The 56011-nt window shown below is 58.7% G+C and carries 57 protein-coding genes, 2 tRNA genes and 2 pseudogenes (2 of these 61 running past the window's edge); 42 read left to right on the forward strand and 19 right to left on the reverse strand.

Annotated elements, in window-relative coordinates:
• The 3 genes in view from PAF20_RS04735 to PAF20_RS04745 are tightly spaced (at most 11 nt apart) and all read right to left on the reverse strand, a layout consistent with a single transcriptional unit that may run on beyond the window.
• Positions 1 to 343, reverse strand: the 5' portion of a protein-coding gene (locus PAF20_RS04735; protein WP_271072578.1) for a hypothetical protein. It extends 17 nt beyond the left edge of the window; the window shows 343 of its 360 coding nt (coding positions 1-343); its start codon is at positions 341 to 343; the stop codon falls past the left edge of the window.
• Positions 340 to 726 carry a response regulator gene (locus PAF20_RS04740; protein WP_271072579.1) on the reverse strand — a complete coding sequence of 129 codons (387 nt, stop codon included), beginning with the start codon at positions 724 to 726 and terminating at the stop codon, positions 340 to 342. Before PAF20_RS04740 ends, PAF20_RS04735 begins: the two co-directional genes overlap by 4 nt.
• A gap of 11 nt (positions 727 to 737) precedes the next feature.
• Positions 738 to 1472, reverse strand: coding sequence for a CheR family methyltransferase (locus PAF20_RS04745; protein WP_271072580.1), 735 nt, complete (start codon positions 1470 to 1472; stop codon positions 738 to 740).
• A 34-nt stretch (positions 1473 to 1506) separates the two neighbouring features.
• Between PAF20_RS04745 and PAF20_RS04750 the strand changes: the two are divergent.
• Together PAF20_RS04750 and PAF20_RS04755 are read left to right on the forward strand one after the other, a co-directional pair.
• Positions 1507 to 2228 (forward strand): annotated as a pseudogene (locus PAF20_RS04750) (IS5 family transposase).
• 198 nt (positions 2229 to 2426) lie between these two features.
• Positions 2427 to 3386 (forward strand): IS110 family RNA-guided transposase, encoded by a 960-nt coding sequence (locus PAF20_RS04755; protein WP_271071052.1) that lies wholly within the window; start codon positions 2427 to 2429, stop codon positions 3384 to 3386.
• 26 nt (positions 3387 to 3412) lie between these two features.
• Here PAF20_RS04755 and PAF20_RS18830 read toward each other — a convergent pair.
• From PAF20_RS18830 to PAF20_RS04775, 5 genes and pseudogenes are all read right to left on the reverse strand, one after another.
• Positions 3413 to 3583 (reverse strand): annotated as a pseudogene (locus PAF20_RS18830) (hypothetical protein); the annotation flags it as partial.
• The gene (locus PAF20_RS04760) at positions 3580 to 4047 is read right to left on the reverse strand and encodes a chemotaxis protein CheW (protein ID WP_271072582.1); all 468 of its coding nucleotides are present in this window, start codon (positions 4045 to 4047) and stop codon (positions 3580 to 3582) included. The pseudogene PAF20_RS18830 and the gene PAF20_RS04760, both read right to left, overlap by 4 nt.
• 4 nt (positions 4048 to 4051) lie before the next feature.
• Positions 4052 to 6217, reverse strand: a complete 2166-nt coding sequence (locus PAF20_RS04765; RefSeq protein ID WP_271072583.1) for a chemotaxis protein CheA — start codon at positions 6215 to 6217, stop codon at positions 4052 to 4054.
• Entirely contained in the window at positions 6214 to 6594 is a 381-nt protein-coding gene (locus PAF20_RS04770; RefSeq protein WP_271072584.1) for a response regulator, read from the reverse strand. Before PAF20_RS04770 ends, PAF20_RS04765 begins: the two co-directional genes overlap by 4 nt.
• Positions 6584 to 6865, reverse strand: coding sequence for an STAS domain-containing protein (locus tag PAF20_RS04775; RefSeq protein ID WP_271072585.1), 282 nt, complete (start codon positions 6863 to 6865; stop codon positions 6584 to 6586). The genes PAF20_RS04770 and PAF20_RS04775 overlap by 11 nt, the downstream gene beginning before the upstream one ends.
• Before the next feature lie 335 nt (positions 6866 to 7200).
• On the opposite strand from PAF20_RS04775, the gene rpsB reads away from it, so the two are divergent.
• From rpsB to PAF20_RS04815, 8 genes are all read left to right on the forward strand, one after another.
• Positions 7201 to 7989 carry a 30S ribosomal protein S2 gene (gene rpsB / locus PAF20_RS04780; protein ID WP_271072586.1) on the forward strand — a complete coding sequence of 263 codons (789 nt, stop codon included), beginning with the start codon at positions 7201 to 7203 and terminating at the stop codon, positions 7987 to 7989.
• Between the two features lie 70 nt (positions 7990 to 8059).
• Positions 8060 to 8938, forward strand: coding sequence for a translation elongation factor Ts (tsf, locus tag PAF20_RS04785; protein ID WP_271072587.1), 879 nt, complete (start codon positions 8060 to 8062; stop codon positions 8936 to 8938).
• A 103-nt stretch (positions 8939 to 9041) separates the two neighbouring features.
• Complete coding sequence (locus PAF20_RS04790; protein WP_271073255.1) at positions 9042 to 9644, forward strand: (d)CMP kinase; 603 nt, start codon at positions 9042 to 9044, stop codon at positions 9642 to 9644.
• 240 nt (positions 9645 to 9884) lie between these two features.
• The gene (gene rpsA / locus PAF20_RS04795) at positions 9885 to 11564 is read left to right on the forward strand and encodes a 30S ribosomal protein S1 (protein ID WP_271072588.1); all 1680 of its coding nucleotides are present in this window, start codon (positions 9885 to 9887) and stop codon (positions 11562 to 11564) included.
• Between the two features lie 170 nt (positions 11565 to 11734).
• Positions 11735 to 12019 carry an integration host factor subunit beta gene (ihfB, locus tag PAF20_RS04800; protein ID WP_271072589.1) on the forward strand — a complete coding sequence of 95 codons (285 nt, stop codon included), beginning with the start codon at positions 11735 to 11737 and terminating at the stop codon, positions 12017 to 12019.
• A 37-nt stretch (positions 12020 to 12056) separates the two neighbouring features.
• Positions 12057 to 12458 carry a LapA family protein gene (locus PAF20_RS04805; RefSeq protein WP_271072590.1) on the forward strand — a complete coding sequence of 134 codons (402 nt, stop codon included), beginning with the start codon at positions 12057 to 12059 and terminating at the stop codon, positions 12456 to 12458.
• Position 12459: 1 nt separating this feature from the next.
• Positions 12460 to 13095: a phosphoribosylanthranilate isomerase gene (locus PAF20_RS04810; RefSeq protein ID WP_271072591.1), complete on the forward strand. Its 636-nt coding sequence runs from the start codon at positions 12460 to 12462 to the stop codon at positions 13093 to 13095.
• Positions 13092 to 13574: a GNAT family N-acetyltransferase gene (locus PAF20_RS04815; RefSeq protein ID WP_271072592.1), complete on the forward strand. Its 483-nt coding sequence runs from the start codon at positions 13092 to 13094 to the stop codon at positions 13572 to 13574. The genes PAF20_RS04810 and PAF20_RS04815 overlap by 4 nt, the downstream gene beginning before the upstream one ends.
• On the opposite strand, the gene PAF20_RS04820 is transcribed toward PAF20_RS04815, so the two are convergent.
• The gene (locus PAF20_RS04820) at positions 13532 to 14044 is read right to left on the reverse strand and encodes a hypothetical protein (RefSeq protein ID WP_271072593.1); all 513 of its coding nucleotides are present in this window, start codon (positions 14042 to 14044) and stop codon (positions 13532 to 13534) included. The two genes, PAF20_RS04815 and PAF20_RS04820, sit on opposite strands and share 43 nt — an antisense overlap.
• A gap of 115 nt (positions 14045 to 14159) precedes the next feature.
• Between PAF20_RS04820 and PAF20_RS04825 the strand changes: the two genes are divergently transcribed.
• Positions 14160 to 14579 (forward strand): SufE family protein, encoded by a 420-nt coding sequence (locus PAF20_RS04825; protein WP_271072594.1) that lies wholly within the window; start codon positions 14160 to 14162, stop codon positions 14577 to 14579.
• Here PAF20_RS04825 and PAF20_RS04830 read toward each other — a convergent pair.
• From PAF20_RS04830 to PAF20_RS04840, 3 genes are all read right to left on the reverse strand, one after another.
• On the reverse strand, positions 14576 to 15325 hold the full coding sequence (locus tag PAF20_RS04830; protein ID WP_271072595.1) for a sulfite exporter TauE/SafE family protein: 750 nt from the start codon (positions 15323 to 15325) through the stop codon (positions 14576 to 14578). The genes PAF20_RS04825 and PAF20_RS04830 overlap by 4 nt on opposite strands.
• Before the next feature lie 83 nt (positions 15326 to 15408).
• Positions 15409 to 16122, reverse strand: coding sequence for a Crp/Fnr family transcriptional regulator (locus tag PAF20_RS04835; protein WP_271072596.1), 714 nt, complete (start codon positions 16120 to 16122; stop codon positions 15409 to 15411).
• Positions 16123 to 16254: 132 nt separating this feature from the next.
• Positions 16255 to 16458, reverse strand: a complete 204-nt coding sequence (locus tag PAF20_RS04840; RefSeq protein ID WP_271072597.1) for a dodecin family protein — start codon at positions 16456 to 16458, stop codon at positions 16255 to 16257.
• A gap of 195 nt (positions 16459 to 16653) precedes the next feature.
• Here PAF20_RS04840 and PAF20_RS04845 point away from each other — a divergent pair, with 195 nt between their 5' ends.
• A complete protein-coding gene (locus tag PAF20_RS04845; protein ID WP_271072598.1) occupies positions 16654 to 17751 on the forward strand; it encodes a branched-chain amino acid aminotransferase in 1098 nt (365 codons plus the stop codon).
• A gap of 196 nt (positions 17752 to 17947) precedes the next feature.
• Positions 17948 to 18532 carry a MarR family winged helix-turn-helix transcriptional regulator gene (locus PAF20_RS04850; protein WP_271072599.1) on the forward strand — a complete coding sequence of 195 codons (585 nt, stop codon included), beginning with the start codon at positions 17948 to 17950 and terminating at the stop codon, positions 18530 to 18532.
• Positions 18533 to 18639: 107 nt separating this feature from the next.
• On the opposite strand, the gene PAF20_RS04855 is transcribed toward PAF20_RS04850, so the two are convergent.
• Positions 18640 to 20163 carry a YifB family Mg chelatase-like AAA ATPase gene (locus PAF20_RS04855; RefSeq protein ID WP_271072600.1) on the reverse strand — a complete coding sequence of 508 codons (1524 nt, stop codon included), beginning with the start codon at positions 20161 to 20163 and terminating at the stop codon, positions 18640 to 18642.
• Positions 20164 to 20295: 132 nt separating this feature from the next.
• Between PAF20_RS04855 and coaBC the strand changes: the two genes are divergently transcribed.
• The 9 genes from coaBC (at position 20296) to PAF20_RS04900 (ending at position 28695) form a co-directional block, all read left to right on the forward strand.
• The gene (gene coaBC / locus PAF20_RS04860; protein WP_271073256.1) at positions 20296 to 21528 is read left to right on the forward strand and encodes a bifunctional phosphopantothenoylcysteine decarboxylase/phosphopantothenate--cysteine ligase CoaBC; all 1233 of its coding nucleotides are present in this window, start codon (positions 20296 to 20298) and stop codon (positions 21526 to 21528) included.
• A complete protein-coding gene (locus tag PAF20_RS04865) occupies positions 21525 to 22568 on the forward strand; it encodes a cysteine desulfurase family protein (RefSeq protein ID WP_271072601.1) in 1044 nt (347 codons plus the stop codon). The genes coaBC and PAF20_RS04865 overlap by 4 nt, the downstream gene beginning before the upstream one ends.
• Before the next feature lie 31 nt (positions 22569 to 22599).
• On the forward strand, positions 22600 to 24120 hold the full coding sequence (sufB, locus tag PAF20_RS04870; RefSeq protein WP_271072602.1) for a Fe-S cluster assembly protein SufB: 1521 nt from the start codon (positions 22600 to 22602) through the stop codon (positions 24118 to 24120).
• 88 nt (positions 24121 to 24208) lie between these two features.
• Entirely contained in the window at positions 24209 to 24964 is a 756-nt protein-coding gene (gene sufC / locus PAF20_RS04875) for a Fe-S cluster assembly ATPase SufC (protein ID WP_271072603.1), read from the forward strand.
• Positions 24964 to 26280, forward strand: coding sequence for a SufB/SufD family protein (locus tag PAF20_RS04880; protein WP_271072604.1), 1317 nt, complete (start codon positions 24964 to 24966; stop codon positions 26278 to 26280). The genes sufC and PAF20_RS04880 overlap by 1 nt, the downstream gene beginning before the upstream one ends.
• Positions 26259 to 26762, forward strand: a complete 504-nt coding sequence (locus PAF20_RS04885) for a hypothetical protein (protein ID WP_271072605.1) — start codon at positions 26259 to 26261, stop codon at positions 26760 to 26762. The genes PAF20_RS04880 and PAF20_RS04885 overlap by 22 nt, the downstream gene beginning before the upstream one ends.
• Positions 26759 to 27358: a YIP1 family protein gene (locus PAF20_RS04890; protein WP_271072606.1), complete on the forward strand. Its 600-nt coding sequence runs from the start codon at positions 26759 to 26761 to the stop codon at positions 27356 to 27358. The genes PAF20_RS04885 and PAF20_RS04890 overlap by 4 nt, the downstream gene beginning before the upstream one ends.
• Positions 27355 to 28566 (forward strand): cysteine desulfurase, encoded by a 1212-nt coding sequence (locus PAF20_RS04895; protein WP_271072607.1) that lies wholly within the window; start codon positions 27355 to 27357, stop codon positions 28564 to 28566. The genes PAF20_RS04890 and PAF20_RS04895 overlap by 4 nt, the downstream gene beginning before the upstream one ends.
• A gap of 52 nt (positions 28567 to 28618) precedes the next feature.
• Positions 28619 to 28695 (forward strand) — tRNA-Arg (locus PAF20_RS04900).
• A 4-nt stretch (positions 28696 to 28699) separates the two neighbouring features.
• On the opposite strand, the gene PAF20_RS04905 is transcribed toward PAF20_RS04900, so the two are convergent.
• Entirely contained in the window at positions 28700 to 28966 is a 267-nt protein-coding gene (locus PAF20_RS04905; protein WP_271072608.1) for a hypothetical protein, read from the reverse strand.
• Here PAF20_RS04905 and PAF20_RS04910 point away from each other — a divergent pair.
• From PAF20_RS04910 to PAF20_RS04925, 4 genes are read left to right on the forward strand one after another with little or no spacing between them, the layout of a single operon-like run.
• Entirely contained in the window at positions 28928 to 30304 is a 1377-nt protein-coding gene (locus PAF20_RS04910; protein WP_271072609.1) for a hypothetical protein, read from the forward strand. The two genes, PAF20_RS04905 and PAF20_RS04910, sit on opposite strands and share 39 nt — an antisense overlap.
• On the forward strand, positions 30305 to 31210 hold the full coding sequence (locus tag PAF20_RS04915) for a hypothetical protein (protein WP_271072610.1): 906 nt from the start codon (positions 30305 to 30307) through the stop codon (positions 31208 to 31210).
• The gene (locus PAF20_RS04920) at positions 31207 to 32004 is read left to right on the forward strand and encodes a hypothetical protein (protein ID WP_271072611.1); all 798 of its coding nucleotides are present in this window, start codon (positions 31207 to 31209) and stop codon (positions 32002 to 32004) included. Before PAF20_RS04915 ends, PAF20_RS04920 begins: the two co-directional genes overlap by 4 nt.
• Entirely contained in the window at positions 32004 to 32651 is a 648-nt protein-coding gene (locus PAF20_RS04925) for a hypothetical protein (RefSeq protein WP_271072612.1), read from the forward strand. Before PAF20_RS04920 ends, PAF20_RS04925 begins: the two co-directional genes overlap by 1 nt.
• 3 nt (positions 32652 to 32654) lie before the next feature.
• On the opposite strand, the gene PAF20_RS04930 is transcribed toward PAF20_RS04925, so the two are convergent.
• Positions 32655 to 33781, reverse strand: a protein-coding gene (locus PAF20_RS04930) for an IS3 family transposase (protein ID WP_271072460.1) whose coding sequence is annotated in 2 segments (ribosomal slippage) — positions 32655 to 33517 and positions 33517 to 33781 — 1128 coding nt in all. Because the reading frame shifts where the segments join, the coding sequence is not laid out codon by codon here.
• A gap of 1017 nt (positions 33782 to 34798) precedes the next feature.
• Positions 34799 to 34875: transfer RNA gene (locus PAF20_RS04935), tRNA-Arg, on the reverse strand.
• Positions 34876 to 34973: 98 nt separating this feature from the next.
• Here PAF20_RS04935 and PAF20_RS04940 point away from each other — a divergent pair.
• Entirely contained in the window at positions 34974 to 35999 is a 1026-nt protein-coding gene (locus tag PAF20_RS04940) for a LacI family DNA-binding transcriptional regulator (protein WP_271072613.1), read from the forward strand.
• Positions 36000 to 36445: 446 nt separating this feature from the next.
• On the forward strand, positions 36446 to 37171 hold the full coding sequence (gene hutC, locus PAF20_RS04945) for a histidine utilization transcriptional repressor HutC (RefSeq protein WP_271072614.1): 726 nt from the start codon (positions 36446 to 36448) through the stop codon (positions 37169 to 37171).
• Between the two features lie 7 nt (positions 37172 to 37178).
• On the opposite strand, the gene hutH is transcribed toward hutC, so the two are convergent.
• Positions 37179 to 38714, reverse strand: coding sequence for a histidine ammonia-lyase (hutH, locus tag PAF20_RS04950; protein WP_271072615.1), 1536 nt, complete (start codon positions 38712 to 38714; stop codon positions 37179 to 37181).
• 170 nt (positions 38715 to 38884) lie between these two features.
• Between hutH and PAF20_RS04955 the strand changes: the two genes are divergently transcribed.
• From PAF20_RS04955 to fdhD, 10 genes are all read left to right on the forward strand, one after another.
• Positions 38885 to 39661, forward strand: a complete 777-nt coding sequence (locus tag PAF20_RS04955; RefSeq protein WP_271072616.1) for an SDR family NAD(P)-dependent oxidoreductase — start codon at positions 38885 to 38887, stop codon at positions 39659 to 39661.
• A 107-nt stretch (positions 39662 to 39768) separates the two neighbouring features.
• Positions 39769 to 40917 (forward strand): ABC transporter ATP-binding protein, encoded by a 1149-nt coding sequence (locus tag PAF20_RS04960; protein ID WP_271072617.1) that lies wholly within the window; start codon positions 39769 to 39771, stop codon positions 40915 to 40917.
• Between the two features lie 2 nt (positions 40918 to 40919).
• Positions 40920 to 42017: an ABC transporter substrate-binding protein gene (locus PAF20_RS04965; RefSeq protein ID WP_271072618.1), complete on the forward strand. Its 1098-nt coding sequence runs from the start codon at positions 40920 to 40922 to the stop codon at positions 42015 to 42017.
• A 58-nt stretch (positions 42018 to 42075) separates the two neighbouring features.
• Entirely contained in the window at positions 42076 to 43026 is a 951-nt protein-coding gene (locus PAF20_RS04970) for an ABC transporter permease (RefSeq protein WP_271072619.1), read from the forward strand.
• Positions 43023 to 43820: an ABC transporter permease gene (locus PAF20_RS04975; RefSeq protein WP_271072620.1), complete on the forward strand. Its 798-nt coding sequence runs from the start codon at positions 43023 to 43025 to the stop codon at positions 43818 to 43820. The genes PAF20_RS04970 and PAF20_RS04975 overlap by 4 nt, the downstream gene beginning before the upstream one ends.
• Positions 43821 to 43837: 17 nt before the next feature.
• A complete protein-coding gene (gene hisD, locus PAF20_RS04980) occupies positions 43838 to 45163 on the forward strand; it encodes a histidinol dehydrogenase (RefSeq protein WP_271072621.1) in 1326 nt (441 codons plus the stop codon).
• A 3-nt stretch (positions 45164 to 45166) separates the two neighbouring features.
• Positions 45167 to 46165 (forward strand): zinc-dependent alcohol dehydrogenase, encoded by a 999-nt coding sequence (locus tag PAF20_RS04985; protein WP_271072622.1) that lies wholly within the window; start codon positions 45167 to 45169, stop codon positions 46163 to 46165.
• 1 nt (position 46166) lies between these two features.
• The gene (locus PAF20_RS04990) at positions 46167 to 47453 is read left to right on the forward strand and encodes a hypothetical protein (RefSeq protein ID WP_271072623.1); all 1287 of its coding nucleotides are present in this window, start codon (positions 46167 to 46169) and stop codon (positions 47451 to 47453) included.
• Entirely contained in the window at positions 47450 to 48607 is a 1158-nt protein-coding gene (locus PAF20_RS04995; RefSeq protein ID WP_271072624.1) for an alpha-hydroxy acid oxidase, read from the forward strand. The genes PAF20_RS04990 and PAF20_RS04995 overlap by 4 nt, the downstream gene beginning before the upstream one ends.
• Before the next feature lie 362 nt (positions 48608 to 48969).
• On the forward strand, positions 48970 to 49764 hold the full coding sequence (gene fdhD, locus PAF20_RS05000) for a formate dehydrogenase accessory sulfurtransferase FdhD (RefSeq protein ID WP_271072625.1): 795 nt from the start codon (positions 48970 to 48972) through the stop codon (positions 49762 to 49764).
• 5 nt (positions 49765 to 49769) lie between these two features.
• On the opposite strand, the gene PAF20_RS05005 is transcribed toward fdhD, so the two are convergent.
• Positions 49770 to 50999 (reverse strand): multidrug effflux MFS transporter, encoded by a 1230-nt coding sequence (locus tag PAF20_RS05005; RefSeq protein ID WP_271072626.1) that lies wholly within the window; start codon positions 50997 to 50999, stop codon positions 49770 to 49772.
• A gap of 133 nt (positions 51000 to 51132) precedes the next feature.
• Between PAF20_RS05005 and PAF20_RS05010 the strand changes: the two genes are divergently transcribed.
• The 4 genes from PAF20_RS05010 to PAF20_RS05025 all read left to right on the forward strand — a co-directional run bounded on the left by PAF20_RS05010 (position 51133) and on the right by PAF20_RS05025 (position 55386).
• Positions 51133 to 52086, forward strand: coding sequence for a glycosyltransferase family 2 protein (locus tag PAF20_RS05010; RefSeq protein WP_271072627.1), 954 nt, complete (start codon positions 51133 to 51135; stop codon positions 52084 to 52086).
• Between the two features lie 87 nt (positions 52087 to 52173).
• Entirely contained in the window at positions 52174 to 54120 is a 1947-nt protein-coding gene (gene thrS / locus PAF20_RS05015) for a threonine--tRNA ligase (RefSeq protein ID WP_271072628.1), read from the forward strand.
• Between the two features lie 199 nt (positions 54121 to 54319).
• Positions 54320 to 54526 (forward strand): cold-shock protein, encoded by a 207-nt coding sequence (locus PAF20_RS05020; protein ID WP_271072629.1) that lies wholly within the window; start codon positions 54320 to 54322, stop codon positions 54524 to 54526.
• Positions 54527 to 54747: 221 nt separating this feature from the next.
• Positions 54748 to 55386 (forward strand): DsbA family oxidoreductase, encoded by a 639-nt coding sequence (locus PAF20_RS05025; protein WP_271072630.1) that lies wholly within the window; start codon positions 54748 to 54750, stop codon positions 55384 to 55386.
• 114 nt (positions 55387 to 55500) lie between these two features.
• Here the strand turns inward: PAF20_RS05025 and mepK are convergent, their stop codons facing one another.
• Positions 55501 to 56011, reverse strand: partial view of a peptidoglycan L,D-endopeptidase MepK gene (gene mepK / locus PAF20_RS05030; RefSeq protein WP_271072631.1) — the 3' portion only. It continues 47 nt past the right edge of the window; 511 of the gene's 558 nt are visible here — the last part of the coding sequence; the start codon falls outside the window, past its right edge — the gene reads right to left on this strand; it ends in the stop codon at positions 55501 to 55503.

Consider the following 56011-nt stretch of genomic DNA (forward strand, 5'->3'; position numbering starts at 1 on the left):
TCACGTTTGCCTCCGTTGCTGTATCGCCGTAAATCAGCGCATGTTTTACCCGATGCAGCTTCAATTTTTCTTCTGTCGACGGCCATTCTTTCAACAGAACCAAACCTGTGGCCTTGGAAACCGCTTCGAAAGCCACAGAAAGATCGTTAAATGCTTGACAGTGCTCATCGAGCGATTGGAATACGGTGAAATTTAGCCGTTCAGTCACTTCTGGTGAAAGTTGCTGAAGATGTTCGCCGAGAGCGACCTGAACGGCATCTGTCTCATTCCTGAAAGCAGCCATCAACGCTGCAGAATTTTCTAAGAACTGACTTAGCGAGAGCTGTCGCGGCGCGTCGGTCATAAGCGTCCGACCACCGCCTCGAGGCACGATTTGAGCTCTTGGGGACCAAAAGGCTTTTTGATAAAGTTATTCATACGCAGCGTCTTGCCATTTTCAACGACCGCCCGGTCCGCCTTTCCTGTGATTAAAATGAAGCCGATATTCTTAGATTTCGGATCGCTTCGTAATTGCCGAAGAAGTTGTAGCCCGTCCATATCGGGCATATTGTAGTCGGAAAGTACCAGATGAACCGGCATGCGGCCGACAAGATTGATGGCCTCTGGCCCACTCGCAACATGATGGATGTTTGCGATGCCCATAGCTTCGAGCGCCTGGACTATCAGGCCCCGGCTGGTGGACATGTCATCTACTACAAGGACGTGCAGTTGATCCTTCAAGCTCATTCGATTTTCCTTTAGCTGATTTTCTGATAGGCTGTCATGCCATTCGGCCTGAGTATCGAATGAAGTTCTGGCGGGATCCGCTCAGCATGGCCGATCAGCAACCAGCCGCCGGGGCGAAGCGCGGTAACAAATCTGCGCCACAATCGCTCCTGCGTAGTTTGACTAAAATATATGGCGACATTGCGGCAAAAGATAATGTCGAATTGAACCGGCATGGCCCAACTTGAGTTCAAATTAAGATTTTGAAATTTAACCATATTTCTGATCTTATGTTGCAGCTGCATCTCATCAGATTGCGCGTTTCGAATCGATGAGAAAAAACTTCGTCCCAAGAAAGCGGGCGGAAGCGCCATGAGTTCTTTGCGCGTATAAATGCCGACCTCAGCTTTCCGAAGAATTGCTACGTCTATGTCGGTTGCCAATATCTGCGTGCGTGCTGCCAGATCGGGCAACGCTTGGAGCAAGCACATTGCTATCGAGTAGGGCTCCTGACCACTGCTGCAACCGGCGGACCAAATGTTAAGGGAGCGCTTCACATCATTGCTATCGGCCAAAATCTTTTCGGTCAGCAAATCGAAATGATGCTTCTCACGGAAGAAGCTCGTGACATTTGTCGTAATGGAAGAAATGAAGTGTTCGCGTTCTCCATTATTCGCAGACGTGCTGATGAAACTAGGGTCAGGACCCATAAAGTCGCTTGAGGCCCCACGGTATGCATGATTCAAGCTTCCAAACAGAGGGGGCATGATGAGCGGGCATTTCTGGTTGGCCGACGCGCAGATGGAGCGGCTGCGGCCGTTCTTTCCGAAGTCCAGAGGCAAGCCGCGGGTGGATGACCGGCGGGTGCTGAGCGGGATAATCTACATTCAGAAGAACGGGTTGCAGTGGAAGGACGCGCCGGCCGTGTATGGGCCGCCGAAGACGCTCTACAATCGGTTCGTGCGCTGGTCGCGCATGGGCGTGTTCGCCAGGATCTTCGCCGAGCTCGCCCAGCCGGGACCGGATGGCGAAACGATCATGATCGACAGCACCCACCTCAAGGCGCACCGCACGGCGGCAAGCCTCTCAAAAGGGGGACTCGTCCGCGGGCCATCGGACGGACCAAAGGCGGGCTGAACTCCAAGCTGCACATGGTGTGCGACGGGCTGGGTCGTCCCCTGACCTTCTTCCTGTCGCCCGGCCAGATGAGCGATGCGAAGGGCGCGCTGGTCCTGCTGGATGCCCTGCCGCCCGCAAAGATGCTCCTGGGTGACAAGGGCTACGACGCCGACTGGTTCCGCGAAGCCCTCGATGACAAGGGGATTGCCGCCTGCATCCCGGCCCGGCGCGGGCGCAAGAACCCCGCCAACCACGACCGGAAACTCTACAAGCAGCGTCACCGGGTCGAGAACCTCTTCGCCCGTCTCAAGGACTGGCGCCGGATCGCCACCCGCTACGACAGATGCGGCGAAATCTTCCTCTCCGCCATCTGCATCGCAGCGACCGTCATTTTCTGGTTGTGAGTCCTGACCCTTCTGTATCGTAGATCTGCTAGCGTGACCCCGTCACGTGTCCCGGCCAGGACCCGTGACGGGGTGGTGCGCGACGTCTGACCCTTGTGGCATGGCCACGCTTCTTAGCCTGTCGGCACCGCCTCTCCTTCATTGTCTCGAACAGTTGCCAGCGGCCCTCGTGGGACCGCGTATCAGAAGGAGGAGAGCATGGAGAAGGTAACACACGGTCGGATCATCGGGATAGATGTGAGCCGAGACTGGCTCGATATTCACTGCCTTCCGGACGGTCAGCGTCATCGCATCCCCAATACCGATAATGGCCATGTCGCGGTGTCCGATCTCGCTCACGACCAGAGAGCCGTCGTCTGTTTCGAAGCGACGGGTGGGCAGGAATGGCGGCTCTGGTCCTATCTTCAGGATGCAGGCGTCGAGGCCCGCCAAGTGCCGCCGGCCCAGGTCAAGGCCTTCGCGCGCAGCCTTGGAACCCGAGCAAAGACCGACAGGATCGATGCCGAACTCATAGCGCGCTTCTTGGTCTTCAGACCCGAGGCAGGACGAACACTTCCCGCCGAACATCTACGTCTTCTCAGGGCCTTGACCACCAGACGGGTACAGGTGGTCGAGATGCGAAAGCGGCTTCTGGCGCAGATCCGGGCGCATCAGAAATCGGGAACGGCAGAGCTGTTCGAGGATATCGATGTGGAGTTGAAGGAGAGGTTGGATGTTGCGATCACCGAGTTGGAAAGCAGAATTTCAGAGCTTTTGGGGCGCTACAGGCATCTCGCGGACACCGCGCGGATCCTTCGTTCCGTTCCCGGCATCGGACCAGTCGCCAGCTCAACGCTGATCGCCGAACTTCCCGAACTCGGCGCTCTCACCGGCGAAGAAGCTGCGGCCCTGACCGGTTTGGCACCAGTGGCGCAGGACAGCGGAACGTTGCGTGGCAAGCGCGCAATCGCCGGTGGTAGACGCGCCCTACGACATGTCATGTTCCAGGCAGCGCTGGTTGCCTCGCATCATAACCCGACACTCAAAGCGTTCGCTGATCGGCTCCGTAAAGCCGGGAAACCACACAAGGTCATCGTCACGGCCGTCGCGCGCAAGCTCGTCATCATCGCCAATGCTCTGTGCAAAAGCCGACGGGAATGGGAGCACAGACACCCCTGAAAGATACAGTTGCTAAGATACTCAGCAACCGAGGCAATCTGGAGTGAATGCATGCGTCGCTGAATGCGCGCACGGATCATGCTGCGTTTTTCCGGACCGATGACGATGCCCGACAAGTCGTAAATAGTGCGACGCAGCTGTTCAAATTCATGATCGGACATCGACCAATCAGCCGATGTTTGAGCAGGTTGGTTCATGCTGCGTCCTTGGTATCGCCAGGCAGGATGATCTTAAGATCCAGCACCCGAATCAGTTTTCCTTCGACGAGCAGCAGCCCTTCAACACAGCACGAGGATGGATCAGCGCCAATTTCAGGCGGGCTTTGCAATTCACGGCGTGGCACCGTGAGAATGTCCGAGACAGCATCGACCAACAATCCGGCCATTTCCTCTCCGATGCTGACGACGATAATAACGTTCTGCTCTTCACCGTCGATTGATCCGATGCCGAGCCTCGCGGATAAATCGATGACCGGCAGAACGGTGCCACGAAGGTTTATGACGCCTTTGACATGAGGCGGCGAAAAAGGCAGAGGGGTCGCCTTGGTCCATCCCCGGATCTCGCGAACCGACATTATGTCGACGCAGTATTCCTGTTCTTCGATCCGAAAGGAAAGAAGCTCAAAATCCTGTTCAGAGTTGTTCGTCTGCGGGTCGCTCATGCGGTTATCCTGTAATTCTGAAGTCGTTGACGGTTGGCTGACCACTGTTTTGCGCAAGATCAGCCGGATCCAGGATCAGTGCGATCTGGCCATCGCCCAGGATTGTTGCTGCCGCGACACCCGGAATGTTGCCATAACTCTGGCCGAGGCCTTTGATTACGACCTGACGCTGTTCCATGATGGCATCCACGATCAGCGCGGCCCGCCGACAATCATCTTGTGAGGTGAGAAGAACGATGCCGGCTTTGTCGGCGTTGCGCTTTTGTCTGAAGCCAAGTTGGCAGCCGAGGTCGAGCAGTGGAACGAAGTCGCCGCGGATCTGCATCATCTCGCCCGCAGCAGAGAGGCGCTGTATGTATCTGTTGTCGAGCTTGGCGGTTTCAACGATCGCCGAGAGCGGCACCACCAGTGTCTGGCCGGCTGCCTGGACGACCATTCCATCAAGCACTGCAAGCGTCAGCGGCAGCGAAATAGAAAACCTGGTACCCGTGCCGGGAGTACTGTTGATGGTAATGCGCCCGCCGAGCGCCGTTATCGCGCTTTTGACAACGTCCATTCCAACGCCCCTGCCGGAAAGCGCGGAGACCTCGGTAGCGGTCGAAAAGCCCGGCAAGAATAGCAGGTTGTCTGTATCCGAATCCGAAAGTTGTGCGTCCGCGCCAATGAGGCCCTTCGTGACAGCGATGTGCCTGACCTTTTCGCGGTTGATACCCGCCCCGTCATCTTCGATCTCGATCAAAACCCGCCCGGCGCGATGGGTTGCGGACAGATTAATGAGGCCCTCCCGCGGTTTTCCGGCTGCGAGCCGATCCTCGGGTGTCTCCAGCCCATGATCGACTGCGTTTCTGATCATGTGCGTCAATGGGTCTGCAAGACGTTCGATTACGGTCTTATCGACTTCGGTATACTCGCCCTCTGTGCGCAGACGAACATCCTTACCAAGACTTGAAGATGCCTCTCTGACGATGCGCCCCATTCTCTGGAACAGCGATTTGACCGGCTGTGCGCGGATCATCATGACGCTTTCCTGTATGTCGCGGGTTAGCATCATGAAGGATTCCAAGCCCGACATTACATCGGGCTGGGTACCTATTCCTGCCTCCTCGACACTTTGGGCCAGCATCGCCTGATTTATGACGAGTTCGCCGACGAGGTTTACGAGCCTGTCGATTTTCTCAAGGTCTACGCGAACTGTTGCCGACAGTTCGGTTGGTTGCAATGATGCTGCGTTTAATGGCTTGCGAGGCGTGGTTGATTTTGCTGGCGTCGCACTCACCGTGTCCATCTCGGACGCGTGGGGCAATTGGCCTGCTGCCGCCCCTGGCGGATCAGGCGGTGTCGTTTGATCGTATGATCCCCGTTTTTCTAGGGTGCGATCGTCTTCGTGGAATTCGTCAAGTTGAGCTCGCTCGATGTCGATTTGACATACGTCTGCGACGAAGTCGAAAACCTGTCGAATATCTGGCTCTGTCACATCGCCTTTCAGCAAGACCTCCCAGCTAAGGGATGGCGTCTCCGCGTTTGCCTCGGAAGGCGCGGCAAGATCGTCTGGAATAATGCATTCCACAGAAATCGGGCCCAGTGCAGACAGGCTGCGCAGCAAAAGCAGCGTTTCGTTTCCACTTGTGTAAAGTCGGGCGTCTGGTGTGAAGGTGATCTTCCATCCGCACTCATCGATTTGTTCCGCCGGCAGCAATTCTTCTGGCGCGGAACCATCTGCGTCGAAATCGAAGGAAAGGCCAGATGGCTGAAAATCGACCTCTCCGTCATCATGCTGAAAATCGGCGCCAAGCAATCCTTCTAGATCGGTAAGCACATCTTCAGAATTGCTCGGACTATCTTCGCCATCGCGCGCAGATCGCACATGATCCTGCAGCGTGTCTGCCGCCTTGAACAGCAGCTTGATCACATCCGGCGACGCTTCGAGTCTGCCACCACGGACCTCATCCATCACCGTTTCGTATCGATGTGCAAAGGCGACAAGCGTGTCCAGACCGAAGGCACCGGCGCCGCCCTTGATCGAATGTACCGCGCGGAACACGATATTGATCGTTTCGCTATCGTGCTCTTCCGACTCCATCAGGCCAAGGGCATCTTGAAGGCTTTCAAGAAGCTCGTCGCACTCTACGAAGAACGATGCGCGAATTTCGGCCAGCGGATCGTTGCTCATTGGCTGTCGTCCCGCCCTGTGACCATAAGCAATGTGCTCACCAGTTTTTGCGGATCGAAGGGCTTTACGATCCAGCCGGTCGCGCCTGCTTTTCTGGCGCGCGCTTTAAGTTCCGGGGCGCTTTCGGTGGTCAACATCAGGATCGGCGTCGCGCGCAGCCGATCTATCTGCCGCACTTCGGTGATGAACCCGAAGCCGTCCATCTTCGGCATGTTGACGTCCGAAATGATGGCGTCCGGCTGGAAATTCTTCAATACTTCGAGGCCGTGTGTGCCATCATCGGCCGTTCTGACGGCCATGCCGGCACCGGTCAGCGAGATGCGCAGCATGTCACGCATGGTCCGGCTGTCATCGACGGCAAGAATCTTAAGGCTCATTCCGCGCGGTTCCTTGTAACTTTTCCTGATCGACGCCGAACTCACGGATCGCATCGGCGAATTGCGCCGAGGCGTCGACGATTTCGAAGTCGCTGCCACGCGATCTGCACTGTTGGGATGCGGCCAGAATGATTTGCAGACAAAGGCCGCCGAGGAAGGTGACCCGAGACGCGTCTAGCCGCAGATCGCCGCCAATCGCAGATATCTGCCGGGCCAGCGGCCGCGCAGCGACGAGGTCCAGCCGTTCGGCCAGTGTGACCCCGGCGCTCATTTATGACAGGCGCGATCGCGCCGGATCGTTTGCGGATGCCGCATTTCTGTTTCCTTCAGAGCGTGCGTTTGAACAGTTCTTGCCACCAAGAGATTAAGTTTCGGTTGACGGTGACAGGCACACTACAACCGCAGCGGTTCCACCGCGCCACAATTCAACTTAAAACTTGAACGGTCTGGAAAATTGTCGGTTAGGACTTGCCAGCCACGGGGAAAGCGCCTATGTGCCGACGCACTTCACAGGCAGAGGCGGGCCTTCCGGGGAGACATCCCGGTCAGGTCCACCGGTTGGGGGAAACCCTGAATTCCTCTGCCAAGGCGCAAACCGGAAAGGAAATGGACATGGCGCTCCCAGAATTCTCCATGCGTCAGCTGCTTGAAGCTGGCGTTCACTACGGTCACCAGACGCAGCGCTGGAACCCCCGGATGTCGCAGTACATCTATGGCGACCGCAACGGCATTCATATCGTCGATCTGACGCAGACCGTCCCGATGCTGGATCAGGCGCTGAAGGTCGTTCGCGACACCGTCGCTAAGGGTGGCCGAGTGCTGTTCGTCGGCACCAAGCGTCAGGCGCAGAAAGCGGTCGCCGAAGCTGCCGAGAAATCTGCACAATTCTACATGAATCACCGCTGGCTGGGCGGCACGCTGACCAACTGGAAGACCGTTTCCCAGTCGATCAGCCGCCTGAAAACCATCGATGAGACGATGGAGCAGGGCGCCGAAGGCCTGACCAAGAAAGAACGTCTCCAGCTGGAGCGTGAGCAGACCAAACTGCAGGCATCGCTTGGCGGTATCCGTGAAATGGGCGGCCTGCCGGACCTGATATTCGTCATCGACGTCAACAAGGAAGATCTTGCCATTCTTGAAGCCAAGAAGCTGGGCATTCCGGTTGTGGCTGTCGTCGACACCAACTGCTCGCCCGAAGGCGTGGATTATGTCATCCCGGGCAATGACGACGCTGCGCGCGCCATCGCACTTTATTGCGATCTGGCCAGCCGTGCGGCACTTGACGGGATGTCGGCGCAGATGGGCGCTGCCGGTGTCGATCTGGGCGCATTGACCGACGCCCCGGCAGAAGAGCTGGAAGCGGAAGAAACCGTCGCTGCCGAATCCGACGCCTGATTGCTGCGTCATTGAAATGTTACCGGGCGGGGCTATGTCCCGTCCGTTCCCCTATAGAAGGAGATGCCAGATGGCTGTCACCGCTCAGATGGTGAAAGAACTGCGCGAAACGACCGGCGCAGGCATGATGGACGCAAAGAAAGCGCTTACCGAAACCGACGGCAACATGGATGCCGCCGTTGACTGGCTGCGCACCAAAGGTCTGGCAAAGGCCGCCAAAAAGTCGGATCGCATCGCCGCCGAAGGTCTGGTCGCTGTCGCAGTCAAAGACGGCAAGGGCGTCGCGGTCGAGGTGAACTCGGAAACCGATTTCGTCGGCAAGAATGCCGAGTTCCAGAACATGGTTCGCGGCATCGCGGAAACCGCGCTGAGCGTCGACAATGTTGACCAGCTTCGTGACGCCCAGCTGAACGGCAAGCCGGTCAGCGAAGTCATCACCGACGCGGTTGCCAAGATCGGCGAGAAGATGGACCTGCGCCGCATGGAAGCCGTCGCTGGCGATACCGTGGTTTCCTATGTCCATAACGCTGCTGCCGAAGGCATGGGCAAAATCGGTGTGCTGGTCGCGCTGAAGGGCGATAATGCCGAAGTTGGCAAGCAGATCGCGATGCATATCGCTGCGACCAACCCGGCATCGCTGTCCGAAGCGGATCTGGACCCGGCGCTTGTCGAGCGTGAGAAGTCCGTTCTGACGGAACAGGCGCGCGAATCAGGCAAACCTGATGCCGTGATCGAAAAGATGATCGTCGGTCGCATGGCGAAATTCTTTGAAGAAGTGACCCTGCTGGGTCAGAAATTCGTCATCAATCCGGACGTCACCGTGGCCCAGGCCGCCAAGGAAGCCGGTGTCGAGGTCGTCGCTTTCGTCCGGATGGCCGTTGGCGAAGGTATCGAGAAGAAAGAAGAAGATTTCGCCGCAGAGGTCGCCAAAACCCTCGGCGGAAACTGATCTTTCGCATTATATCGGGAAACGCCGGCCCAAGTGGCCGGCGTTTTTCATTGCGCCGACCCGTTTCAGCGTGGCACATCCACTAAAGATCAGCGAGGATGAGATGCCTTTCACAATCGCCATTGATGGACCTGCCGCCTCTGGCAAGGGAACGATCGCGAAGGCCTTGTCGCGGCGTTTCGGCTTTCATCACCTTGATACCGGGCTTCTTTATCGTGCCGTCGGTGCCAAAGGCGGTGATCCGCTGGAAACCGCACGCTCGCTGACGGCGCGGGATCTGCAGCGCCCCGATCTTCGCAGCAACGAGGCGGGGCAGGCGGCCAGCAGGGTTGCAATCATCCCCGAGGTCAGGCTCGCCCTTGTCGAGTTTCAGCGCCGTTTTGCGATTCAGGAACCCGGCGCGGTTCTGGATGGTCGGGACATTGGCACTGTCATCTGCCCGAATGCCGATCTGAAGCTTTATGTCATTGCGTCCGACGAAGTGCGCGCTAGACGACGCGCCAGCGAAATTGGCGCCGATCCCGCAGAGACGCTTGCCGCATTGCAGGAACGCGATGCGCGGGATCAGGAAAGAGAGACGGCACCGCTGCGGCCGGCCGATAATGCGGTCATACTGGACACGACCGAGATGAGCATCACCGAAGCTGTGACAGATGCTGTCAGGCTGGTAATTGCCCGGCGCAAAGGCGACGGAAAGCTGACCTGACGTCAATCTTGTGGATTTTTTGCGCCTTTGCGTGCCGTGTCCCAGCGAATACGGGCTTGTGATTGCTGCGGATACGGCCTATATGGCCGCCCAAGTCTATCGAATGACATGGCCACAACAGGCCTTTTTCTGATCGGGTCGGGCGATGTGCCACGACCCTTTGTCGTTCCGAAGGGCATCATACAGACCGGCGGATCCAACCGTCAGGCCAGAAAACCAATGTAAGGAAACTGAAAGCTTATGGCTGAACGCGCAAGCATGGAAGAATTTGAGGCTCTGCTGAATGAGAGCCTCGACATTGACACCCCGGATGAGGGCTCTGTCGTCAAAGGCAAGGTTATCGCCATCGAGGCGGGCCAGGCCATCATCGATGTCGGCTACAAAATGGAAGGCCGCGTCGATCTCAAGGAATTCGCAAACCCCGGCGAAGATGCCAACCTGACCGTTGGCGACGAAGTCGAAGTCTATCTGGACCGCGTCGAAAACGCCCGCGGCGAAGCTTCGATCAGCCGTGAAAAGGCCCGCCGCGAGGAAGCCTGGGACCGTCTGGAAAAAGCCTATGCCGCAGAAGAGCGCGTCGATGGCGCCATCTTCGGTCGCGTCAAGGGTGGCTTCACCGTCGATCTGGGCGGTGCCGTGGCTTTCCTGCCCGGCTCTCAGGTTGATGTGCGTCCCGTGCGCGACGCAGGCCCGCTGATGGGTCTGAAGCAGCCCTTCCAGATCCTGAAAATGGACCGCCGCCGCGGCAATATCGTCGTCTCGCGCCGCGCCATTCTGGAAGAAAGCCGCGCCGAGCAGCGTGCCGAGGTCATCTCGAACCTGTCCGAAGGTCAGACCGTTGACGGTGTCGTCAAGAACATCACCGAATATGGTGCCTTCGTGGATCTGGGCGGTGTTGACGGCCTTCTGCACGTCACCGACATGGCATGGCGCCGCGTCAATCACCCGTCGGAAATCCTGTCCATCGGTGAAACCGTCAAGGTTCAGGTCATCAAGATCAACCGCGACAGCCACCGCATCAGCCTGGGCATGAAGCAGCTTCAGGCCGATCCGTGGGATACCGTGGCAGAGAAATTCCCGATCGGTTCGGTCCATCAGGGCCGCGTGACCAACATCACCGATTACGGCGCTTTCGTCGAACTGGAAGCCGGTATCGAAGGTCTGGTCCACGTGTCCGAAATGAGCTGGACCAAGAAGAACGTCCATCCCGGCAAAATCGTCTCGACCTCTCAGGAAGTCGAAGTCATGGTGCTGGAAATTGACGAAGCCAAACGCCGCGTGTCGCTGGGTCTCAAGCAGACGCAGCGCAACCCGTGGGAAGTCTTTGCCGAAACGCATCCGACTGGCACCGTCATCGAAGGCGAAGTCAAGAACATCACCGAATTCGGTCTGTTCGTCGGCCTCGAAGGCGATATCGACGGCATGGTTCACTTGTCGGACATCTCGTGGGATGCCCGTGGCGAGGACGCCATCCAGGACTTCCGCAAGGGCGATGTGGTGAAAGCCGTCGTTCAGGAAGTCGATATCGAGAAAGAGCGTATCTCTCTGTCGATCAAGGCGATTGAAAACGAAGCCATGGCCGAAGCCGTTGAAGGCGTGAAGCGTGGTGACGTGATCACCGTGGCCGTGACCGCCATCGAAGACGGCGGGATCGAGGTGGAATATAACGGCGCCAAGTCGTTCATCCGCCGCTCGGATCTGGCCCGCGACCGTCAGGATCAGCGTCCGGAACGCTTTGGCGTCGGTGACAGCGTCGATGTTCGCGTGACCAATGTTGATGCGAAATCGCGTCGTCTGGGTCTGTCGATCAAGGCGCGTGAGATCGCTGAAGAAAAAGAAGCCGTCGAACAGTATGGCAGCTCGGACTCGGGCGCCTCGCTGGGCGACATTCTGGGCGCTGCGCTGAAAAGCCGCGACTGATCCCCGGATTGATTGAAAACCGCGCCCTCGGCATCACCTGCCGGGGGCGTTTTCTTTTGCGCTCCGCTTTTTTGGAAGAATCTTTGCAACTAAATGATTAACTTCGCGTTTCTTACTCGACGGATGCTTTTGCAACGTCAAATATGGCTTCAGGTTTATTCGGGGGTGACATGATACGGTCCGAACTTATTCAGAGAATTGCCGACGAGAATCCGCATCTGATCCAGCGGGACGTTGATAGAATTGTGTCAACAATTTTTGATGAAATCATTGACGCTATGGCGCGTGGCGAGCGCGTCGAGTTGCGCGGTTTTGGCGCATTTTCGGTCAAGCGGCGGGATGCGCGTTTAGGACGAAATCCCCGCACGGGCGAATCTGTTCCGGTTGAGGAAAAGCATGTTCCGTTCTTCAAAACCGGCAAGCTGTTGCGCGACAGGTTGAACGGAGAGGCCTGATCTGGCAAATCGGGAAGGAACTTATCCGAGGTAGATCATGCGCTTCATCCGGCTTATCTTTGTCATTGCGTTGGCAGTCATCCTGATCGGGATCGCACTGGCCAACAGGGGCGTTGTTACGGTCCGCGCGTTTCCCGCAGGCTTTGAGCAGTATCTTGGCTTTGACTGGCAGCTTAACCTGCCATTGTTTCTCGTGATCTTCCTGTCGATCGTCTTCGGTATCGTGGTCGGCTTCATCTGGGAATGGCTGCGGGAATCGCATATCCGCAGTGCTGCATCGCGCCGCAAGTCGCAGGTGGATCGGCTGGAACGCGAGGTCGGCGATCTTCGTGACCGCCACAACGCGCCGAATGATGATGTTCTGGCGATCCTCGACAGCTCCCGGCCGGCCACATCTTCTGCGCCCGCCTCGGGAACGACCCTGCCGGCGCCGCGCTGAATTGGCGCAGGTCAAGATATGCGGTCTGAAACGGCCTGAACACGTCGCAGCAGCCGTTGACGCTGGTGCCGCGTTTGTTGGCTTTGTGTTCTTCAGCAAATCACCCCGCAATGTGGCGCCGACCGTTGCCGCCGGTCTGGCGGCTGACGTGCCTGCTGGCACGGCCCGCGTCGGTTTGTTTGTTAACCCAGATAACGCTCGTTTGGACGAGGTATTGGGCAGTGTGCCGCTCGACCTGATCCAATTGCACGGTAACGAACCGCCGGATCGTGTGGTGGAGATCAAACAGCTGACAGGTTTGCCGGTGATGAAGGCGGTCGGCGTCGCTGGCCCGGATGATCTGGACGCTTTGTGGGACTATGGTCTCGTTTCCGATATGTTGCTGGTCGATGCCAAGGCACCGAAAGACGCGCCGCTGCCGGGGGGCAATGGGCTAAGCTTTGACTGGCGATTGCTGGTTGGGCGTAAATGGTTGACGCCTTGGATGCTGGCCGGCGGGTTGAGGCCGGATAATGTGGCCGAAGCTGTCCGGCTGACAGGGGCGCGCATCGTCGACGTCTCTTCGGGGGTGGAGGCTGCACCCGGCGAAAAGGATGAACAGTTGATCCGCAGATTCATCGCGGCAGCAGCAGTATGATCCGGTTTCGGCGCGCGACGCGAGCGGACGTTCCGGCCATTGTTGCGATGCTGACGGATGATGTGCTGGGCAAGGACCGGGAAGTGGATGATCTGTCGAGATACCTTGATGCATTCGAGGCGATGGAGCAGGAGGCCAGCAACACGGTTTACGTCGGCGTGCAGAACGGTCACGTCGTTGCCACCTATCAGCTGACCATTATCTCCGGCCTGTCGCTTTCGGCCAGTCGACGGGCGCAGATCGAAGCCGTTCGCGTTGATGCCTCGCTGCGCGGTCAGGGTGCTGGTGCGGCGTTGATTGCGGATGCGGAAGAACGGGCGCGCCTTTCCGGGGCGACATTGATGCAGCTGACGACCAATGCCAGCCGTAAGAATGCGCACCGCTTCTACGAAAAACTGGGCTATGAGCCCAGCCATATCGGCTACAAGAAACCTCTTCAGGGGCGCAGTGAAACCCCTCCGGTCGCTGACCTGATCTGAATTTCGCGTATCCGCGAAAGCTGAATGGTCGAGATGGGCAGCGCGACATTCATCTGATCGACCTGCGGATTCGCGGGCAGCGAGGCTTCGGGGCTGCCTTCCAGCGGCGGATTGCCGACCAGTACGAGGCGCAGGATACCGTCGAGACCGGGCCGAAGTTGTCCCGCGGGCTGGATTTCTTCGGTAATGATTTCCAGATCCCACCAGCCTTTGACGGGCGCAAAGGCCTGAACCACAAGCAGCTGTCCTTCATTCATCGGGCTGAACCCGGCTGAAAGGATCTGAGGAACCGGCTGGCGCGGATCGTCCGCCTGCGTTGTCCAGCCGCCGCGCGGTTCCAGCGTCGTCGGGGCCTGCGATCCGCCACCAAACCAGCGAAGCGGGTTCAATCCGCTGTCACTGCCGATGCGGGAACATCCGCTCGCGGCGATGACGGCGCCAAGGGTCAGGGCGATTGTGGCGATGCGCATGGTCTCTCCGGCATTTATTCATCGCCAGTGATAGGCGATCAGCGCGCGCGGCGCAAAGCCTCTTTGACCTTCCGGGCGCAGCACGTTAGCACGGCGCTGCCTAGGAGTGTGGAACATGAGCACTGACGCCTTTGAAGAAATCGTAGAGACCTTCGAGTTCCTTGATGACTGGGAGGACCGCTATCGCCATGTGATCGAGCTGGGCAAGGCCATGCCGCCCATGGATCAGGCGCTGCAAACGCCCGCCAGCAAGGTCGAAGGTTGCGCCAGTCAGGTCTGGATCGTGCCAACGGTCGAGGACGGACGGTTCGATTTCGTGGGTGACAGCGATGCGCTGATTGTCCGCGGCCTTGTGGCGGTGGTTCATGCGCTCTTCGCTGGTCTGCCGGTGGCAGAGGTTGGCAAGGTCGATGCGGCGCAGGAACTGGGCCGGCTTGGTCTTGACGAACATCTCTCGGCCCAGCGGTCAAACGGCCTGCGCGCGATGGTGGCCCGGATCAGGGAACACGCGGCCTCGGCGGCCTCGGCGGCCTAGGCCACCAGGCGCCACAAGAAGATTGCGGTCATTCCAAAGCCGACGATTGCGATCAATATGCGAAGTGCGGGAACAGGGATGCGACGGGCGACCGGAGCGCCCGCAAGCCCGCCCAGCACGGTCCCCACGCTCATGACGATGGCCGGAAGCCAGGCTATTTTGCCGCCAGAGGCAAAGATAAGCAATGAGACGACGGACAAGGCAAAGCTGAGCCAGCATTTCAGGCCATTCATCGCGTGAAGGTTGGTCATGCCCCACATCGCGAAAAGTGCCAGCAGAACGATACCCAGCCCGCCGTTGAAAAAGCCGCCATATATCGCGACCGGGATCATGGACCCGGCGCCGAATGCGGTCACGGCCCCACGCCGCCTTGCGGCCCATTCGCGGATTTGCGCCCCCTTCAGGAATACCAGCGTAGCACCGAGCAGCAGGAAGGGTACGAGTGCCGCGAAGGCCGCGTTGGAAGAGATCAGCAACAAGCCCGATCCGATGGCCCCGCCCAGCATGGTCAACCCGGTCAGTCGAAGCAGCAGATTGCGTTCTAATTCGGCAATGTCTTTTCGAAAGCCGATAGCAGCCGACAGGTATCCGGGCATGGCGGCGACAGTCGATGTCGCATTGGCGGTAATCTCTGGGATTCCCGCGAAAACCAGCGTGGGAAACGTAATGAATGTGCCCCCGCCGGCGATCGCGTTCAGCAGACCGCCGAACAGCCCGGCCACAAAGATCAGAATCAAATCAGACATGGCCGGCACGCTTGCACGCAGACAAACCAGAGGAAAGGCCAAACTGCCGGGCAGGTTCGCTAACCTGCCGTACTCATGCAGGCTCAGCGCATCCAGGGTTGTCCTTTGTCCTGATTGGCAATCTCTCTCAGCCGGTCGAGATCATCTATCTGCGCGGTATTGCCTTCGATATGGACCCCGAAATCGCGCAGCTTGGCAAATGCCCGCGAGAGGCTTTCCGGTTGCAGACCCAGTTGTCCCGCGATGAGGGCCTTGTTATAAGGCAGCGCAAGCTTGGGTACCGCCCCGTTCACCCCATTCGAGCCGGTCTCGGCCAGGTCGATCAGGAACTCGGCCAGCCTTTGCACGCCGGAACGTGCCTTCAGACGCTCGACCTGTTCGACGAGACCATGCAGGTGGACATAACTTGCGGCCAGAAGGTTCAGCGCCAGAGAGGGATCTTCGGCGATCTGACGGCGCAGTCGGACACCGTCGATCTGCAGTAGCGTCGTGTGTGTAATTGCCTCGGAAGAGACGGGATAGCTTTCTTCACGCAGGGCAACCGCCTCTGCAAAGCTGCGGCTTGGTCCAAGGACGGAAACCACGGCTTCCGCGCCGCCGGGCGATATGCGAAACAGCTTTACCGCGCCTTCGACGATCAGAAAAATTGCGGTCGCAGGCTCTCCCTGCAGGAAAATCACGTCGCCCGGCCTGAATTCGCGCTGAATGGCGCAATCCAGCACACGCGCAAGCGCGTCTTCGGGCAAATGCCCCAAAAGGACCGAAGATTTCGCGACGGTCGCAAAGTCTAGCTTCATGGAAATGTCCGGGACAATGAATGAACTGTCTCTATGTTTATGTATTTACCGTGCCTTGGCAATGCGCGTCAGGCGGAATACCGGGGTGGTGCGCCGGGGCTTTGCGCGCCCCGGCAGCCCAATGTCAGCTTGTCAGTCGTCAAGCACGAAGGTCACCATCAGATTGACGCGATAGCGCGTGATGGCGCCATTGTCGCAATCGACGGTATGTTCCTTCACCCAAGCACCCTTCACATTGCGCAATGTCTCATTGGCACGCTGGATGCCATTGCGGATGGCGTCCTCGAATCCGGTTTCCGAGGTTGATGAGATCTCTGTCACGCGTGCAATAGTCATATCGTTTCCTCCTTGGTTGGGGCAGGTCAACGCATCAGGTGCCGGAATGTTTCGGATTTTGCGCTTTCCTTCGCGGTCGCGCCGCGTTTCTGATGATGCACAGCCAAATTCGGCCTGCTATGTAGGGACAGGTTCCGGGCGAGCGGCCATTTCCGCTGCAACTTCGCCGGCGAACATAAAAAGGGGAAGTCAGTCATGGAAAAACGCCAAGCCGGTCAATTCGCAATCGAACAATCAGCCACGCCCGTCCCGGCGGCAGAGCGTGAGGCGATGGTCGCCAATCCCGGTTTCGGAAAATACCTCACTGACCATATGGCGACGATCCGCTATTCCGCCGAGAAAGGCTGGCATGATGCAAGGATTGGTCCGCGCGAAAACCTGTCCCTGAATCCGTCGACGATGGTCCTGCACTATGCCGGTGAGATATTCGAGGGCATGAAAACCTATCGTCACCCGGATGGCGGCGCGGCACTGTTCCGCCCTGACGCGAATGCGCGGCGTTTCAATAATTCTGCCGCCAGGCTGGCGATGGCGCAGATCCCCGAAGAGCTTTTTGTCGAATCCGTTCGTGAGTTGGCGCGCATAGATCAGGCGTGGATTCCAAGTGAAGGTGATGGCTCACTCTACATGCGCCCGTTCATGATCGGGACAGAGGTGGCAATCGGCAATCATCCGTCTGACAGTTTCCTTTACGCGGTGATCGCGTCGCCCGTAGGTTCTTATTTCAAGGGCGGCGTGTCTGGCGTGTCCGTCTGGGTTTCCGAGGACTTTACCCGTGCAGCCCCCGGCGGAACCGGCGCTGCGAAATGCGGTGGCAACTACGCCGCAGCCCTTGCCGCGCAGGCAGAGGCTGCAAAGCAGGGCTGCGAACAGGTTGTATTCCTTGATGCCGTAGAGCGCCGCTGGATCGAGGAGCTGGCAGGTATGAATGTGTTCTTCGTCTTTGAAGACGGAACGCTTCAGACGCCTCCGCTAACGGGCACGATCCTGCCGGGTGTTACGCGTGATTCGCTGATCCAGCTTGCAAGGGATAAGGGCATGACCGTGCATGAGACGCCCTATGCTATCGACGAATGGCGCCGTGACATCGCGTCCGGCAAACTGGTCGAGGTTTTCGCCTGTGGCACGGCGGCTGTGGTCGCGCCGATTTCGCAGATCAAGGGACAGGGGTTTGACCTGAAGATCGGGGATGGTGGTATGGCGCCGGTGACCGCCGACCTGCGCAAATCGCTGACCGATATTCAGTTTGGCCGCGCCGATGACCCGCATGGTTGGGTCGACCGGATCAGCTGATCTGTTTCTCAAGAGGCTAGCCGGACGCTCTGCGGTGTCCGGCGATGTTTTGCCTGACGACCAAGCGCACCGATCTTTCTGCTTGCCCCCTAAAGCCCTGCCGCTGGCGGGCTGCCAGGCGTTGGTGGCATCCTAATTCGAGGTAAAAGAGAATTAACCATTTAGTCGAATGATTCTACAAAAATGCAGCTAGAGATTGAATCGGTCAGCGATATCGCCGTATTTTCAACGGAATGGCAACTTAGCGTCATTTGGTTGTTGGGGGTGCGATATGGTGCGCGTCACAAAATTGGCGACCTCGTCAGGATTGGAGGTTGAGCTAGGTCCCCTTTCTGGCGACCTGCTGTTTCTTGCGCGCAACCTGCACATCCTGCTGCGTGGCGAAAGCTTCTCAATTCGGCAGAATATGGGGATGGAAGCTGGTGTGATCGCAATTCTCAGCGTGGTTTGGCTGAATCCGGGTATTTCGCAGAACGAACTTGCCTCGGCCATCGTGCTGCGCAAGGCGGCGGTCACCAAGCTGGTCAAAAAGATGGAGGCAGACGGCCTCTTGAGCCGGCGGCGCACGTCGCATGACCGGCGTACAAACTCGCTCATGCTGACCGAAAAGGGGCAACAGACCATCGCAAAGATCAGGCCTATGACTGCCACACTTCAACATCAATTGTTCGAGCCTATAGACGCGGAAGAGAAAGAGGTTTTCTTCGATGTACTGACAAATTTGGTGGCGCAGCTCTCTGGTCGGGTCGCGGCCTTTCCTGAAGATGACGAAGAGGATTGATCTGCTTGTCAGGCTGCATCTCACGCCTGTGGTTTTGCCAAAAGTTAGAGCAGGCTGTTTTATGATCTGATCTTTGCGCTCATGAGGTTCATGCACCACGGGATAGATCAGATGCCGGGAATAAATGGCAAGCGGTAACTGATGGCTTCGGCTAGGTGTTTCGAATGAACCTTCGGGCTGGCTTCCAGATCAGCGATGCTGCGCGCGGTGCGCAGAACGCGGTGATAGCCCCGAGCTGTCAGGCCAAGTTTTTCCGCGGCGCGATGGATCAATTTGCGGCCTTCGTCGTCAGGTGCCGCGATCTCTTCGAGCATGGCGGGTGGGGCGTCAGCATTTGATCTAATCTTGCGATCCTGAGCGAGGTTCGAAAAGCGTTCGGACTGACGCATTCGTGCCCCCGAGACCCTGCGCGCTACTTCTGCGGTTGTTTCGCCCGTCGCGGGCTGGTCAAGCTCGCCAAAGCTGACGGCGGGGACTTCGATCCTCAGATCAAAGCGGTCCATCATCGGGCCAGAGACCTTGCCAAGATAGTCTGCCCCGCATGTCGGAACCCTTGCACATGCCCGCGCGGCATCGGCCAGATAGCCGCATCGACAGGGGTTGGCCGCAGCAACCAGCAGGAAGCGGCACGGATAGCGGATATGGGCGTTTGCGCGCGCGACGACCACTTCACCCGTCTCGATCGGTTGTCGCAGCGTTTCCAGAACCTGCCGCGAAAACTCGGGCAACTCGTCCAGAAAAAGGACACCATTGTGCGCAAGGCTGATTTCACCTGGCTTCGCGCCGCGACCGCCACCGACAAGGGCTGCCATAGAGGCCGTATGGTGCGGGTCGCGATAGGGCGCATTGCGCGGGATGCCACCATCTTTCAGCAATCCTGCCAGAGAATGGATCATCGACGTCTCAAGCGCTTCTGCCGGTGTCAGCGGCGGCATGAGGCCGGCGAGACGGGATGCCAGCATTGATTTGCCGGCACCGGGCGGGCCGATCATCAACAGATGGTGTCGGCCTGCCGCTGCAATTTCCAGAGCCCGCTTTGCACGTTCCTGCCCTTTGACGTCGCGCAGATCGGCCTGCGTGGGGCGGGTACATGCCTGTCCCGGACTGGCACGCGAAAGGGGGGCGCGGTCGCTTAAATGGTCGATGACCTGCCGTAGATTTGCCGCAGCAAAAACCGGGACGCTGCCGACCCAGGCTGCTTCGGGACCGCAGGCCATGGGGCAGATCAAAGCACGATCATCTTCGGATGATGTCATGGCTGCGGGCAGGGCCCCCACAACCTGTACAAGCCTGCCGTTAAGGGCCAGTTCGCCCAGCGAGACGACATTTTCAAGATTTTCGGCTGGTACGATCTCCAACGCCGCAAGGATTGCCAGGGCAATCGGCAGGTCGAAATGTGATCCTTCCTTCGGCAGATCGGCGGGGGAAAGATTCACCGTGATCCGCTTCGACGGCAAGGCGATGGACAGGGCATTGAACGCCGCTTTCACACGCTCTTTCGCCTCTGACACGGCCTTGTCGGGAAGACCGACGATCGCGAAGGCGGGCAAGCCGGGTGCGACCGAAGCCTGAACCTCGACCAGCCGGCCTTCGACACCTTCGAAGGCCACCGTATACGCAATTGCCACCATTCCCGACCCTTCCTGCCGATCAGGTTAGGGGTGCTGAGCTTAAGGATGCGTTAACGGCAGCGCCGGGCGCGGCTTTTCTTGCCGTCTGGGCTTTGTTGCCCTATCTCGGACGCACGGATCTGATTGGGGACGATTATGCAGGGCAACCGCATTCTATTGGTCATCGGCGGCGGGATTGCCGCCTATAAATCGCTGACCCTGATCCGCGACCTGAAGCGGGATGGGTTGCGTGTCGTGCCCGTTCTGACAAAGGCAGCCGAACAGTTCGTCACGCCGCTTTCGGTTGCCGCTCTGGCGGGAGAGGACGTGCATCGGGATCTTTTTGACCTCACGCGTGAGGCGGAGATGGGGCATATCCAGTTGTCGCGTGATGCCGACCTTGTTGTCGTTGCGCCCGCAACTGCAGATTTGATGGCGAAGATGGCCGGCGGCCACGCCGACGATCTGGCCTCTACCCTGCTGATGGCGACCGACAAGCGGGTGCTGATCGCGCCGGCTATGAATGTGCGGATGTGGAACCATCCCGCCACGCAACGGAACCTTGCGACGATGAAGCAGGATGGAGTTCTGACCGTTGGCCCCGATGAAGGCGACATGGCCTGCGGTGAATACGGCCCCGGCAGGATGGCGGAACCGGTTCAGATTGTGGAGGCCATTCGCGATGCGTTGGGTGGTCGCCGCGTTGCGCCGTTGAAGCTCGGTCCGGCTGTGGCGACGGGCAGGCTGGCTGGCAAACATGTCGTCGTCACCTCTGGCCCGACGATGGAGCCGATTGATCCGGTCCGCTACATTTCGAACCATTCCTCTGGGGCGCAGGGAACTGCAATCGCCGTGGCCCTGCGCGATCTTGGCGCCAGGGTCAGCTTTGTCACCGGCCCCGCAACCGTGTCCCCGCCCGAGGGGGTAGAGGTCATCCGTGTCCAGACTGCCGATGAAATGCGGGCGGCGGTAGAGGCGGCTTTACCAGCCGACGCTGCAGTCATGGCTGCGGCCGTTGCGGATTGGAAGGTCGCCAACAGGGCGGATCAGAAGATGAAAAAGGGCAGGGACGGGATGCCGGTTCTGGAGTTTGCGGAGAACCCCGATATCCTTGCCTGGGTCAGCCAGTTGAAGACGCGGCGTCCTGCCCTGGTGGTTGGTTTCGCAGCAGAGACGGAAGATGTCGTTTCCAATGCGACGGCAAAGCGCAGGCGCAAAGGCTGTGACTGGATCGTTGCGAATGACGTCTCGCCCTCCACCGGTACGTTTGGCGGTGAGGACAATACGGTGACGCTGATCTCGGACGACGGTGCGGAAAGCTGGGCGCGCATGGGCAAGGACGAGGTCGCCCGGAAGCTTGCGGCACGGATCGCAGAGGCATTGTGATGCGCGAATATCTGGACTGGAACGCCACAACGCCGCTGCGCGACGAAGTGAAGTCGGCCATGATTGCGGCGATGGAAATATCGGGCAACCCGTCCTCGGTCCACTCAGAAGGGCGGGCGGCCAAAATGGCACTTGAGCGCGCGCGCGAAGAACTCGCTGCGGCACTGGGCGCAGAGGGGGCGGATGTCATCTTTACCTCTGGCACCACGGAAGCGGCTGCGATGGTGCTTGCCGGGCGCGGCGTGCATTGCGCGCCGGTCGAACACAGCGCGGTCAAGGCGTGGTGCGAGGAAGATCTGGCCGTTGACCGGAACGGTATCGTTGCGGTGCCGGACCCCGGCAGCGCGACGTTGCAGCTTGCCAATAACGAGACCGGCGTCATTCAGTCCCTGTCGGAAGGTCTGGCCTCTTCCGATCTGACGCAGGCTTTTGGCAAGATACCCTTTGCGTTCAACTGGCTGGGTCTGACGGCTGGCTTTGTCAGTGCGCATAAACTGGGCGGTCCCAAGGGAATCGGTGCGCTGATCCTGAAAAAGGGCACGGAAATAGAGGCACGGATTCGCGGCGGTGGCCAGGAACAGGGCCGCCGCGGCGGGACAGAGAACTTCATCGGCATCCTGGGTTTTGCCGCAGCCGCCAAGGCGGCCCAGAAAGAGCTTGATTCGGGTGTCTGGGAAGAGGTTGAGGCCCGCCGCGATGCGCTTGAGGCCCGTTTGCTGGCTGCAGCACCCAACGCGGTGATTGCGGGAAAAGATACGCGGCGCTTGCCGAATACGACCTGCATTCTTACATCAGGCTGGAAGGGTGAAACGCAGGTCATGCAGATGGATCTGGCGGGTTTTGCCATTTCTGCGGGATCGGCTTGCTCTTCAGGCAAGGTCCGGGCCAGTGGCACCCTTCAGGCAATGGGATTTGACGATCAGGCCGCGCAATCCGCGATACGGATTTCCATAAGCCCGGCTTTGGGTGACGATCAGATGAACCGATTTGCGGATGCGTGGGAAACCGCGTATTCACGCTGGCGCGACAGGAATGGCTAGGTGACCGGCCCAGCCTACGGAAGGATGAAGGATGAACACGACCCCCGATCTTGAGGTGCGCGAAGGCGTCGACCGTGAAACGGTTGAAACCGTCGCCAATATGGGCAGCTATAAATATGGCTGGGATACCGAGATCGAGATGGAATATGCCCCCAAGGGCATCAACGAGGATATCGTTCGTCTCATCTCGCAAAAGAACGAAGAACCGGAATGGATGACCGAATGGCGTCTGAAGGCGTTCCGTCGCTGGCAGGAAATGCGCCTGCCGGAATGGGCGATGCTGGATATTCCTGACATTGATTTTCAGGATCAGTATTACTACGCCCGCCCGAAAAGCATGGAAACCAAGCCCAAATCGCTGGACGAGGTCGATCCGAAGCTGCTGGCGACCTATGAAAAGCTGGGCATCCCGCTGAAAGAGCAGATGATTCTGGCTGGCGTTGAAGGCGCAGAGGAGGCGCCAGCGGCGGGCCGCAAGGTTGCCGTCGATGCCGTGTTCGACAGTGTCAGCGTCGGCACCACCTTCAAGGATGAGCTCGCCAAGGCAGGCGTGATCTTCTGTTCCATCTCCGAAGCGATCCGCGAACATCCCGAACTGGTGAAGAAATACCTCGGCAGCGTCGTGCCGCAGGGCGACAATTTCTATTCTGCGCTGAACAGCGCCGTCTTCTCGGACGGGTCGTTCGTCTATATACCGCCGGGCGTGACCTGCCCGATGGAGCTGTCGACCTATTTCCGCATCAATGCCGAGAATACCGGCCAATTCGAGCGGACGCTTATCATTGCCGATAAGGGGTCTTACGTCAGCTATCTCGAAGGGTGCACGGCGCCGAAACGCGATACAGCGCAGCTGCACGCGGCTGTTGTTGAGATCGTGATCCTGGAAGATGCCGAGGTGAAATATTCCACCGTCCAGAACTGGTTCCCCGGCGACGAGGAAGGCAAGGGCGGCATCTATAACTTCGTCACCAAACGTGCCGATTGCCGTGAGGCACGGGCCAAGGTGATGTGGACGCAGGTGGAAACCGGCAGCGCGGTGACGTGGAAATACCCGTCCTGCATCCTGCGCGGCGATGACAGCCAGGGCGAGTTCTATTCCATCGCCATTACCAACAACCACCAGCAGGCCGATACCGGCACGAAGATGCTGCATCTTGGCAAGAACACCCGCTCACGCATTGTTTCAAAAGGGATTTCTGCCGGTCAGGCGCAGAATACCTATCGCGGGCGTGTGGCCATGCATCCGAAGGCCACGAACAGCCGCAACTATACCCAATGCGACAGCCTGCTGATCGGCGATAAATGCGGGGCCCATACGGTACCCTATATCGAGGTGAAGAACTCGTCTTCGCGCGTGGAACATGAGGCCACGACATCCAAGGTCGATGACGATCAGATGTTCTATTGCCGTCAGCGCGGCATGGATGAAGAAGAGGCGGTCGCCCTGATCGTCAACGGCTTCGCCAAGGAAGTGCTGCAGGCCCTGCCGATGGAGTTCGCGATGGAAGCGCAATCGCTGGTCGCGATTTCGCTGGAAGGCTCGGTGGGCTGAGCGCGGTCGATGCATGAACGTGGCGCCTTTTGACGCCGCTTTGGACAATGCGCCGCGATGATGGCGCGCAAGAAATCGGAAACGAAAAATGCTGAAAATCAACAATCTGCACGCCAAACTTGAAGACGAGGACAAGCAGATCCTGAAAGGCGTCTCGCTGGAGGTTCCGGCGGGTGAGGTCCATGCGATCATGGGGCCGAACGGCTCGGGCAAGTCCACGACCTCTTACGTGCTGTCGGGCCGCGATGGCTATGAGGTCACCGAGGGAGAGGTCACGCTGAATGGCGAGGATCTGCTGGACATGGAGCCAGAGGAACGCGCCGCCGCCGGCCTGTTCCTGGCGTTCCAGTATCCGGTGGAAATTCCCGGCGTCGGCAATATGACGTTCTTGCGCACGGCCGCGAACGCGCAGCGCAAAGCCCGTGGCGAGGAAGAGCTTTCCGCTGCAGATTTCCTCAAGCTGATCCGTGAAAAGGCCAAGACGCTGAATATCGACGCTGATATGCTGAAGCGCCCGGTCAATGTCGGCTTCTCGGGCGGCGAGAAGAAGCGCAACGAGATCCTGCAGATGGCATTGCTGGAACCGAAGATGTGCATTCTGGATGAGACGGACTCGGGCCTTGATGTGGATGCGATGCGGCTGGTTGCCGATGGCGTCAACGCGCTGCGCAGCCCTGACCGTGCTTTTCTTGTGATCACGCATTACCAGCGTCTGCTTGACCACATCAAACCGGATGTCGTGCACATCATGGCCGATGGCAAGATCGTCAAAACCGGCGGTCCGGAACTGGCGCTTGAGGTTGAGCAAAACGGTTATGCTGACCTGCTGGCGGAGGCGAGCTGATGAACGATGCCGCGCTGAAGACTAGGGAGGCGGTCGCATCCGAAAAGGATGAGCTGAGCCTGCGCCTCAATGCGCTGAGCCTTCCGGAAGGGGGCTTCACCGCGCCCGCCCGCGCCGACGCGCTGTCGCGCCTGAAGTCGATGGGGTTGCCGCATCCGCGCGATGAGTATTGGCGCTTCACCGATCCGCGCCCATTTAACGCACCGGTGCCGGCCGCCATACCGCTTGCTGGCAAGGGGCCGGATTCCCCACTTTTCGCGGAACGCGACCGGCTGATTCTGGTGTTCGTGGATGGAGAGTTCGATCCTTCCTCGTCCTCGGATCTATCTTTGGACGGTGCGGAAATCGACATTCTGTCGCGCGCCGATGCGCAGGCGGACCACTGGGCCAAGGATCTTTATGGCAAGCTTGAAACAGCGGGTCAGAACCCGGTAGAGCGCCCGTTTGCCGCGCTGAACACCGCCGTCGCGCGTGAAGGCGCGCTGATCAGAGTGACCGGCAAGCCATCTCGCCCCGTGCATATCGTTCATCGCCGCGAACGCGAGGATGCCGATGTCACCTGGCATCACGTCATCCGGGTCGAGCCGGGGGCAGAATTGACCCTTCTGGAGACCGGCATGGTCGGCGCGCGCTCGAACGGCGTGATCGAGGCCGATGTCGCGACGGGCGGTAAGCTCAATCACATCGCCGCCAAGCGGGCAGGGCATCAGAAGCTGGGCTTTTCCGCGGTTTTTGCGCGTGTCGATGCCGAGGCTGCGTTCAAGAGCTTTGCGCTGTCTGTGAATGGCACATTGATGCGGCACGAGGCGGTCGTGGAATTCGTCGGCGACGATGCCATTGCGCATGTCGCCGCTGCCGTTCTGGGCGATGGAAATCGCGGTCCGTTCCACCATGATGATACCGTGTTCATCACCCACGACGCCGAACGCTGCGAAAGCCGTCAGGTTTTCAAGAAAGTGCTGAAAAACGGCGCCGTCGGCGTGTTTCAGGGCAAGATCCTTGTGAAGCCTGGCGCGCAGAAAACGGACGGTTATCAGATCAGTCAGGCGCTGCTTCTGGATGATGACAGCCAGTTCCTCGGCAAGCCGGAGCTGGAGATCTATGCCGACGATGTGGTGTGCAGTCACGGCTCGACCACGGGTGCCATCGATGAAACGGCGCTGTTCTATCTGCGCTCTCGCGGGGTGCCGCGTGACCGGGCAATTGTCCTGATGATCCTGTCTTTCCTTGCCGATGCGCTTGAGGAGGTCGAGGATGAGGGGCTGCGTGAGGAGATCAGCGACCGGCTGGACGCATGGCTGACCCGGCACGCCTGACCGAGGGAATCGTTCCCCGCATCCTGGCCAGCTGGCGCAGGCCGGGGCAGGTCGTGCGGGGCATGTATCCCATGCCCGAAGGCGCGTTGCTGGCGATTCTGATGGGGGCAATGCTGATCTTCCTGATTGCACAGGCACCGGGACATGCCCGAGCGGCGCATCTGGACCCGTCGGTGCCGCTGGGCGGGCGCATGGCGGGGGCGGTCATTGCCGTTTTGTTCATGATGCCGCTGATCGCCTATGCCGTCGCATGGCTGACGGCTTTCTTTTTACGTCTGGCTGGCTGGCACATTAGCGGCGAGGGGTCGCGGCTGGCCCTGTTCTGGGCGCTTTTCGCGATTGCGCCTGCAATGCTTTTATCCGGTCTTGTTCAGGGGCTGATAGGGCCCGGCGCTGCGCTGACGGTCACGCAGATTGTCACCGGCATCGGGTTTCTTTTTATCTGGGGTGCCGGGCTGCGCGGTCTGGTGGCACGCAAATGAATTTTGACGATTTCATCGGGCTGCTTCGGCTGACCTTCCGCAATCCGGCGCAGGCAGTCCGCGCATTGCAGGCGCTGAAGCTGCCATTCGCGGCCCGCTGGATGGCGCTCATGGTGACTGTGATCCTGTCAACGCTTCTGATGATTCTTGTCATCAAGGCAAAGCCGGACTCGGTGATGCCGATCATTGCGGGCGTTGTTGGCCAGCCTATTGCCTATGTGATTCTTCAGCTATTGGGCATAGCCATTGCATCCTGGCTGCTGACGAACTTGGGCCGCGGTGTCGGTGGTAAGGCAGATTTTCCGGACGTTCTGCTGGTCATCACATGGATAGAGGTGCTGTTGCTATCGGCGCAGGTCGTGCAATCGGCAGCGCTTATGATCTCTCCGCTGTTGTCCAGTCTGATCGGGCTGGCGACCACAGTAATGATCGTCTGGGCGGCGATCCAGCTTCTTCGTGCCGTGCAGGGCATCTCGAACCCGCTTGTCGTGATCCTTGGTCTGGTGGCAAGCTTCATGGTCACGGTGTTCATTCTTTCCATCGTCGCGGCAGCCTTCGGCCTTATTCCCGAGCTTCCCGCAGAGGTGCACTCATGAGCTTTGACGTCGATAATATTCGCGCGGATTTCCCTATTCTCAGCCGCGAGGTCAACGGCAGGCCGCTGGTATATCTGGACAACGGCGCCAGTGCGCAGAAGCCGAAGCAGGTCATTGACGCAATCACCCGCGCCTATGAAGGCGAATATGCAAATGTCCATCGCGGTCTTCATTTCCTGTCGAATCTGGCAACCGATAATTATGAGCGTGTCCGGGCCATCATCTCGAAATTCCTGAATGCGCCGCATGAGGATGAGGTGATCTTCACCTCCGGCTCGACCGAGGCGATCAATATGGTCAGCTATGGTTGGGCGGCCCCGCGCTTGCAGGCCGGCGATGAAATCGTGCTGTCGGTGTTGGAGCATCACGCCAATATCGTGCCGTGGCATTTCCTGCGCGAAAGGCAGGGCGTGGTGCTGAAATGGGTCGAACCCGAAGCCGATGGCAGTCTGCCGCCCGAAAAAGTGCTGGAAGCGGTCGGTCCGAAAACGAAGCTGATCGCGGTCACGCATATGTCGAATGTCACTGGCACGATCGTTGATGTGGGTGCCATTGCCAAGGGCACCGATGTTCCGGTGCTGGTCGATGGCAGTCAGGCAGCGGTGCATATGCCGCTGGATCTTGGTGCGCTTGGCGTGGATTTCTACTGCATCACCGGCCACAAGCTGTACGGACCGTCAGGCTCTGGCGCGATCTGGATCAGCCGAGAGCGGCAGACCGAGATGCGCCCCTTCATGGGTGGCGGGGATATGATCCGTACCGTCACCCGCGATGGCGTCGACTACGCAGAACCGCCGCTGAAATTCGAAGCCGGCACCCCGGGCATCGTCAACCAGATCGGCCTCGGCGCGGCACTGGACTATCTGATGGAGTTGGGGATGAAGAACATCGCCGCGCATGAACACACCCTGCGCGACCATGCCCGCAACCGTCTGAGAGAGTTGAACTGGCTGCATGTTCAGGGCGACGCACCGGAGAAAGGGGCGATCTTCTCGCTGACCATGGACGGTGCACATGCGCATGACATCTCGACCATCCTCGACAAGCGCGGCATCGCCGTGCGCGCGGGCAGCCATTGCGCCATGCCGCTGATGGATTTCTACGACATCACCGCCTCGGCCCGCGCCAGCTTCGCGATGTATAACACGGTTCAAGAGGTCGACGCCCTGATCGACGGATTGCAATTCTGCCGAGAGCTTTTCGCCTGATCTGCCACAATCTATTGCGCCCCGCCCCGATTGCCGCTAATCACGCGCCCAGGCACCCGTAGCTCAGCTGGATAGAGCGCTGCCCTCCGAAGGCAGAGGCCAGAGGTTCGAATCCTCTCGGGTGCGCCAGTAATCATTGATCCGGCGCGGACTCATTGCTTGTCTCTGGCACAGGTTCCGGCACAAGTTCAGTGGAAAATCTCTTGTTTGATTCCCTGTCCCTATCCAGTTCTTTTTGGATCATTTTCAGGAATTTCTTTTCGAGCTTAGGGTCGCAATCTGAATCCAGCATTGCATTATAGGCCTGTCCCGCCTTGGTGGCCTCCCATTCCCGACGCAGGTGATCTGCTTCGTTGGCTAAGTGACAAATTTCCTCCAAGTCATCTGGATCAAGCAGCATCCAGCGGCAGGTACGCTGGGCTTTTCGCTCTACGATGTCAGCCTTGCCGGTGCTGGGGCATCCGCTGCGCTGGTCGAAGTGTTCGGCGGTCTCGAAAACTTCACTGCGGCAACATCTCGTTACTACGACTTGTTCTATACGGACGCAGAAAAGCTTGCGAACACCACGGGCGCGGTCTCGGAAGCGCTCGCAGAACTTGGCCTGAGCATGCCAGATACACAAGAAGCGTATCGGGCGATGGTCGATCAGGCAAAGGCGCTGAATACCGAACTTGGTGATGAGATGTTTGCCACTCTGGTAAACCTCGCCCCCCAGATGCGTGAGATATTCGATGCGGCGGCAGATGGCGCAACGGCAATGTCGTCCGCCAGCCAGATTGCAGCCGAGGCGACGGCGAATACCGCTGCGATCAGCGAGCAGTCCAAGCTACAGATCGACGCCGCGATGAGCACGATCCGAAGCGCGTTTGCGTCTGTCGGTATGACTGCACCGACAACTGTAGAAGGAATAACAGCAGCGGCTGGGGCTATGGCGTCAATGGGCGCGGCTGGGCAGGCTGCTGCAGCTAATATTGCGGGCGCGGTGGCGACAATCAGGGCGGCATCGGCGGCGGCAGCTAGTGCGGCTGCATCAGCGCAAGCGTCAGCAGCGCGGGCATCGTCAGCAGCATCAAAACCTGTAGATACGGATAAAAACGGCAATCCGGTAAACTACGGTAAGTATTGGACCGCGTCCGACGACAAAGATTACACCAAACTCACCTACGAGCAGATCGAGCATAAACTGGGGGCAATCAACGCCTCAAAGGGCGAAAAAATCCCATACAACCTAGCGCAAGCGGCTCGGTCAGCAAGTGGCGGTGGTGGCGGGTCATCCAGAAGTCGGGCATCGTCGGCAAAGTCCGCCCGTGAGGCGGCTGCGAACGCCGAGGCATCTGAATTTGAGCGGTTGCAGCGCCAGCTTTGGCAATTGCAGGGTTGCGACGACTTGATCCGCGCGGCGGAGATAGACGATCTAAAAAGTGATCGAAACCGGGCGATTTACGATCAAATTCAGGCGCTGGAAAAAATGACGGATGCGCTTGAGGGCATTGAGCCTTCCGGCTACGCGACCCGCAGCGAATACGAATGGGCGCGGGCGCGGGCTGGCAACGCCCCGGCAGAAGCCTTGGCGGCCGAGGAAGCGGCCAAAGAGGAAGCAAAGAAGGCCGCAGAAGAAGCGAAACAGGCAGCCGTCGAAACCCGTGATTACATGCGGAACGGCCTGCTGACGTGGATGAAAATGCTGCGCCTGATGAAAGAAGAGCGGATTGACCGCCTGACGGAGGACGCTGCGTAAATGTCCGATTTCAAAATCATCAAGGGGATCGATGTTACACCGTCGATCCTCTCAAGCAGCGTGCCGATTACTGAAACGCAATGGACCTCTGGCACATATGGCGTTGGGGCTGAGCGCTATGTGTTGCCGTCCTATGATCTGTATAGGTCAGCCATAGCTAGCAATACCGACGCGCCTGTTGCGGGGGCGGCAAAAGACCCGCAGACATGGGTTAAGATCGGCAAGGTCAACAGATGGAAAATGTTTTCGGAATCCATCGGCGAGAAGACTGTCTCCGACGATCCGGTCACAATCTCGATTGATGTGCCGCCGACGACGAACTCAATCGCTTTTTTCGGGGTCACGGGTGTCGATATCATCCGGGTCAAGACATTCACGGGCAGCACGGAGACCGGCGAATTTATCCTTGCCCTGACGAACTCGACAGCGATCGACAACTATTACGACTGGTTTTTCGCCCCCTTCGAGGAGGCTGAGGAAACCGTCAATTTTGATCTGCCCGGATATGGCACCGACCGAATAGAGATCACGATTGACAGCGATCAGACGATTGCCATCGGCAGCCTGGTGCTTGGCGAACAGTTTGTGATTGGTCGGACGCTCATCAACGTCAGGACCGGGATCGAAGATTTTTCGCTCAAGGAGCGCGACGAGTGGGGCGGCTTCGTGATTACGGAACGCGGTTTCAGCAAGACGATGGACCTGCCGATTTTGGTGGATTCGTCGCGCATCTGGGCTGTCACCCGCGCTCTTGCAAACGTCCGGGCAAAGTCAACTGTTTTTGTCGGATCAGAGGCGCACCCGGAAACAATAACCTTGGGATTTTACAAGTCGTTCGAGGTGCTGCGGCAAACAACGGAGCACGCCGAAATGAACATCGAAGTTGAAGGGATCGACCAGCGATGAGTATCAGCATACGTTTTACCGACTTCATCGGGCCGAACCGGGCGAACAAGGCCGAATTTAACGCGGCGATGAATGAATTTATGACGGTCGAATGGCCGACATGGATCGATGAGGCCAATGAGTTTGCCGATGCCGTGGATGCGACGGAAATCAGCATTCAGGATGCGGTTGTTCAGGTCGAATCCCTGTCCACCACGATTTTCGCGACGGCGGGCTACGTTGGCCACTGGATTTACCTCTCAGGCCCGCTGTCCATGCCGGCGACCACATCGCACGAAAATGGGTTGTGGGTTCTGCAACAAGATATCCCCGAAGCCAGTGCGGTAGAGCCGGGCAGAAATCCTGCAACCTGGCGTCCTGTCGAGGAGGTTATAGGGGTGGCACAGGTCGATCTGACCGTCGAGTTTCTTGCCGTTGATCGGATCGCAACGAAGAATGAGTTTCTGAGCGGCGCGGCGGGTAAGGTGCTGACTGCTGATGTGGTCAAGGAGTCGACGGAATACGCCAACCTGTCGTCGACGGCCACGGTAACCGCCAATATGGCGACGGGGGTCAATTTCCACCTCACGACAACCCGAAACGTCACATTTGGGACGCCAACCAATCGCGTCGAGGGCCGATCCGGGTTTATCGTGATCGACCTCGGCGGCAGTCATACCGTTGGGTTTAACGGGACGTGGATCGTCCCATCGACGGTTGATCTGTCCGGTTCGAATGGCACCCGGCACATTCTGGGCTATGCCGTGCTGCCCGGTGGGCAGATACAGGTTAATCAAATCAACGAGGTGGCGTAATGCTGCCCGGATTGTCTGCCGCACCGCTGCTGGCGAGACCGCGATCTATTGTTGAGCGTCGGAAACTGACGAATTTGCTGACGTTTTATAATAATGACCGCCGCCCAAAAGGGGATGTGGCGCTGTTCTCGAACGGCAAGCAAACCAAGGGTAACGTTAATCCGACGCCAAGCATTGTTGAGTTGATTTCAGGCTCCAGATATTCTGCTGTTGGCGTCCTGCTCGGCGGGGTCAATAGTAGTAATTGGGATCACGATCCACTCAATGGGACGGCTGGTTTTGAGTGGGAAATCGTCGACGGTTCATACGCTTCCGAGACGTTCATTTGCTGTGGATTTAACTTGCCGGAGGGACGTCCGCCACGGAATTTCACTTCCGCCGATGTGCTTTGGAGTGGGGCATCGGAAGGCACCGGCGCCCTTAATCTGACAATTCCGACATCAACTGAGGTCACTGTTCCGTCAATTATCGTCGCTGGCTATGGTAGTTTCAACACCTCTACTAACCGTGGCATGACGACAATATGGGACGCCCCGGAACTGCCCGATATCACGGCGCAGAGGACAGGTGATTACGGCATCGTCACATCGATCAAGGCGTCCGCGTATACGGGATGTGGCGTGCCCCCATCGGGTGGTCCGGTTTGATTGTTAGTGCATCGTGGGCCTCTGGTCCATCGGGACGATGCTTTCGGGCGCAGGCGGACGGTAACCCAATGCGCTGTGCGGCCTGACTGTGTTGTAGTGGATACGCCATTGCTCGATCAGGACTTGGGCCTCCCTTAGGCTGTAGAAGATTTCTCCGTTGAGCAGTTCGTCGCGGAACCGGGCATTGAAGCTTTCACAGTATCCGTTTTCCCATGGTGAGCCTGGTTCGATGTAAGCCGTTTTCGCGCCGACGGCTGCAATCCACTCCCGCACCTTCTGCGCGATAAATTCCGGCCCATTGTCGGATCTTATGTATTCCGGCGTGCCGCGGAGGATGAACAGGTCGGTCAATGCATCCAGCACATCGGTTGAGTTGAGCTTGCGATCGACGCGGATCATCAGCGCCTCCCTGGTGTGTTCGTCAATGATATTCAGCGTCCGATAGACCCGCCCGTCAGCAGTGCGGTCTTGAACGAAGTCGTATGACCAGACATGGTTTGGACGCTCCGGCCTGAGCCGGACGCATGACCCATCGTTCAGCCAGAGCCGCCCTTTCTTCTTTTGCTTTTGCGGGACCTTCAGCCCTTCACGTCGCCAGATGCGCTCGACCCGCTTGTGGTTCACACACCAGCCCGCGTTGTTCAGCAGACCCGTCACCATGCGATATCCATAGCGCCCGTATTTGTCGGCCAGTTCGATGATGTCATCGGTCAGACGCTCTTCATTGGCGCGGCCCTGCGGTATCTTGCGCTGCGTAGATCGATGCTGACCGAGCGCGCGGCAGGCGCGGCGTTCGGACACGCCGAGTTCCCGCCGCACATGGTCGATGCACTTGCGACGACGCGAAGGGCTTAGAAGTTTCCCTTCGCCGCTTCCGTCAGGATGAGCTTGTCCAAGGTCAAATCGGACACCGCCCGTCGCAGCCGTTGGTTCTCTTTCTCCAGCTCTTTCAGCCGCGTGAGCTGCGACCGCTGCATCCCGCCATAGAGCTTACGCCAGCGGTAAAACGTCTGCTCCGTCACGCCGATCTGGCGCACCGCCTCGGCAATCGTTGCGCCTTGCCCTTGCAGAACTTCTACCTGCCGAAGCTTCGATACAACATCTTCGGGCTTCTCTCGTTTCCCAGCCATCGCTGATCCTCCAATATACGGGACAATCTATCCCAGTTGGTGGACCACTTTCAGGGGGCTACTCCACGGGGCTGCCGTGATGCAGGTCCCGCTTTTCTGGTATTTCCTGCCGCTTCACCTGTTCAACGGGTGGCATCGGCGGCGATAGCGATAGGATTTTGAATCTGCCGCCGTTTAACGCGCCCAAACTGTGCCGCAGCACAATTAAGTCGAAATCTAAACCCCTCGAATCAGGCCAAAACCGTGAACACAAGGCGGTTTTTGCGTGAACAAAGGCAATACCTCTGCCCTCCGAAGGCAGAGGCCAGAGGTTCGAATCCTCTCGGGTGCGCCATTTCGCATATTTCCCCGTCCAAATCACAGCGATCATATCGTAGCGCATCCATTGCCTTTTTGCGGTTCGGGCAATGTAGCTTCGTATGACGTGCGGGCTAAGACTCCAAACTCGGCATCTTCGCGCACAATTCTGAAAGTTGTCTGCCGGCCAGGAGGACTTCAGGCCGTGCTTCGTTTGCCCGTATCACCAGATGATATGCAGACTTGTTGGCCATAGCGGTGACGGGCAAGCCGACGAGACCGTGTTTTTTGCCCAGTGTGCAGCGGTTGGAAGTCGAAGCATTGCCAGCCCCAATCCCTCTGCCGCCGCCAAGAGGACCATGTCGTAGTCCTCAAATCTGCGATCCCGTTCTCGCGGACGATAGGCAATGCCGTGTCATGGCAGCACCCTTGTGCGAAGTGCGCGAAACAATCCGATTGTTGCGTCGCGGCCGTACCTGGTGCTATTCTCACAAAGAAAGCTGAGCGCTTTTGTTTTTGTTTTGATCCCTGTTCCGGTTGCCGCCGGGCAGGGGTTTTTGTTTCACTGTATCGTCGGAATTCTCCAGATGCCGGACCGGGCTGTATGGGTTTTGTACCGGTGTTCTTTACATGTTCCCGTACAAAAGCCGGAAAATCCCGTACGATGTTGCAAGGCCGTTTAGAAATGTCAGCGCAAAAAACTGTATTTACTTGATTTTTTGGCGACCCCGGCAGGATTTGAACCTGCAACCTGCCCCTTAGGAGGGGGCTGCTCTATCCAGTTGAGCCACGGGGCCGACGCGTCTCTTGTGCCGGTCTTGGCCTGATTTGGCAAGGTGCTTGCCCTGATGGGCTGTCATGCGCTAACTCAAGCAAACTGTACAGGTTACAAAACATGCCGCACCGCAACAAACGCCGTCCTCTGACACTTCGGGATGTGTCTGAAGCATCAGGCGTATCGGAGATGACCGTAAGCCGCGTGTTGCGGAATCGAGGAGATGTTTCTGCTGCGACGCGCGAAAAGGTGCTGACTGCGGCCAAAGCGCTTGGTTACGTTCCCAACAAGATTGCTGGCGGTCTGGCCAGCCAGCAGGTCAACCTTGTGGCCGTGGTTATTCCGTCGCTGTCCAACCTTGTCTTTCCCGATGTGCTGACGGGGATTTCGGCAGAGCTTGACGATACGCCGTATCAGCCGGTCATAGGGGTGACGAATTATTCCTTGTCGCGTGAGGAGGCTGTTCTTTACGACATGCTGTCCTGGCGGCCCTCGGGCGTGATTCTGGCCGGGCTGGAACATAATCTGGCCGCGCGCGCGATGCTGGATGCGGTTTCGGTTCCGGTGATCGAGATCATGGATGTCGATGGCGATCAGATAATCGATTCAGCCGTCGGCATCAGCCACAGGCAAGCCGGCCGGCAGATGGCGGAGGAAATCCTGGCGGCAGGATATCGCAAGATCGGTTTCATCGGAACGCATATGCCGGAAGATCACAGGGCAAAGAAGCGGCTTGAGGGGTTTGAGGCGGCGTTGAACGCAGCCGGTGTTACGCTTGCCGCGCGGGAGTTCTATCAGGGCGGCTCTTCGCTTTCGAAAGGCCGCGAACTGACCGAACGGATATTGCAGCGTCAACCAGATCTGGACTTTCTGTACTACTCTAACGACATGATAGGCGCGGGCGGACTGATCTGGTGTCTTGAAAAAGGATACGACATTCCCGGCCAACTTGGCCTTGCCGGGTTCAATGGTGTCGACCTGCTGGAGGGGCTGCCAGTGCGCCTGACGACCACGGATGCCCGCAGGGTTGAAATCGGGCGTCGCGCGGCAAGAATTGTGGCGGGCAAGGAGCCGCGTCCTGACAATGGAAAGCTGGCGCTTTCCCCTCATATAATGCCGGGTGATACGATCCGATCGGTGGGATGAGGCCGGGTTTGGCGGCGCGTCAGAGCGATGCCAATCATTGGGTAACCTTGCCGCGATTCGTTGCTGCGTCGCATAAAAATGCGGTAAACTGATATCCGCATTTTAATGCAGACGATTTTCGTTGCTATGCTGAGCTTACGACGCGGTCGGCCTTGCAAAACAAGCGCGGACTGACTGAAACCATGAAAAACGTCCCGAAGTTCGGCTCGCGGTAGCCTTTGCTATCGCGGGGCGGCACTGTGCCTGATCTGTCCGTTTCGGCGGTGCTTCGGTCATCAAGGTCACCTCTCAACGCACTTTGGCGCGATGGTCGGGCTTGTCGGGGCAGGGCGCAACACCGTGTATCGTTGGACTCTGGCTTCGCTATGTCTATACATAAAGGGGCCGGTCCGAACTCTGTCGGGCGGGCCGCCCGCATTGCCGCGGACTGCCGTGATGAGGACAGAATGCCTTCAGTCAGACCGAATGAAACCCATCATTCCCGCATTACCGAGGATATGCGCCGCAAGATCGTCGATGGCGAATGGCCGCCCGGTCATCAGCTCACGAAAGAGACGGAACTGGCAGAAAGCTATGGCGTGTCGCGCATGACGATGAACAAGGCGCTGACGCAGCTGACCGCTGAAGGGTTTCTGATCCGCCGAAAGCGAAGCGGCACCTTCGTCGCTCAATCCCGCGCTCAATCGGCGGTCATGGAAATCGGTGATATAGAGCGTGAGGTAACCGCACAGGGGTTGGAGTATCGCTGGCGTTTGTTAAGCGCAGTGATGCGTGTGCCAACCAAAACGGTCCGCAACATGCTCGATATGCCACCGGAACTGGATGGTCGGGGCTTCATGCTCGTTGAGGGGTTGCATTTTGCGCAGGGGGTGCCGTTCTGTCACGAGCTGCGGATCATAGATCCCGATATTGTGCCCGCCTCGATCGGGCAGGATTTTGCCGCCATCGTGCCTGGGCAGTGGCTTTTGCGCTCCATGCCGTGGACAGCCGCCAGCCACCGTGTGCGTGCGGTGAATGCCCGCGGCGCAGATGCGCAGAAGCTGTCGATCCCGTCGGGCAGGGCCTGTCTGGAGGTGTTGCGCAAGACCCGCATGGATCACGACTGGGTCACCCATGTCAGATTGCTATACCCCGGAGAGGCCCATCAATTGATCGCCGAATTCGCACCGTGACCTGTGCTCAGCCCGGCTCAAGCCCCGGCAGTCTGACATTTGCTGCCGCCGCTAACTCGCCAGAGCTTACCAGCCGGGCAGCGACGTCCAGGTCCGGTGCCATGTAGCGATCTTCCTGCAGTTCCGCCACATCCTGCCGCAGCCGTTCGACGACCGATGACAGCGCCGGGGAAGTGGACAACGGACGACGCATGGCGATGCCCTGCGCTGCAGAAATTGCCTCTATCCCGATGATGCTGAAAAGATTTTCGGTCATTTGCAGAAGTCGTCTTGCACCGTGGCAGGCCATCGAAACGTGATCTTCCTGATTGGCGGATGTCGGCGTTGAATCGATGCTGGCGGGATGCGCAAGCTGCTTGTTCTCGCTCATCAATGCGGCAGAGGTGACTTCCGCGATCATCAGGCCAGAGTTCAGCCCCGGCTTGGGCGTCAGGAATCCCGGCAGGCCAAAGCTCAACGCCGGATCGACCAGCAAGGCAATACGGCGCTGCGCGATTGCCCCGATCTCCGCCACGGCCAGTGCGATCTGATCGGCGGCAAAGGCGACCGGCTCGGCGTGGAAGTTTCCGCCGGACACGACGCTGCCATCCGACAGCACCAGCGGATTATCGGTGGCCGCGTTCGCCTCAATCTCCAGCGTGCGGGCGCATTGCCGCAACAGATCAAGGCAGGCGCCACCGACCTGTGGATGACAACGCAGGCAATAGGGGTCCTGCACACGCTCATCATTTTCGGCATGGCTGCTGCGGATTTCAGATCCCTCTAGCAACAGCGACAATGTCGCTGCCACATCAATCTGGCCCTGATGCCCGCGCAGGCCGTGGATTTCGGCGGCAAATGGGGCGGTCGAACCCATTGCCGCATCCGTTGAAAGCGCGCCGGTGACGACGGAAGCCTGAAACGCGCGCATGGCACGAAACAGGCCGGCAAGCGCAAGTGCCGTGGAAACCTGCGTGCCGTTGATCAGCGCCAGCCCCTCTTTCGCGGACAGTTGACAAGGTGCAAGCCCCGCGCTTGCCAGAGCGTCGGCAGACGGAAGCGTCCGGCCTTCGAATACCGCTTCGCCCTCACCGATCATCGCGGCGGCCATGTGGGCAAGTGGGGCCAGATCACCGGATGCGCCGACAGAACCCTTTTCCGGGATCACAGGCAACACGCCCTTTTCAAGCATCTGCTCCAGCAGCTCAATCAGCTCTGGCCGGACACCTGACGCACCCCGGCCCAGCGAAAGCAGCTTCAGCGCCATGACAAGGCGCGTCACTTCCGGCGACAGCGGCTCTCCGACGCCGCAGCAATGCGACAGGATCAGATTGCGCTGAAGCGTCGCCACATCATCTGCGGCAATCCGGATCGAGGCCAGCTTTCCGAAACCGGTGTTGATCCCGTAGACTGCCTGATCGCCTGCCGCGACCTCGGCAATTCGTTTCGCCGATGCGGTGATGGCTTTCTTTGCGCCCGCATCCAACCGTGCCGGCGTCTGTTTCCAGTATATGGAAGCAAGCATATCCAGCCCGACTTCTCCCGGTCTCAATGTCTTAGCCATGATCGTCCCCCAAAATCAGTCTGAATAAGTATATACATATTTTGCTGACTGAGAAGTGCGCAGTCACGCGAGCTATCCTTTTTAACGGTTCCGTCAGCGATAGCCGCGATTGACGCAGCAGGTTAATAGTGGCACCAATATGTATAGACATGTCTGCAAATGGGTTGCCCATGACGAATGACGTGGAAAACTGGCTGAAGTCCCAGATGTCTTACACGGGCAAACGTGTACTCGTGACAGGTGCCAGTCGTGGGATCGGTCGGTCGCTGGCTATGGGATTTGCCAAGGCCGGCGCCGATCTCATCTTGACCGCCCGCGACGCCAATGCGTTGGACGACGCCGCTGCCGAAATAGCTGATCTTGGTCGAAACGCCCAGAAAATCGCCTGCGATCAGCGCGATATAGACCAGATCCGCAAGACTTTAGGCGATCTTGGGCCGGTTGATGTTCTGGTTAACAATGCTGGTATAGAAGACGTGCGCCCCTCTGCCGACGTGGATGAGGCGCTGTGGGACAAAATCGTCGATACCAACCTGAAAGGTGCCTTCTTCGTGGCAAGTGTGGTTGCGGCTGGTATGGCAAAGCGCGGATCGGGCGCAATCATCAACATAGCCTCGCTGACCTCGTTCGTGGGGGTGCCCACCGCGACACCCTATACCGCATCAAAGTCCGGCATTCTCGGCGTGACGCGCGCGCTCGCGGCAGAGTGGGCGCCGATGGGTATCCGTGTGAACGCGATTGCACCGGGCTATTTCCGCACCGGGCTGACGGATGTGTTTTATCAGGATGAGGAGTGGGTCAGCGAGATGACGGGCAAGGTCCCGATGGGACGCTTGGGGAAGCTGGAAGATCTGCAAGGTGCTGCGCTTTTTCTGGGGGCGCCGGCATCTGCCTATATGACGGGCCAGTGTCTTGTTGTGGATGGCGGATATCTGGCGTCAATCTAGATGACGGGACGCGGGTTCATGCGCCCGCCATCCGGCTCTATACATCCGCAAAGCGCCGCGTTTAGATGCTGCCGGATCAATGGATATTGGACTTAGTGGACTGACGAATGAACGTGAAACCGGCCAAGCAAACTGACGCGCAGGACCACCCGGCGGTGCAGGTGCGCGACGTCAGCATGGACTTCGGCAATGGCGTTCTGGCCGTTGACCGCGCCAGCTTTGATCTGGAAGAGGGGCGGTTTCTGACGATCCTTGGACCGTCGGGATCGGGTAAGACAACGCTGCTGCGTATGATCGCTGGATTTCAGAAACCGACCAGCGGCGAAATAGCGATTGGCGGCAAGCCGGTGGATGCGATGCCGCCACATCGGCGCTCTGTCGGGATGGTGTTTCAAAAGCTCGCCTTGTTCCCGCATATGACAGCGGCTGAGAATGTGGCCTTCCCGCTCAAGATGCGGCGATTCAACCCATCGACCATCCCGTCACGCGTTGACCAGTTTCTTGATCTGGTGCGCCTTCGCGGCTATCGCGACCGGCGCGTGCACGAACTGTCTGGCGGCCAGCAACAGCGTGTCGCCATTGCGCGCGCACTTGTGTTCGAACCGGAGCTTCTGCTGCTGGACGAACCTTTGGCGGCGCTTGACCGGAAGCTGCGGGAAGAAATGCAGCTGGAATTCCGCCGCATCCAGCATGAGCTTGGCGTGACGACCATCAATGTCACCCATGACCAGAGAGAGGCGCTTGTCGTCTCGGACGATATTATCGTCATGGATGGTGGGCGCATCCAGCAGCAGGCGAAGCCAGCCACGATGTATCGTGATCCTGAGAACACCTTTGTTGCGGGCTTCCTGGGTGTTTCGACACATCTCGACGGCCGCGCGACCTCTGACGGGATCGAAGTGCAGGGGCTGAAACTGTCCGGCGCGGTGGAGGCGGGCATTCAGCCGGGTCGTGATGCGCACGCTGTGATCCGTGCCGAGCAGATCCGGATTGCTGCCTTACCCGAAACGCTCAGCGCCTATGATGTTTGCCTCACGGGACGTGTTGAGGATGTTATTTTTGAAGGCGAGCGGCTGCTCTATATCGTTTCGGTTCCCGAAATGCCCGACACGCTTTTCCGTATCTATCACCACGATCCTGACAATCTTGACCTTTTCGAGATTGGCCAAACCGCCTCAATCGCGTGGAACGCGCGTGACATGAAGATATTCGACCGGACGCAAAATGTCCGCAACCAACCACGACAGGGAGAATGACCATGAAATATCTGATCAATCGCCGCGCGATGTTGCGTGCAGGCGTCGCCAGCAGCGGTGCGATGGCTTTGTCGGCATTTCCCGCCACCCGCCTTTTTGCGCAGGAGCCTGAAAAGCCCGCGCAGATCATCGTTCGGGCATGGGGCGGCGAATGGGTGGAGTCGCTGAAGCGCGGTGTCTCTGACCCTTTCACCGAGGCGACAGGAATTCAGGTTGTCCATGATCTGACCGAGGATAACGAGATTCAGCCGAAGATCTGGGCGGCGGTTGCCCAGAACCGAACGCCGCCCATCCATATCAACTGGGACACGACGACAAACGCCACCAAGTCGGCTTTGCGCGGTGTAACCGAAGACCTGTCGGACCTGTCCAACCTGTCGAATACGACAGATCTGGCCAAACCCGTGGGCCTTGATGGTTTCCCGATCGTGAACACTTATGGTTACGTCTACGTTCTGGCCTACCGCCCCGAGGCCTTTCCCGACGGTCCGCCGACGTCTTGGAAAGACCTGCTGGACCCCATATTCAAGGGAAGGATCGCACTTTATAATGACGGGATCGGCTTTCACTTCCCGGCGCAGGTTGCGGGCGGTGGTTCGCTTGACGGCATCCCGGACGATATGCAGCCCTGCTGGGATTTCATATCGCAGATCAAGGAACAGGACCCGCTGCTTGGTGAAGACCCGGATTTCACCACATGGTTCCAGAATGGAGAGATTGACGCCGCCTGCACGATCTCGACCAACGCCCTTGCCGCGCGCAGCAACGGCATCGATATTGCCTGGACTGTCCCGGAAGAGGGGTGCAAGTTCGACACGGACGGGCTGTGGATACCGAAAGGTCTTCCCGAAAACGAACTCTACTGGGCCAAGCAATATATCAACTTTGCGATCTCGCCCGAGGCCCAGCAGGTCTGGCTTGACGGGTTGGGGCTTCCGGGGGTTGTGCCCGGTCTGACCCCGCCCGAGGGGCTGGCGGGGGATCCGTCCTATCCGACCGAGCCAGAGGATTTCGAAGATCTCATCCGTATCTCGTCGCTTGTTCAGGTCGAAAACGAAAGCGACTGGTTCGCGAAGTTCAAGGAAATCATGCAGGGCTGACCTGGCAGGCCGGGCGGAATTACCGCCCGGCCTGCTGCCTGCATCAGGGGCAATCGGAATGGCTGAAAATCGGGATGAGAAATTCAGATACCCCCTGCGTTGGCGTCTGATGGATGCCGCAGAGGCGGTGCTGGATATCATCTGGCCGCGCCGTTTCTCGGCATGGACTGGCTGGGTGTTGCTTTTGCCCGCAATCTTGCTGGTTGGCATACTCGTTCTGGGACTGGTGGTGATCGCCGACAGTTCATTGCACGTCCTTGATCGCAGCACCTTTCTGCCGTCGGAAGCGTATACGTTTGAAAACTACGCGACGATTGCCGACAGTGCGACCTATTGGCGGATATTCTGGCGCTCCGGCCTTGGTGCGTTGTTGACCGTTGTTTTTACGCTGATCCTTGCCTTCCCCTTCGCCTATATCCTTGTACGCACGCGCAGCGCACTGACACGCAAGCTTTTGCTGGTCGCGCTGTTTCTGCCGTTCTTCATCGGACAGGTTGTCAGGGCCTATGGAATGCTGATCCTGCTGGGCAGCAATGGTATGGCGAATGAGGCACTTGGTCTGATCGGGGTAGAGCCGCTGCGGCTTTTGTTCAACTTTCCGGCGGTCGTGTTCGGGCTGGTGCAATATATGCTGCCCTTTGCCGTGCTGATGCTTGCGCCCGCGCTGACGGGGATCCCGCAAGAGATCGAGACGGCGGCAAGCTCTTTGGGTGCGAACTGGTGGCGCAGCCTGTGGCATGTGGTTCTGCCGATGGCCAAGCCCGGTCTGGTGGGCGCCGGAGTGGTTGTGGGCACCCTTTCGCTGACCGATTTCGCCATGCCCGCGATGCTGGGCGGCGGGTCGCAGGATTTTATTGCCAACGCGATCTATGACCAGTTCTTCAGGACTGCGGATCAGGGGTTGGGTGCCGCACTTGCCATGCTTCTGGTGCTGCTCGGCTCGGTTCTGGTCGCGATCGTTATCGGGCTGTTTGGCGCAGGGACGATGGGGATGGGTGCGCGCAAATGATCAGCCCGACGCAAAGATTTCTGTTCCGTCTGATCGTTCTGTTCTGTCTGTTGATCCTGACATTGCCGACGATCATCGTCGTTGGCGCGTCTTTCACGCAGGGTAATATCATCGCATTCCCGCCCGAAGGCTTTTCGCTGCAATGGTATGAGAAAATCGCTATGGCGAGGGAGTTGCGTCAGGCCTTCTGGCGATCCCTGCTGGTCTCTTTCATCTGCCTGCTGGTATCGGTGCCAATCGGCACTCTGGCGGGTATCGCGCTGACACGCTATCGCCTGCGGTTTTCGAATGCGCTTCAGGTCTATCTGCTGCTGCCCTTTACCATTCCGCTGATCGGGTCCGGCATCGGCATGATGCTGGTGTTTGGGGGTTGGGGTATTCTTGGAAATGTCTGGCCGGTTGGCGTGGCCTGCGCGGTCATTAACCTGCCTTTCATTATCTGGTCTGTTTCATCCTCTGCCGCGTCGCTGGACCCGGACCTGGAGCTTGCGGCGGCCAATTGCGGGGCAGGGCGGGTAGAGACGTTCTTTCATGTCACCTTGCCCGGCGTCATGCCCGGCGTCATCACGGGCGGGCTGCTGATGTTCGTGCTGGCAATGACCGAATTCCTTGTCAGCCTGTTGCTGACAGATGCGCGGACTGTGACGCTGCCCGTGCAGATCTACAACAATATTCGTTCAATCATCACGCCGGACCTCGCCGCCATTTCGTCGGTCTTTGTGCTGCTGGCGCTGATTGCGGTCTGGCTACTGGACCGGTTGGTCGGGCTGGAAATTTTTCTCAAATCTAAATGAACCCGGAAGGATAGGATATGGCGAAGGTCAACCTGCAACGCCTTGCATCGCTGGAACCGGCCGCTCGGAAGGCGCTTGTCCGACGCTCCGAAACCGACCTTTCATACTTTCTGGAACGGGTTCAGCCGATCCTCGATGCCGTAAAGAAAGAAGGGGATGAAGCGCTTGCGCGGCTCGGTCGCGAATTCGACAAGGCCGACGGGCTGACACCAGGTGATCTGAAGGTGACGGATGCCGATTTCGATCGGGCCTTCGATCAGGTCGATCCGAAAGTCGTTGATGCAATCCGCTTTGGCATCGGCAATATCCGGTCCTTCCACGAAGAACAGAAGCCGGAACCGATGTGGCTGAAAGAGGTCAGGCCCGGCGCATTCGCAGGCGACCGCTTCACACCGATCAATTCGGTTGCACTGTATGTCCCGCGCGGCAAGGGGTCATTCCCGTCTGTGACCATGATGACATCCGTGCCGGGCGTCGTGGCTGGCGTCCCGAATCTTGCAATCGTGACGCCGCCCGGACCCGATGGCGCGGTCGATGCCGCGACCTTGGTGGCAGCGCGGCTGGCCGGGGTGGAAACGGTCTATAAGGTCGGCGGTGCGCAGGCAGTCGCGGCTGTCGCTTATGGGACCGACACCGTTCAGAAGGCCCGAAAGATCGTCGGTCCAGGCAGCCCGTGGGTGGTGGCGGCCAAGCGTCTTTTGGCGGGTGTGATTGATCCGGGGCTTCCTGCTGGGCCGTCCGAAAGCATCATTCTTGCCGATGAAACGGTGTCGGGCGCGCTCGCCGCTATGGATTTGCTGATAGAGGCAGAACATGGGCCGGACAGTTCAGCATGGCTTGTCACATCTTCAGAGCGCGTCGCTGAAGAGGCCCTTTCAGCATTGCCGGATCTGTGGTCACGCATGACGCCGCAGCGGGCAGAGTTTTCGCAAAAGGTTCTGTCAGGCCCTTCGGGCGGTGTCGTTGTGGCAAATGACATGGACGATGCCTGTGCTTTTGTGAATGAATACGCGCCGGAGCATCTGGAAATCCTCTCGACCCGGCCGTTTGAATATCTGGGTGAGATTACAGAAGCCGCGGAAATTCTGTTGGGTCCGCATACGCCGGTGTCCATCGCGAACTTTGCGCTTGGCCCCAATGCTGTCCTGCCGACCTCGATGGGGGCGGCGACCTATGGTCCGCTTTCGGTGAATGATTTCATGCGCCGTAGCTCCATCGGATATGTTACGCAAAAAGGCTATCCAGTCTTGGCCGATGCTGCACGCACCCTTGCCGAGTATGAGGGCTTTTCGTCACATGCAATCGCGGTCAGCGATTTGCGCCAGAGCTATCTGAAGGGATAGGACATGCGGGCGGTCAGACTTCATGGCATTCGTGACCTGCGCGTTGAAGATATCGCAGCCCCCTCTGCCCCCGGCATCGGGCAGGTCACAATCGCGGTGGCGTCCGCTGGTATCTGCGGCTCAGACCTCCACAATTTTTCGACGGGCGCGTGGATCACCCGCGCACCGTCAGTCGCTGGCCACGAATTTTGCGGCACGGTCACCGCCATTGGTGCAGGTGTCAGCAGCGTCACGCCCGGCCAGAAAGTGGTTCTGGACAGCCGAGTGATCTGCGGCGAATGCCCTGAATGCCGCGCCGGTCTCGGACAGGTTTGCCGGCACTTGGGTTTTCTGGGCGAGGTTATGGATGGCGGTTTCGCGGAATTGGTCACGGTGCCTGCGCGGAACGTGCTGCCCGCGCCAGAAGGCGTCGCTGATCGGCACCTGGCGATGGCCGAACCTTTGGCGGTGGCACTTCACGCGTTGCGCCGCCTTGCACTGCCAAAAGATGCGACCCTGCTGATTGCTGGCTGCGGTCCGATAGGCGGCCTTATCGCCTTGCTGGCATCGCGCGACGGTCATGTTGTGCTGGTGGCGGACAGGAACGAAGGGCGCGCACGGTTGGTGGCTGATACGACCGGAGCACAGATCGTCCGGCTTGCCGACCATGCCGCTTTGGCGCAGCGATTTGCGGTCGATACGACTGGCAGTGACGCAGTCATCTCGTCCCTTCTGTCTTCCCTGTCGGGCGCGGGCAGGTTGGCGCTTGTGGGAATAGGGAAGCCAAAGCCGGTAATAGACCCCGTCTATTTGGTCGAGCGAGAGATTTCCTTGCTTGGCTGCCATGCCTTCACGGATGAGGATTTGCGTGATGCCACATCCCTGCTGGCTGATCTGTCAGATGCGCTCGACGATTTTATAGGTGAGGAAATCACGTTGCATGATGTGCCGTCGGCCTATGAGCGCTTGATTGTCGGCACGGCTGAGGGTCTGAAAACAATCATTTGCTGCGGGGAGGCCTAGATTGGCATCCCCCTCACGCACCGCCCAAATACGCGCAACCGCGCAGCACGATCCTGCATCGGCAGAGTCAATGCTGGAAAAACTGATCGCCGAGCTGTTCGATATCCCGGTTTCGGACCTGCGGATCAATCGCGATCAATATTCGCTCAACTCGCTTAACGGCTTCTTCGATTCCGGTGACGACAGGTTCTTCTTCAAGTTCCATCAGGAAGAGGGAGAGGAGGCGATGCGGGGTGAATATTATCGCGCCGATATCCTTTCACGCGCGGGACTGCCCGTCGATCAGCCGGTGCATATGTCAACGCTTCCCGGTGAACAGGTACTGGTTTACAGGCGCCGGCAAGAGCCGCGATTTTCCGATGTGCTTTTCGATCTGGATCAACTGCCTGATCCGGCGGCGATGCATCGGGCAGCTGCGGCGGAGGCCGAACTTAATGACCGGCTGCTCTACAGTGCCATTGTCAGCCTGCGCCCAATTTCGCCGCAGGGTTCGCGTGCAGAGCCGATCCACCGCCTGTTCCACGAACGTCTGATCGACCCGGAAACGGGGCAGTATCCCGGCGGTCGGCTTGCGCGCTTCTATGTTGGCAAAACTTTCGAGTTTCCCGGTGGCGTGACGCTCGATTGGCCGGCGTTTCGTGACGCACGGCCGGTGCTGAACGGGCTGGAGTATACACGCAGCTTTGGCGAAATGATCGACCTGGCACATGCCCGCTATGCGCCCGATCAGCTGGCGGATGCGGGTGGGATTGTGGCACATGGCGATGCCCATAACGCGAATGTCTGGTATGAGGCGGGGCGGGAGGCTGACCGGTTGGCATTCTTCGATCCTGCCTTCGCGGGTGACAAGGTTCCCTCGCTTCTGGCAGAGGTTAAATCTACCTTCCACAATATCTTTGCCCATCCCTTCTGGCTTTATAACCCCGAGCTGGCGGCCGAACGGTATAGTGCACATGCCGCTTTTTCAGGGGGCAGGCTGGCGATCGAAACCGATTGGTCGCCCGGTCCTGTCCGCAAGCGGCTGCTTGAGGTGAAGGCGCGGCACTATTGGAAAGGCTGGCTGGCAGAGCTTCGACGCCGCGACATGCTGCCCGAGGATTGGGAAGACGTCATCCGGATTGGCCTTTTCCTCTCGCCCACCCTGGTGATGAATCTTCGCGCCAATAGCGCTCGGCACAACCCAACCTCTTCGGCCATTGCGATGTTCGTCGCGCTGTCCGCCGGCTCGCGCCCCCTGTCTGGCCGAGATATTTTTACCGATTTTTTCGATGAGGTCGCCCCGCGATGAGCAGGCTGGAACGGCGATATGTCAATGTCGAGGATTTCGCCCGCGCCGCGCGTCGCAGGTTACCGCGCATTTTCGCGGACTATATTGATGGCGGTGCATTTTCCGAAACGACCATGCACCGCAATAGTGCAGATTTCGAACGCATCGCTCTGCGACAAAGGGTCCTGAGGCCGCTCGGAACGCCCGATCTCTCGGTCGCTGTTGGGGAAAGTCGTTATGCGCTTCCATGCGGGCCGGGGCCGGTCGGATTTCAGGGGCTTTACCGGCGCGATGGCGATATAGCGATTGCGCAAGGTGCGGCGGCGGCTGGCGTGCCATTTGTGCTTTCGACTTTTTCCATCAACGGTCTTGAGGCGATCGCAAATGCTGCGGGCAAAGTGCCGGATTTTCAGCTTTATCTGGACCGGGACCCCGACATAAATGCTGCGCGGCTGGAGCTTTGCCGAGCGGTTGGCGTCAGGCGCATATTCCTGACGGTGGACACCGCGATTACCTCGATCCGAGAGCGCGACGTCAGAAACGGGTTCCGAAGCGTCGACCGGCTGACTCCGGGGTTGATCTGGCAATTTGCGCGTAAGCCAGGGTGGTCGCTGAACATTCTGCGGCGCGGTATGCCGCAGGTGGATATCGTCCGCGATGATGCGCAGTTTGGCAAAGGTGCCCTTGCCCAGGCGACGCAGCTTTCGTCGCGCTTGGAAAAAAACCTGACCTGGAATTTGGTTAGCGATCTTCGGCAGCAGTGGGCGGGCGAGTTAATCGTCAAAGGCATCAGCGACCCTGAAGATGCCAGACGCGCGATAGAATGCGGCGCGGAGGGTGTCGTGCTTTCCAATCATGGGGGGCGGCAGCTCGACCATGGTACATCGACCGTTTCGCGCATAGCCGAAATCAGGGATGCCCTCGGTTCAGGGCCCATTCTTTATGTTGACAGTGGCTTCAGGCGCGGATCCGACATCGTGAAGGCACTCGCCTTAGGTGCAGATTTTGTTCTGCTGGGTCGGCCCTTTGCGTGGGCCGTCGCTGCTGAGGGGCAATCGGGTGTGGACAGGTTGTTCCAGCTACTGCGCCAGGAGGTGCAGATAACGCTTCAACTCATGGGGCTGTCTACCGTCGAAGAACTGCAAACTGGCGGGCGAAAGAACCTGATTATATAGTGCGCTAAGCAGGTTGCGCGGCGCTTTGGCTTGTTGGACGTGGTGATCGACAGTTGGCAATGGCCAGTCACAGGAAGTTTCAAGATACACACCCTTCTCACAGTCCGATTGCGCAGACATGGAGACAGCCTTTCGGCCAGTCGATCATCACCATGCTAATCTTCTCTATACCTCTTCTGGCTCAGGCAGAGACTATCTTTGATGGCAGCACAACTCTTTGGGCGATCTGAATTGCGGCAGATATGTCGGAAAATGAGTCTGAAGAGGAAGCTTTTCACGGCGCATCAACAAGTTGAGCGGGTGGCTTGACCTCGCTTGGCGGAAAGGTTTCATTCAAAACATGCCAACCCGGAGATCATGAGTTGAGTTCCAGCACTGCCGCCGCGCGGCGCCTTGCAACAGGGGAGGCGATAGGGGTCTCGCTCGCCGAAGAGGCAGCGATAGCCGTCAGCTATGACGGCACGACGCATGCAGTGCTGATGGGCACGCCCGATGACCTGGAAGATTTTGCCTATGGCTTCTCTCTGACTGAAGGTATTGCCGATCCAAATGAAATCGAAGCGGTCACGCCAGAGAAGACGGCGCTTGGCATTGATCTGCGAATCTGGCTGAAGCCCGATGCCGGGCAGCGCTTTATCGCACGGCGGCGCAGGACAGTCGGGCCAGTCGGCTGTGGGCTGTGCGGTGTGGAAACCCTTGAGGCGGCAATGCGAGTTCTGGAGCCGGTCACGGGCGATTGTGTCATAACGGCGAGCGACCTGGACACGGCCATTGTGGCGATGAGTGACGGTCAAGCGCTGCGCGATGCCACAGGTGCAACGCATGGTGCAGGCTTTTATGTTCCCGGCGAAGGGCTGGTTGCGCTGCGCGAGGATGTCGGACGGCATAATGCTTTGGACAAGCTGGCGGGTTCGTTGATCCGTGGCGGTCAGACCGCGCTTTTCGCGCATGGCGCTGCGATCATGACCAGCCGGATATCTGTCGATCTGGTGCAGAAAACTGCGGCGATGGGGGTCCCGGTTCTGATCGCTCTGTCCGCGCCTACGACTGCGGCGGTCGCGGCGGCGCGATCTGCCGGGATCGGATTGGTGACGCGGGCGCGAACTGCCGCCAATGCCGAAATTCTGTGCCGGCCTGACAGGTTTGGACTGGACTGACAGGCCTAATCGCGCAGCTTCGCCATCAGAAGCCATGCGGTGCCAGAGCAGGCAAGCGCGGCCAGCATGATCGGTGTAGGTGTCCCGTCAAAGGCCAGCCCGACCGGAATTGCGACAAGTACGGCACCAAGCGCGGAAAGTGCCGCGACAATGCTGGCCGTCATGCCCGCCAGATGCGGCATGTTCTGCATCGCCAGTGCGTTGAGATTGCCGAAGGTCACACCGGCCATGAAGAAGATGCTGACCGCCCAGATGAAGAAGCCATAGAACGCGGCATCGCCGTGCAACGCCCCGCTTGCGACCAGCAACAGCCCCAGAGACGCAGCCACCACCTGCATCGCATAGGCTGCCCGCGCGATGCGGCGCATGCCGTAGCGCATGACGTAACGCGCATTGGCGATGGTTCCCAACCCCGACAGCAGCGCCATAAGGGCGAACCATTTGGTGAAGCTGTCCGCGCGGCCATAGGTGTCGCCGAAAAGTTGCTCAGAGCTGGCAAGCAGCGAAAACATCTGCGCAAAACCCATTGTCAGAACAAGCGTACAAAGCATGACCTGACGATTGCCGAGGATCTCGCGCGCCGACAACATCAGCCGTTTGCGGCTTAGCGGAACACGGCGGTCGGGGGGCAGTGTCTCTGGCTGGCGCAGCCAGACCCAGGCGATGCCGATCAGGCCGAACAGGATGAAGGCAACGAACACGGCGCGCCACGTCCCTGCGGCATCCATGATCAATTCCCCCAGGGCCGGCGCCAGCGCGGGGATCATGATGAAAATCATCATGACAAAGCTGGTGATGCGGGCCATCTCTCGCCCGGCATAAAGGTCACGGATCAGGGCGGTACCAGCAATGCGCGGCCCGGATGCGCCCATGCCCTGAAAGAAGCGCAGAACCAGCAGCAGCGTCAGGCTGTTGGCGAAGATCGCACCGGCGGCCGCCAGAATATACAGGGTGGAACCCAGCATAATGGCGGGCTTGCGGCCTATCGCATCGGAAATGGGCCCCACGCAGGCGGTCCCGACACCCATACCGGCCATGAAGGACATCAGCACAAGCTGCGCACGGTTATGGTTGTCGGGGCTGAGCTCTTCCGCGATGTCGGAAAGCGCCGGCAGCATCGCGTCGATCGAAAACGCCACGGTGGCAAACAAGACTGCAAGCATGGCGACGAATTCAGGCAGCGGCATTCTGCGCGCAACGACGGATTTTGGGGCCGTCGGTTTCGGGGACGACATCATCAGCATCCTTTTTTGGATGATTTTGCATAGACCTTTGCCGGCTCATCGGCAAGCGCTGTCTGACTGGCAATATTGTGCGTCGCAGGCTATCCGTTCAGTCTTTGTGCCTCACCTCGCTGGAAAGGATCACATGACGCGCCATGTCTTGCTAAGCTCTGTGAAGGATGAAGGGCCATTCGTTCTGGAGTTTGTGGCCCATCACCGCGTTCTCGGCTTCGATGCGATCCATGTCGCCAGCAATGATTGCAGCGACGGCACGGATCTGCTGCTGGATGCGCTTGCCGGGAATGGCGCGATAAAACACCTGCGCAATGAACTGACACCGGGGGAGCGTCCGCAGCGCCGCGCCTATGAAAAAATGCGCGAGGCATTCGGGACTGATGATGCTGATTGGGTGATGGCGCTTGATGTGGATGAATTCCTTTTCGTCGATACGGGGACAGGCCGCGTCGGCGACCTGACGGCGCTTGCAGGCGCGAAGGTCGATGTGATCGCCCTCTCGGCGCTGAGCTTTGGCACATCGGACAGCGAAAGCTGGCAACCGGGCCTCGTTACCGAACAGTTCGTGCGTCGCCTGCCTTCGGACAGCGCGGCCAATGCGCCGGTCAAAAGCCTCAGCCGGGGAAGGGGGCGCTGGCGCGGCATTCAGAACCATCACCCGGTCGGCTATCGGGGTCAGGGCGACATTACCGTCATGCGCGGCGATGGTGCGGTCATGACGATCGCCAATGACGACAAGATATGGACCCATCTGCGCAACTTCCCCCCTGGGCTGATTGCGCATGACGGGGCGTGGTACAATCACTATCCGGTCAAATCCATCGACTCCTTCCTGCTGCGCGGCTTGCGCGGCAATGGGGCAGAGCCGGTGGGCGACACCACCAAGCAGCGGTGGGATGAGGCCTATTGGTCGAAATTCGCCGCCGCCCGGATCGAAGACCGCCGGATCATCGAACGTTACGGCAAAGAGCTGCGCGCCGAAATGAACCGACTGCTTTCACTGCCGGGTGTGGCCGAGGCAAATGCAGATGCCGAAGCCCTTTATGCCGAACGGATCGCGGCTCTGGACAGTCTGGACGGTTGACAGAGCTGTGTTTCCGTCGCATTTGAACAGGCTGACATAACCCGCAACCGGGCGTTCCGTGGGCGCCAAACCGACGAGGAGACGGCTATGAGCCAGATTTCCCTTACATTTCCCGATGGCAATTCGCGCGATTATCCCGCCGGGATCACCGCCGCCGAGGTCGCGCAATCCATTGCGCCCAGCCTTGCCAAGAAGGCCATCTCCGCCAGCCTCGACGGGCGGCATATCGACCTTGCATGGCCGATCAATGACAGCGGCAGCATCGCCATCAACACGATGAAGGACGACGCCCCGGCACTTGAACTGATCCGCCACGATTTCGCCCATGTCATGGCCCGTGCCGTGCAGGAAATTTGGCCCGATGTGAAGGTCACCATCGGCCCGGTTCGCGACTATGGCTGGTTCTACGATTTCGACCGTGAGGAACCCTTTACGCCCGAAGACCTCGGCCAGATCGAGGCGAAGATGAAGCAGATCATCAATGCGCGTGAGCCGGTGCGCACCGAGGTTTGGGACCGCGACCGCGCCGTCGCCTATTACAAAGAGCGGGGCGAGCCCTTCAAGGTCGAACTGATCGAGCGTATCCCCGGCGACGAAGACCTGCGCATGTATTGGCATGGTGACTGGCAGGATCTGTGTCGCGGACCGCATCTTCAGACGACGGGGCAACTGCCTGCGGATGCTTTTAAACTGACCCACGTCGCCGGCGCCTATTGGCTGGGTGACAGCAGCCGTCCCATGCTTCAGCGCATCTATGGCGTGGCCTTCCGCAACAAGGACGAACTGAAGGCCCATCTGCATATGCTGGAAGAGGCTGCCAAGCGCGACCACCGCAAGCTGGGCCGTGAGATGGACCTGTTTCACATGCAGGAAGAGGCGCCGGGTCAGGTATTCTGGCACCCGAATGGCTGGAACATCTATGTCGCGCTGCAAGATTACATGCGTCGCCGCCAGCGTGAAGGCGGCTATGTCGAGGTGAACACGCCGCAGGTCGTCAGCCGTAAACTGTGGGAAGAATCCGGTCACTGGGAAAATTATCAGGACCACATGTTCATCGTCGAGGTGGATGAAGAACATGCCAAGACCAAGACGGTCAATGCCCTGAAGCCGATGAACTGTCCGTGTCATGTGCAGATATTCAATGTCGGGCTGAAGTCCTATCGCGACCTGCCTCTGCGAATGGCCGAGTTTGGATCGTGCAACCGGTATGAGCCATCGGGCGCGCTGCACGGGATCATGCGGGTACGCGGCTTTACGCAGGACGACGCGCATATCTTCTGCACCGAAGATCAGATCGAAAGCGAAACGATCCGCTATATCGAATTCCTGACGCGCGTTTACCGTGATCTGGGATTTGAGGATTTCCGCGTCAAATTCGCCACGCGCCCGGAAACGCGCGCCGGGTCCGATGAAATCTGGGACAAGGCGGAATCGGCACTTCTGGCCGCGACGCGGGCATCGGGGATCGAGCCCGAGATCAATCCGGGCGAGGGCGCTTTTTACGGGCCAAAGCTGGAATTCGTGCTGACCGACGCGATTGGTCGCGATTGGCAATGCGGCACGCATCAGGTCGATTTCGTTCTGCCCGAACGGCTGGATGCCAGCTATATCGGCGAAGACGGGGCCAAGCATCGCCCCGTCATGTTGCACCGTGCGACGCTGGGATCGTTTGAGCGCTTCATCGGTATCCTGATCGAGAACTTCGCCGGCAAACTGCCCTTATGGCTTGCGCCGCGACAGGTGGTTGTTGCCTCTATCGTGTCGGATGCGGATGACTATGTGCACGACGTCGTCTCAGCCCTAAGCGCTGCCGGAATCCGCGCCGAGGCTGATACACGGAATGAGAAAATTAACTATAAAGTCAGGGAACATTCCGTCGCGAAAGTGCCGGTGATTCTGGCCATTGGCATGAAAGAGGTCGAAGAGCGTACCGTATCCATGCGCAGGCTAGACCAGCAGGGAAGCCGCAGTATCTCACTGGAAGAGGCGATTTCGCAGCTTAGGAATGAGGCAAATCCGCCCGATTTGGGCTGAAATACGCCGATGTCATCAAAGATTAATGCTGTCGAAACAGTTCGGCGGCGTTTCTGGGTTGCGTTTTTGCAGCTTTACTTCAAGGGTTGGGCTGTGAGCATGACTTTCTACCGCCTCCCTTCACGGGGCAGCCGGAATATCGAAAGGGCTGCACGGCCCGTCGCAAATCCGCGCCGGGAAACTTGAAGGAGAGAACGGAATGGCCACTGGCACCGTTAAATGGTTCAACACCACTAAAGGCTACGGCTTCATTGCACCCGATGATGGCGGTAAGGATATTTTTGTACATATTTCTGCCGTCGAGCGCGCCGGGTTGACCGGTCTGCAGGACAACCAGAAGATCAGCTTTGAACTTCAGTCCGGCCGCGACGGTCGCGAATCTGCTTCGGATCTGAAGCTGCTCTGATATCTTGTTGCGGGGGTGGCGAGGTCTCGCCTTCCCGCAGCTATTCGCTTGGTTTGAGCATCTGGATGGCCTTGGCCCGTGCGGTCAGTTGGCCACCACGCGGCGTCGCCACGCACTCAGTGCTGCGTGACCATTGTGCCACCCTGTTTCCCACATTATCTCAACGCTACGTGTTGGGTCCCAAGACCCGCCATGGGTTATGCCGAAAACAGGATGCCCAAATGACGACGCTGGATATATTTGCCGACCCGACATGCCCGTGGTGCCTCATCGGCAAAGCAGAGCTGGATCAGGCGCTAGAATCGCGACCAGAGCATCCGTTTTCGGTGACTTGGCACCCGTTTCGCCTGAACCCCGACCTGCCCGAATCCGGAATGAATCACGTCGACTATATGAAGGCCCGTTTCAAGGATGAGGCCGGAATCATCGCCGCCAACGAACCGGTTTTACGCGCCGCAGAGCGGTTGGGTCTGTGGATCAATATGGCCGCGATCAAGCGCGTTCCGTCGACGCTGAATGCCTTTCGCCTGATGCATTGGGCTGGGATCGAGGGGGCGCAAAGCCGTGTCATGTCCGGCCTGATGCGTGCCCATTGGCGCGAGGGTAAAGATATTTCCGCCCAACAGACCCTTGCCGAGATTGCAGCGGGCGCGGGCATGGATTCGCAAATGGTGCTGCGTCTTTTGGGAACCGATGCTGATATTGACGAGGTTCTGACCCGCGAAGCACATGCCAGAGAACGTGGTATCCGGGCTGTTCCGACCTTTATCATCGGGGATGCAAACGTGGTTTCCGGCGCGCAGCCTGCCGATCTTTGGCGGCAGGTGATTGATGAGCTTGCCACAGGCGGCACTGACTGACAGTCATAAAACAACAAGCAGTCCGCCAGCCGATCCTTCCGCGGGACCGGATAAGGTCGCTCCAAATGCAAAGGCCCGCCAAAGGCGGGCCGTTAGCTTCGGGCGCGTTGAGGTTTAAGAACCCCAGGTCCGGATCGGTCCGCAGTCCATATGCACAAAATTCGAGCGCGAGTATTTGCCAACGCCGCCGGCACGGCAGGCCGCTGCGGCCTTGTACATCTGGTTAACCGAACGCGACTTAAGGCGCAGATCAGCTGCCTTGCCGGTCATGTGAAGCGAGTTTCTCGCGACACCAGAGGAACGCGCGCGGAGCATCGCGTTGGTGCGCGGCGAACGATAACCGGAAAGCATCATGTAAGGTTCGTTCGTCTGCAGCAGACGATGCGCGGCGGTTGCGATGTCGAGATTGCGCGGGTCGATCCCGATCGCCTCGCCAGTCCGCCAGTCGCGCATGAAATAATTGATCTCATTCAGCGCGTCGCGGATGTATTTCCCGTCGATCCAGTAAACGGTGTCGATGCTTTCGCCGGTTCGCGGCGAATACATGCTGATGCGCCTGTAATCGCCAGAGCGGCGCAAAATTCCAAATGCATTGGCTGCAACCGGGGCAGCCGCAACGGTGGTG

Source organism: Paracoccus albus, assembly GCF_027913035.1.
Lineage (GTDB): Bacteria > Pseudomonadota > Alphaproteobacteria > Rhodobacterales > Rhodobacteraceae > Paracoccus > Paracoccus albus.

Excerpts from the sequence above, each read along its gene's own strand:
- PAF20_RS04890 (WP_271072606.1), top strand. The coding sequence starts at position 26,759 with ATGAATTTTGACGATTTCATCGGGCTGCTTCGGCTGACCTTCCGCAAT.
- PAF20_RS04825 (WP_271072594.1), top strand. The coding sequence starts at position 14,160 with ATGAGCACTGACGCCTTTGAAGAAATCGTAGAGACCTTCGAGTTCCTT.
- PAF20_RS04815 (WP_271072592.1), top strand. The coding sequence starts at position 13,092 with ATGATCCGGTTTCGGCGCGCGACGCGAGCGGACGTTCCGGCCATTGTT.
- PAF20_RS05020 (WP_271072629.1), top strand. The coding sequence starts at position 54,320 with ATGGCCACTGGCACCGTTAAATGGTTCAACACCACTAAAGGCTACGGC.
- tsf (WP_271072587.1), top strand. The coding sequence starts at position 8,060 with ATGGCTGTCACCGCTCAGATGGTGAAAGAACTGCGCGAAACGACCGGC.
- PAF20_RS04960 (WP_271072617.1), top strand. The coding sequence starts at position 39,769 with ATGAACGTGAAACCGGCCAAGCAAACTGACGCGCAGGACCACCCGGCG.
- PAF20_RS04790 (WP_271073255.1), top strand. The coding sequence starts at position 9,042 with ATGCCTTTCACAATCGCCATTGATGGACCTGCCGCCTCTGGCAAGGGA.
- PAF20_RS04895 (WP_271072607.1), top strand. The coding sequence starts at position 27,355 with ATGAGCTTTGACGTCGATAATATTCGCGCGGATTTCCCTATTCTCAGC.
- PAF20_RS05005 (WP_271072626.1), bottom strand. The coding sequence starts at position 50,999 with ATGTCGTCCCCGAAACCGACGGCCCCAAAATCCGTCGTTGCGCGCAGA.
- PAF20_RS04880 (WP_271072604.1), top strand. The coding sequence starts at position 24,964 with ATGAACGATGCCGCGCTGAAGACTAGGGAGGCGGTCGCATCCGAAAAG.
- PAF20_RS05010 (WP_271072627.1), top strand. The coding sequence starts at position 51,133 with ATGACGCGCCATGTCTTGCTAAGCTCTGTGAAGGATGAAGGGCCATTC.
- PAF20_RS04970 (WP_271072619.1), top strand. The coding sequence starts at position 42,076 with ATGGCTGAAAATCGGGATGAGAAATTCAGATACCCCCTGCGTTGGCGT.
- PAF20_RS04885 (WP_271072605.1), top strand. The coding sequence starts at position 26,259 with ATGGCTGACCCGGCACGCCTGACCGAGGGAATCGTTCCCCGCATCCTG.
- sufC (WP_271072603.1), top strand. The coding sequence starts at position 24,209 with ATGCTGAAAATCAACAATCTGCACGCCAAACTTGAAGACGAGGACAAG.
- hisD (WP_271072621.1), top strand. The coding sequence starts at position 43,838 with ATGGCGAAGGTCAACCTGCAACGCCTTGCATCGCTGGAACCGGCCGCT.
- PAF20_RS04765 (WP_271072583.1), bottom strand. The coding sequence starts at position 6,217 with ATGAGCAACGATCCGCTGGCCGAAATTCGCGCATCGTTCTTCGTAGAG.
- PAF20_RS04760 (WP_271072582.1), bottom strand. The coding sequence starts at position 4,047 with ATGAGCGACCCGCAGACGAACAACTCTGAACAGGATTTTGAGCTTCTT.
- PAF20_RS04845 (WP_271072598.1), top strand. The coding sequence starts at position 16,654 with ATGGAAAAACGCCAAGCCGGTCAATTCGCAATCGAACAATCAGCCACG.
- hutC (WP_271072614.1), top strand. The coding sequence starts at position 36,446 with ATGCCTTCAGTCAGACCGAATGAAACCCATCATTCCCGCATTACCGAG.
- PAF20_RS04925 (WP_271072612.1), top strand. The coding sequence starts at position 32,004 with ATGCTGCCCGGATTGTCTGCCGCACCGCTGCTGGCGAGACCGCGATCT.
- PAF20_RS04965 (WP_271072618.1), top strand. The coding sequence starts at position 40,920 with ATGAAATATCTGATCAATCGCCGCGCGATGTTGCGTGCAGGCGTCGCC.
- PAF20_RS04905 (WP_271072608.1), bottom strand. The coding sequence starts at position 28,966 with ATGCTGCTTGATCCAGATGACTTGGAGGAAATTTGTCACTTAGCCAAC.
- rpsB (WP_271072586.1), top strand. The coding sequence starts at position 7,201 with ATGGACATGGCGCTCCCAGAATTCTCCATGCGTCAGCTGCTTGAAGCT.
- thrS (WP_271072628.1), top strand. The coding sequence starts at position 52,174 with ATGAGCCAGATTTCCCTTACATTTCCCGATGGCAATTCGCGCGATTAT.
- PAF20_RS04975 (WP_271072620.1), top strand. The coding sequence starts at position 43,023 with ATGATCAGCCCGACGCAAAGATTTCTGTTCCGTCTGATCGTTCTGTTC.
- PAF20_RS04920 (WP_271072611.1), top strand. The coding sequence starts at position 31,207 with ATGAGTATCAGCATACGTTTTACCGACTTCATCGGGCCGAACCGGGCG.
- PAF20_RS04755 (WP_271071052.1), top strand. The coding sequence starts at position 2,427 with ATGGAGAAGGTAACACACGGTCGGATCATCGGGATAGATGTGAGCCGA.
- sufB (WP_271072602.1), top strand. The coding sequence starts at position 22,600 with ATGAACACGACCCCCGATCTTGAGGTGCGCGAAGGCGTCGACCGTGAA.
- PAF20_RS04840 (WP_271072597.1), bottom strand. The coding sequence starts at position 16,458 with ATGACTATTGCACGCGTGACAGAGATCTCATCAACCTCGGAAACCGGA.
- PAF20_RS05025 (WP_271072630.1), top strand. The coding sequence starts at position 54,748 with ATGACGACGCTGGATATATTTGCCGACCCGACATGCCCGTGGTGCCTC.
- rpsA (WP_271072588.1), top strand. The coding sequence starts at position 9,885 with ATGGCTGAACGCGCAAGCATGGAAGAATTTGAGGCTCTGCTGAATGAG.
- ihfB (WP_271072589.1), top strand. The coding sequence starts at position 11,735 with ATGATACGGTCCGAACTTATTCAGAGAATTGCCGACGAGAATCCGCAT.
- PAF20_RS04745 (WP_271072580.1), bottom strand. The coding sequence starts at position 1,472 with ATGCCCCCTCTGTTTGGAAGCTTGAATCATGCATACCGTGGGGCCTCA.
- PAF20_RS04775 (WP_271072585.1), bottom strand. The coding sequence starts at position 6,865 with ATGAGCGCCGGGGTCACACTGGCCGAACGGCTGGACCTCGTCGCTGCG.
- PAF20_RS04855 (WP_271072600.1), bottom strand. The coding sequence starts at position 20,163 with ATGGTGGCAATTGCGTATACGGTGGCCTTCGAAGGTGTCGAAGGCCGG.
- PAF20_RS04995 (WP_271072624.1), top strand. The coding sequence starts at position 47,450 with ATGAGCAGGCTGGAACGGCGATATGTCAATGTCGAGGATTTCGCCCGC.
- PAF20_RS04830 (WP_271072595.1), bottom strand. The coding sequence starts at position 15,325 with ATGTCTGATTTGATTCTGATCTTTGTGGCCGGGCTGTTCGGCGGTCTG.
- PAF20_RS04955 (WP_271072616.1), top strand. The coding sequence starts at position 38,885 with ATGACGAATGACGTGGAAAACTGGCTGAAGTCCCAGATGTCTTACACG.
- PAF20_RS04940 (WP_271072613.1), top strand. The coding sequence starts at position 34,974 with ATGCCGCACCGCAACAAACGCCGTCCTCTGACACTTCGGGATGTGTCT.
- PAF20_RS04805 (WP_271072590.1), top strand. The coding sequence starts at position 12,057 with ATGCGCTTCATCCGGCTTATCTTTGTCATTGCGTTGGCAGTCATCCTG.
- PAF20_RS04770 (WP_271072584.1), bottom strand. The coding sequence starts at position 6,594 with ATGAGCCTTAAGATTCTTGCCGTCGATGACAGCCGGACCATGCGTGAC.
- PAF20_RS04915 (WP_271072610.1), top strand. The coding sequence starts at position 30,305 with ATGTCCGATTTCAAAATCATCAAGGGGATCGATGTTACACCGTCGATC.
- PAF20_RS04740 (WP_271072579.1), bottom strand. The coding sequence starts at position 726 with ATGAGCTTGAAGGATCAACTGCACGTCCTTGTAGTAGATGACATGTCC.
- PAF20_RS04820 (WP_271072593.1), bottom strand. The coding sequence starts at position 14,044 with ATGCGCATCGCCACAATCGCCCTGACCCTTGGCGCCGTCATCGCCGCG.
- hutH (WP_271072615.1), bottom strand. The coding sequence starts at position 38,714 with ATGGCTAAGACATTGAGACCGGGAGAAGTCGGGCTGGATATGCTTGCT.
- PAF20_RS04985 (WP_271072622.1), top strand. The coding sequence starts at position 45,167 with ATGCGGGCGGTCAGACTTCATGGCATTCGTGACCTGCGCGTTGAAGAT.
- PAF20_RS04835 (WP_271072596.1), bottom strand. The coding sequence starts at position 16,122 with ATGAAGCTAGACTTTGCGACCGTCGCGAAATCTTCGGTCCTTTTGGGG.